Origin of the sequence: Streptomyces cynarae (genome assembly GCF_025642135.1) — a bacterium.
Lineage (GTDB): Bacteria > Actinomycetota > Actinomycetes > Streptomycetales > Streptomycetaceae > Streptomyces > Streptomyces cynarae.
This window is the reverse complement of sequence record NZ_CP106793.1, coordinates 3,374,996-3,432,666: the sequence shown is the minus strand read 5'-3', so window position 1 is coordinate 3,432,666 and position 57,671 is coordinate 3,374,996. Positions and strand designations below refer to the sequence as shown.

Annotated in this window: 48 protein-coding genes and 2 pseudogenes (2 of these 50 running past the window's edge); 22 read left to right on the top strand and 28 right to left on the bottom strand. The window is 69.5% G+C overall.

Annotation, left to right across the window (positions count from 1 at the left end):
• Nucleotides 1-870 carry the start of a transglycosylase domain-containing protein gene (locus N8I84_RS15935; protein WP_263230159.1) on the bottom strand. Its footprint begins 1,587 nt before the window's first position, so 870 of the gene's 2,457 nt are visible here — the first part of the coding sequence; its start codon is at nt 868-870; its stop codon lies off the left edge, out of view.
• A 202-nt stretch (nt 871-1,072) separates the two neighbouring features.
• Here N8I84_RS15935 and N8I84_RS15930 point away from each other — a divergent pair, with 202 nt between their 5' ends.
• Genes N8I84_RS15930 through N8I84_RS15915 form a run of 4 tightly spaced genes read left to right on the top strand, consistent with a single transcriptional unit; the run spans nt 1,073 to nt 4,785 of the window.
• On the top strand, nt 1,073-1,873 hold the full coding sequence (locus N8I84_RS15930; RefSeq protein WP_263230158.1) for an ABC transporter permease: 801 nt from the start codon (nt 1,073-1,075) through the stop codon (nt 1,871-1,873).
• A gap of 22 nt (nt 1,874-1,895) precedes the next feature.
• The gene (locus tag N8I84_RS15925; RefSeq protein WP_390899032.1) at nt 1,896-2,765 is read left to right on the top strand and encodes an ABC transporter permease; all 870 of its coding nucleotides are present in this window, start codon (nt 1,896-1,898) and stop codon (nt 2,763-2,765) included.
• 9 nt (nt 2,766-2,774) lie between these two features.
• Nucleotides 2,775-3,869: an ABC transporter ATP-binding protein gene (locus tag N8I84_RS15920; RefSeq protein WP_263230157.1), complete on the top strand. Its 1,095-nt coding sequence runs from the start codon at nt 2,775-2,777 to the stop codon at nt 3,867-3,869.
• Nucleotides 3,870-3,879: 10 nt separating this feature from the next.
• A complete protein-coding gene (locus N8I84_RS15915; protein ID WP_263230156.1) occupies nt 3,880-4,785 on the top strand; it encodes a DUF1707 SHOCT-like domain-containing protein in 906 nt (301 codons plus the stop codon).
• 408 nt (nt 4,786-5,193) lie between these two features.
• On the opposite strand, the gene N8I84_RS42725 is transcribed toward N8I84_RS15915, so the two are convergent.
• Together N8I84_RS42725 and N8I84_RS42720 are read right to left on the bottom strand one after the other, a co-directional pair.
• Nucleotides 5,194-5,769 (bottom strand): GDSL-type esterase/lipase family protein, encoded by a 576-nt coding sequence (locus N8I84_RS42725; protein WP_390898901.1) that lies wholly within the window; start codon nt 5,767-5,769, stop codon nt 5,194-5,196.
• On the bottom strand, nt 5,673-6,287 hold the full coding sequence (locus tag N8I84_RS42720; protein ID WP_313884260.1) for a hypothetical protein: 615 nt from the start codon (nt 6,285-6,287) through the stop codon (nt 5,673-5,675). Before N8I84_RS42720 ends, N8I84_RS42725 begins: the two co-directional genes overlap by 97 nt.
• A 474-nt stretch (nt 6,288-6,761) precedes the next feature.
• On the opposite strand from N8I84_RS42720, the gene N8I84_RS15905 reads away from it, so the two are divergent.
• The 3 genes from N8I84_RS15905 (at nt 6,762) to N8I84_RS15895 (ending at nt 10,190) form a co-directional block, all read left to right on the top strand.
• On the top strand, nt 6,762-8,099 hold the full coding sequence (locus N8I84_RS15905; protein ID WP_263230155.1) for a DUF445 domain-containing protein: 1,338 nt from the start codon (nt 6,762-6,764) through the stop codon (nt 8,097-8,099).
• Between the two features lie 65 nt (nt 8,100-8,164).
• Nucleotides 8,165-9,643, top strand: a complete 1,479-nt coding sequence (locus N8I84_RS15900; protein WP_263230154.1) for an MFS transporter — start codon at nt 8,165-8,167, stop codon at nt 9,641-9,643.
• A gap of 85 nt (nt 9,644-9,728) precedes the next feature.
• Nucleotides 9,729-10,190, top strand: coding sequence for a hypothetical protein (locus N8I84_RS15895; RefSeq protein WP_263230153.1), 462 nt, complete (start codon nt 9,729-9,731; stop codon nt 10,188-10,190).
• A gap of 38 nt (nt 10,191-10,228) precedes the next feature.
• Here the strand turns inward: N8I84_RS15895 and N8I84_RS15890 are convergent, their stop codons facing one another.
• Complete coding sequence (locus tag N8I84_RS15890; protein WP_103844300.1) at nt 10,229-10,531, bottom strand: hypothetical protein; 303 nt, start codon at nt 10,529-10,531, stop codon at nt 10,229-10,231.
• Nucleotides 10,532-10,800: 269 nt separating this feature from the next.
• Here N8I84_RS15890 and N8I84_RS15885 point away from each other — a divergent pair, with 269 nt between their 5' ends.
• The 3 genes from N8I84_RS15885 (at nt 10,801) to N8I84_RS15875 (ending at nt 12,545) form a co-directional block, all read left to right on the top strand.
• Nucleotides 10,801-11,223, top strand: coding sequence for an Hsp20/alpha crystallin family protein (locus N8I84_RS15885; RefSeq protein ID WP_263230152.1), 423 nt, complete (start codon nt 10,801-10,803; stop codon nt 11,221-11,223).
• Nucleotides 11,224-11,413: 190 nt separating this feature from the next.
• Nucleotides 11,414-11,851: a DUF2267 domain-containing protein gene (locus N8I84_RS15880; protein ID WP_258053797.1), complete on the top strand. Its 438-nt coding sequence runs from the start codon at nt 11,414-11,416 to the stop codon at nt 11,849-11,851.
• Nucleotides 11,852-12,071: 220 nt separating this feature from the next.
• A complete protein-coding gene (locus tag N8I84_RS15875) occupies nt 12,072-12,545 on the top strand; it encodes a carboxymuconolactone decarboxylase family protein (RefSeq protein ID WP_263230151.1) in 474 nt (157 codons plus the stop codon).
• Between the two features lie 162 nt (nt 12,546-12,707).
• Here the strand turns inward: N8I84_RS15875 and N8I84_RS15870 are convergent, their stop codons facing one another.
• Nucleotides 12,708-13,106, bottom strand: a complete 399-nt coding sequence (locus N8I84_RS15870) for a VOC family protein (protein WP_263230150.1) — start codon at nt 13,104-13,106, stop codon at nt 12,708-12,710.
• Between the two features lie 93 nt (nt 13,107-13,199).
• Between N8I84_RS15870 and N8I84_RS15865 the strand changes: the two genes are divergently transcribed.
• Together N8I84_RS15865 and N8I84_RS15860 are read left to right on the top strand one after the other, a co-directional pair.
• A complete protein-coding gene (locus N8I84_RS15865) occupies nt 13,200-14,189 on the top strand; it encodes a helix-turn-helix transcriptional regulator (RefSeq protein ID WP_263230149.1) in 990 nt (329 codons plus the stop codon).
• Nucleotides 14,190-14,323: 134 nt separating this feature from the next.
• Nucleotides 14,324-14,704 (top strand): VOC family protein, encoded by a 381-nt coding sequence (locus N8I84_RS15860; protein ID WP_263230148.1) that lies wholly within the window; start codon nt 14,324-14,326, stop codon nt 14,702-14,704.
• Nucleotides 14,705-14,744: 40 nt separating this feature from the next.
• Here the strand turns inward: N8I84_RS15860 and N8I84_RS15855 are convergent, their stop codons facing one another.
• Nucleotides 14,745-15,305, bottom strand: a complete 561-nt coding sequence (locus tag N8I84_RS15855) for a hypothetical protein (protein ID WP_263230147.1) — start codon at nt 15,303-15,305, stop codon at nt 14,745-14,747.
• Nucleotides 15,306-15,416: 111 nt separating this feature from the next.
• Between N8I84_RS15855 and N8I84_RS15850 the strand changes: the two genes are divergently transcribed.
• Nucleotides 15,417-15,929: a PadR family transcriptional regulator gene (locus tag N8I84_RS15850; RefSeq protein ID WP_263230146.1), complete on the top strand. Its 513-nt coding sequence runs from the start codon at nt 15,417-15,419 to the stop codon at nt 15,927-15,929.
• A gap of 129 nt (nt 15,930-16,058) precedes the next feature.
• On the opposite strand, the gene N8I84_RS15845 is transcribed toward N8I84_RS15850, so the two are convergent.
• From N8I84_RS15845 to N8I84_RS15835, 3 genes are read right to left on the bottom strand one after another with little or no spacing between them, the layout of a single operon-like run.
• Nucleotides 16,059-18,389 carry a transglycosylase domain-containing protein gene (locus N8I84_RS15845; protein ID WP_263230145.1) on the bottom strand — a complete coding sequence of 777 codons (2,331 nt, stop codon included), beginning with the start codon at nt 18,387-18,389 and terminating at the stop codon, nt 16,059-16,061.
• Between the two features lie 20 nt (nt 18,390-18,409).
• Complete coding sequence (locus N8I84_RS15840; RefSeq protein WP_263230144.1) at nt 18,410-20,758, bottom strand: glycosyltransferase; 2,349 nt, start codon at nt 20,756-20,758, stop codon at nt 18,410-18,412.
• Nucleotides 20,759-20,773: 15 nt separating this feature from the next.
• On the bottom strand, nt 20,774-21,571 hold the full coding sequence (locus N8I84_RS15835; protein ID WP_263230143.1) for a hypothetical protein: 798 nt from the start codon (nt 21,569-21,571) through the stop codon (nt 20,774-20,776).
• A 161-nt stretch (nt 21,572-21,732) separates the two neighbouring features.
• Here N8I84_RS15835 and N8I84_RS15830 point away from each other — a divergent pair, with 161 nt between their 5' ends.
• The 3 genes from N8I84_RS15830 (at nt 21,733) to N8I84_RS15820 (ending at nt 24,101) form a co-directional block, all read left to right on the top strand.
• Nucleotides 21,733-22,380, top strand: coding sequence for an RNA polymerase sigma factor (locus N8I84_RS15830; protein ID WP_390898900.1), 648 nt, complete (start codon nt 21,733-21,735; stop codon nt 22,378-22,380).
• Entirely contained in the window at nt 22,377-23,144 is a 768-nt protein-coding gene (locus tag N8I84_RS15825) for a hypothetical protein (RefSeq protein WP_263230141.1), read from the top strand. Before N8I84_RS15830 ends, N8I84_RS15825 begins: the two co-directional genes overlap by 4 nt.
• 123 nt (nt 23,145-23,267) lie before the next feature.
• Nucleotides 23,268-24,101: an alpha/beta fold hydrolase gene (locus N8I84_RS15820; RefSeq protein ID WP_263230140.1), complete on the top strand. Its 834-nt coding sequence runs from the start codon at nt 23,268-23,270 to the stop codon at nt 24,099-24,101.
• An 84-nt stretch (nt 24,102-24,185) separates the two neighbouring features.
• On the opposite strand, the gene N8I84_RS15815 is transcribed toward N8I84_RS15820, so the two are convergent.
• The 4 genes from N8I84_RS15815 to N8I84_RS15800 form a co-directional block, all read right to left on the bottom strand.
• Complete coding sequence (locus N8I84_RS15815) at nt 24,186-24,368, bottom strand: hypothetical protein (RefSeq protein WP_263230139.1); 183 nt, start codon at nt 24,366-24,368, stop codon at nt 24,186-24,188.
• Between the two features lie 106 nt (nt 24,369-24,474).
• Nucleotides 24,475-26,673, bottom strand: a complete 2,199-nt coding sequence (locus N8I84_RS15810; protein ID WP_263230138.1) for a hypothetical protein — start codon at nt 26,671-26,673, stop codon at nt 24,475-24,477.
• A complete protein-coding gene (locus tag N8I84_RS15805; RefSeq protein ID WP_263230137.1) occupies nt 26,663-27,064 on the bottom strand; it encodes a hypothetical protein in 402 nt (133 codons plus the stop codon). Before N8I84_RS15805 ends, N8I84_RS15810 begins: the two co-directional genes overlap by 11 nt.
• Nucleotides 27,061-28,518, bottom strand: coding sequence for a PrsW family glutamic-type intramembrane protease (locus tag N8I84_RS15800; protein ID WP_263230136.1), 1,458 nt, complete (start codon nt 28,516-28,518; stop codon nt 27,061-27,063). Before N8I84_RS15800 ends, N8I84_RS15805 begins: the two co-directional genes overlap by 4 nt.
• 909 nt (nt 28,519-29,427) lie before the next feature.
• Between N8I84_RS15800 and N8I84_RS15795 the strand changes: the two are divergent.
• Nucleotides 29,428-29,890: pseudogene (locus N8I84_RS15795) on the top strand (DUF6879 family protein).
• 135 nt (nt 29,891-30,025) lie between these two features.
• Here the strand turns inward: N8I84_RS15795 and N8I84_RS15790 are convergent.
• Nucleotides 30,026-30,199: a DUF397 domain-containing protein gene (locus tag N8I84_RS15790; protein ID WP_263234777.1), complete on the bottom strand. Its 174-nt coding sequence runs from the start codon at nt 30,197-30,199 to the stop codon at nt 30,026-30,028.
• Nucleotides 30,200-30,231: 32 nt separating this feature from the next.
• Nucleotides 30,232-31,080, bottom strand: coding sequence for a helix-turn-helix domain-containing protein (locus tag N8I84_RS15785; protein ID WP_263230135.1), 849 nt, complete (start codon nt 31,078-31,080; stop codon nt 30,232-30,234).
• Between the two features lie 225 nt (nt 31,081-31,305).
• Between N8I84_RS15785 and N8I84_RS15780 the strand changes: the two genes are divergently transcribed.
• Nucleotides 31,306-31,947, top strand: coding sequence for an ATP-binding protein (locus N8I84_RS15780; protein WP_263230134.1), 642 nt, complete (start codon nt 31,306-31,308; stop codon nt 31,945-31,947).
• Nucleotides 31,948-32,113: 166 nt separating this feature from the next.
• Here the strand turns inward: N8I84_RS15780 and drmB are convergent, their stop codons facing one another.
• The 5 genes from drmB to N8I84_RS15755 form a co-directional block, all read right to left on the bottom strand.
• Nucleotides 32,114-33,979: a DUF1998 domain-containing protein gene (gene drmB, locus N8I84_RS15775; RefSeq protein ID WP_263230133.1), complete on the bottom strand. Its 1,866-nt coding sequence runs from the start codon at nt 33,977-33,979 to the stop codon at nt 32,114-32,116.
• Nucleotides 33,976-37,212: a helicase-related protein gene (locus N8I84_RS15770; protein ID WP_263230132.1), complete on the bottom strand. Its 3,237-nt coding sequence runs from the start codon at nt 37,210-37,212 to the stop codon at nt 33,976-33,978. Before N8I84_RS15770 ends, drmB begins: the two co-directional genes overlap by 4 nt.
• The gene (locus tag N8I84_RS15765) at nt 37,209-39,113 is read right to left on the bottom strand and encodes a UvrD-helicase domain-containing protein (protein ID WP_263230131.1); all 1,905 of its coding nucleotides are present in this window, start codon (nt 39,111-39,113) and stop codon (nt 37,209-37,211) included. The genes N8I84_RS15770 and N8I84_RS15765 overlap by 4 nt, the downstream gene beginning before the upstream one ends.
• Entirely contained in the window at nt 39,110-43,873 is a 4,764-nt protein-coding gene (locus tag N8I84_RS15760) for a DEAD/DEAH box helicase (RefSeq protein WP_390898899.1), read from the bottom strand. Before N8I84_RS15760 ends, N8I84_RS15765 begins: the two co-directional genes overlap by 4 nt.
• 190 nt (nt 43,874-44,063) lie before the next feature.
• Nucleotides 44,064-44,252 (bottom strand): hypothetical protein, encoded by a 189-nt coding sequence (locus tag N8I84_RS15755; protein ID WP_263230130.1) that lies wholly within the window; start codon nt 44,250-44,252, stop codon nt 44,064-44,066.
• Nucleotides 44,253-44,783: 531 nt separating this feature from the next.
• Between N8I84_RS15755 and N8I84_RS15750 the strand changes: the two genes are divergently transcribed.
• Genes N8I84_RS15750 through N8I84_RS15740 form a run of 3 tightly spaced genes read left to right on the top strand, consistent with a single transcriptional unit; the run spans nt 44,784 to nt 48,808 of the window.
• Nucleotides 44,784-46,934: a helix-turn-helix domain-containing protein gene (locus N8I84_RS15750; protein ID WP_263230129.1), complete on the top strand. Its 2,151-nt coding sequence runs from the start codon at nt 44,784-44,786 to the stop codon at nt 46,932-46,934.
• Nucleotides 46,935-46,937: 3 nt separating this feature from the next.
• Nucleotides 46,938-47,933, top strand: coding sequence for a hypothetical protein (locus N8I84_RS15745; protein WP_263230128.1), 996 nt, complete (start codon nt 46,938-46,940; stop codon nt 47,931-47,933).
• Nucleotides 47,930-48,808 carry a DUF6339 family protein gene (locus tag N8I84_RS15740; protein WP_263230127.1) on the top strand — a complete coding sequence of 293 codons (879 nt, stop codon included), beginning with the start codon at nt 47,930-47,932 and terminating at the stop codon, nt 48,806-48,808. Before N8I84_RS15745 ends, N8I84_RS15740 begins: the two co-directional genes overlap by 4 nt.
• A 16-nt stretch (nt 48,809-48,824) precedes the next feature.
• Here the strand turns inward: N8I84_RS15740 and N8I84_RS15735 are convergent, their stop codons facing one another.
• The 7 genes from N8I84_RS15735 to N8I84_RS15705 all read right to left on the bottom strand — a co-directional run bounded on the left by N8I84_RS15735 (nt 48,825) and on the right by N8I84_RS15705 (nt 56,537).
• Nucleotides 48,825-50,156: a DNA cytosine methyltransferase gene (locus tag N8I84_RS15735; protein WP_263230126.1), complete on the bottom strand. Its 1,332-nt coding sequence runs from the start codon at nt 50,154-50,156 to the stop codon at nt 48,825-48,827.
• A gap of 11 nt (nt 50,157-50,167) precedes the next feature.
• Entirely contained in the window at nt 50,168-51,163 is a 996-nt protein-coding gene (locus tag N8I84_RS15730) for a DNA cytosine methyltransferase (RefSeq protein WP_263230125.1), read from the bottom strand.
• A gap of 493 nt (nt 51,164-51,656) precedes the next feature.
• Nucleotides 51,657-52,163 carry a very short patch repair endonuclease gene (locus N8I84_RS15725; RefSeq protein WP_390898898.1) on the bottom strand — a complete coding sequence of 169 codons (507 nt, stop codon included), beginning with the start codon at nt 52,161-52,163 and terminating at the stop codon, nt 51,657-51,659.
• A 115-nt stretch (nt 52,164-52,278) separates the two neighbouring features.
• On the bottom strand, nt 52,279-53,295 hold the full coding sequence (locus tag N8I84_RS15720) for a hypothetical protein (protein WP_263230124.1): 1,017 nt from the start codon (nt 53,293-53,295) through the stop codon (nt 52,279-52,281).
• Between the two features lie 73 nt (nt 53,296-53,368).
• A complete protein-coding gene (locus N8I84_RS15715) occupies nt 53,369-54,250 on the bottom strand; it encodes a pentapeptide repeat-containing protein (protein WP_263230123.1) in 882 nt (293 codons plus the stop codon).
• A gap of 326 nt (nt 54,251-54,576) precedes the next feature.
• Nucleotides 54,577-56,052, bottom strand: a complete 1,476-nt coding sequence (locus tag N8I84_RS15710) for a glycoside hydrolase (RefSeq protein ID WP_263230122.1) — start codon at nt 56,050-56,052, stop codon at nt 54,577-54,579.
• A 272-nt stretch (nt 56,053-56,324) separates the two neighbouring features.
• Nucleotides 56,325-56,537: a hypothetical protein gene (locus N8I84_RS15705; RefSeq protein ID WP_263230121.1), complete on the bottom strand. Its 213-nt coding sequence runs from the start codon at nt 56,535-56,537 to the stop codon at nt 56,325-56,327.
• A gap of 68 nt (nt 56,538-56,605) precedes the next feature.
• Here N8I84_RS15705 and N8I84_RS15700 point away from each other — a divergent pair, with 68 nt between their 5' ends.
• The gene (locus N8I84_RS15700; protein WP_263230120.1) at nt 56,606-57,250 is read left to right on the top strand and encodes a class E sortase; all 645 of its coding nucleotides are present in this window, start codon (nt 56,606-56,608) and stop codon (nt 57,248-57,250) included.
• A gap of 99 nt (nt 57,251-57,349) precedes the next feature.
• Here the strand turns inward: N8I84_RS15700 and N8I84_RS15695 are convergent.
• A pseudogene (locus tag N8I84_RS15695) lies at nt 57,350-57,671 on the bottom strand (MFS transporter) (it continues 1,075 nt past the right edge of the window).

Sequence of the window (57,671 nt, the reverse complement as noted above, 5' to 3'; positions counted from 1 at the left end):
CTGGCGGGGCGCGGGGAAGGTCACCTTCTGGCGCTCGGCGGCGCTCAGCCAGTTCTTCTTGACCATGCCGTCGAGGACGTAGTTCCAGCGGGCCAGCGCCGCGCCCTTGTTCTCGGGGTGCGCGATCACGTCGTACTCGCTGGGCGCGTTGAGCAGGGCGGCGAGGTAGGCGGACTGGCCGACCGTGAGGTCCTTGGCGTCCACGCCGTAGTAGGCCTGGGCGGCGGCCTGGATGCCGTAGGCGTTGCGGCCGAAGTAGCTCGTGTTGAGGTAGCCCTCGAGGATGCTGTCCTTGCTCTTCTCGCGGTCCAGTTTGATCGCGATGAAGAACTCCTTCACCTTGCGGGTGACGGTCTGCTGCTGCTCCAGGTAGTAGTTCTTCACGTACTGCTGGGTGATCGTCGAGCCGGACTGCTTGCCCTTGCCGGTGGCGGTGTTCCAGGCCGCGCGGACCATCGCCTTGGGGTCGACGGCGGACTCGGTGTAGAAGTCGCGGTCCTCGGCGGCGAGCGCGGCGTGCTGGGCGGCCTTGGAGATCTGCGCGAGCTTGACGTTCTCACGGTTGACGGTGCCGTCGCGGGCCAGCTCGCTGCCGTCCGCGTACAGGTAGACGTTGCTCTGCTTGGTGGCCGCCGCGTTCGCCGCCGGGATCTTGACCGTGTAGTAGCCGAGGGCGAACAGTCCGACCAGGAGCAGCAGGCCCACCACGAGGGTGCCGAGCACCGTCTTCCAGGTGGGGACCAGTCGGCGCCATCCCGTGCGCTTCGGCCGCTTCGGGCCGTCGCCGGGGAGCGCGGCGACAGGTGTCGTCCGCGGTTCTGCGGACGCCACGACCTGGCTGCTCTTCTGCGGCTGTGGCTCGTCGCTCATCGTGGTGCCGGACTCCCGTTTCGCGTCGTACGTTCCCGTACGTCCTCGTACGCCATCTGCATCCCCTGATGAAGACTGTCGCACCTTGCGTTCCAGTTCCCGGCACGAGGGACGTTCCGCGCGGGAAAACGTGTGGTACCCCACTTCGTCCGCGCGCTAGGCTCCTGCGCTTCGCCCGGAACACGTCGAAGGGAGGACTCCCGTGGGGGCAGGGCGGTTGTACGCCGCTGTGGCCGCCGGTGGTTTCCGGAGGTACGCGACCTACCGGACCGCGACAGCGGCGGGGGTGTTCACCAACACAGTCTTCGGATTGATCTTGGCATACACCTATCTGGCCCTGTGGCACGAACGGCCGCACCTGGGGGGTTACGACGAGGGCCAGGCGCTGACGTACGTGTGGACGGGGCAGGCGCTGCTGATGACGGTCTCGGCGATGGGCGGCGGCTTCGAGGACGAGCTGATCGAACGCATCCGCACCGGTGACATCGCCATCGACCTGTACCGGCCCGCCGACCTCCAGCTGTGGTGGCTGTCCGCGGACGCCGGGCGGGCACTGTTCCACCTGCTCGGCCGGGGCGTGGTGCCGCTGGTGGTGGGCGCGCTGCTGTTCCCGCTCGCGCTGCCCACGAGCCCGCTGACCTGGCTGGCCTTCCTGATCGCGGTCGGGTTCGGGGTGGTGGTGAGCTTCGCGATCCGGTTCGTCGTGGCGCTCTGCGCGTTCTGGCTGCTGGACGGGGCGGGGGTGGCCCAGCTGTCCTGGCTGCTGGCGGTCTTCTGCTCGGGCATGCTGCTGCCGCTGAACGTCTTCCCCGGCGCGCTCGGCGAGATCGTCCGCGTGCTGCCCTGGTCGGCGCTGCTCCAGGCCCCCCTGGACGTGCTGCTCGGCACGGCGGACCCCCTGTCGACGTACGCCTTCCAGGGCGCGTGGGCGGTGGTGCTGCTGGCCGCGGGGCGGCTGGTGCAGTCGGCGGCGACCCGGCGGGTGGTGGTCCAAGGTGGCTGAGTCCGGGGTGGCTGAGTCCGGGGTGGCCGACACCGAGTCCAGGGGCACGGAGCCGTACGGCCCGGCGCGCGCGGAGGCCTACGGCCGGGTGCGCGAGGGGCTGCGCGCCTACCGACTGATCACCGCCATGTGGATCCGCTCCACCATGGCCTACCGCGCCTCCTTCGCGATGACCACGTTCGGCAACTTCGCCGGCACCGCGCTGGACTTCGTCGCGATCATGCTGATGTTCTCGCGGATCGACACGCTCGGCGGCTACAGCCTGCCGGAGGTCGCGTTCCTGTACGGCCTGTCCGCGACCGCCTTCGGCCTCGCCGACCTCGCGCTCGGCTCGATGGACCGGCTGGGGCGGCGGGTGCGCGACGGCACGCTGGACACGCTGCTGGTGCGCCCGGTGCCGGTGCTGGCGCAGGTCGCCGCGGACCGCTTCGGGCTGCGCCGCCTCGGCCGGGTCACCCAGGGCGTGCTGGTCCTCGGGTACGCCGTCGCCGCCCTGGACGTCTCCTGGACTCCGCTGAAGGTGCTGATGGTCCCGCTGGCGCTGGCGAGCGGCGCCGGGATCTTCTGCGCGGTGTTCGTGGCCGGCGCGGCGTTCCAGTTCGTCGCGCAGGACGCCTCCGAGGTGCAGAACTCCTTCACGTACGGCGGGCAGACGCTGTTGCAGTACCCGCCCACGGTGTTCGCGAAGGACTTGCTGCGCGGGGTGACGTTCGTGCTGCCGCTCGCCTTCGTCAACTGGCTGCCCGCGCTGTATGTGCTGGGGCGGCCCTATCCGCTCGACCTGCCGTCCTGGGCCGCCTTCGCCCCGCCGCTGGTGGCGGCGGGCTGCTGTGCGCTCTCGGGGCTGGCGTGGCGGGTGGGACTGCGTTCGTACCGGAGCACGGGGAGCTGAGAGGGAATCATGAGCGGCGGTTTCATCGAACTCGACCGCGTCGAGAAGGTCTTCGACGTGCGCAAGAGGACCGGGTTCCTGAAGAGCGAGCGGCGGCAGGTGCGGGCCGTGGACTCGATCTCCTTCACCGTGGCGCGTGGCGAGATGGTTGGCTACATCGGGCCGAACGGCGCCGGGAAGTCCACCACGATCAAGATGCTGACCGGGATCCTGACCCCGAGCGGCGGCCGGCTGCGGGTCGCCGGCATCGACCCCTCACGGGAGCGGACGCGGCTCGCGCAGCGCATCGGGGTGGTGTTCGGGCAGCGCACGACCCTGTGGTGGGACCTGCCGCTGATCGACTCCTACCGCCTGATGCACCGCATGTACCGCATCCCGGACGCCCGTTACCGCGAGAACCTCGACCGCCTGGTCGAACTGCTGGAGCTGGGCGCCCTGTTGGACGTGCCGGTGCGGCAGCTGTCGCTGGGCCAGCGGATGCGCGGCGACATCGCGGCGGCGCTGCTGCACGATCCCGAGGTGCTGTACCTGGACGAGCCGACGATCGGGCTGGACGTGATCTCCAAGGCGAAGGTGCGGGAGTTCCTGCGGGAGGTGAACACCGAGCGCGGTACGACGGTGCTGCTGACCACGCACGACCTTCAGGACATCGAGCAGTTGTGCTCCCGGGTGATGGTCATCGACCACGGCCGCCTGATGTACGACGGCCCGCTCGCCGGACTGCACGAGGTCGGCGACAGCGAACGCACCCTGGTGGTCGACCTGGAGCGGGAGCTCCCGCCGATCCAGGCGCCGCCCGCGCGCGTGGTGCGGGTGGAGGGGCCGCGGCAGTGGCTCGCGTTCCCGGCGTCGCAGTCGGCGGCGCCGCTGGTGGCGCGGGTCGCGGCGGAGTATCCGCTGGTGGACCTGTCGGTGCGGGAGCCGGACATCGAGGCGGTGATCGCGAAGATGTACGCGGAGAAGCACACGGAGGTGCCCGCGGAGAGGCACACGGAGGTGCCCGCGGGGAAGCGCACGGACGTGCCCGCGGGGAAGCGCACGGAGGTGCCCGCGGAGGAGGTCGGTGAGGGTCGCGGCGTGGTCCGGGACGCCGCGAACTCGTAGGCTGACGCCCATGACCGACGCTGTGTCTCACGGGGGAAGCGACGAGCAGCGGCCGGCGCCGCACACCCCGGTCCCGGATCCGGATCTGCGCGCCTCCGACGCCGATCGCGAACGAGTCGCCGAGGTCCTCAGGGACGCCCTCGCGGAGGGCCGTCTCGACATGGAGGAGTTCGAGGAGCGGCTGGAGTCGACGTACAAGGCGCGGACGTACCGCGAACTGGCGCCGATCACCCGGGACCTGCCGGCCGCGGGTGTCACGCCGCCGGCCGTGTCCCTGACCAAGGAGCCCGTGCAGATCGGCCGTTGGGCCGATCGGATCACCGGTGGCGAGGGGTCGTCCACGTGGGCGGTCGCCGTGATGTCCGGGTTCCAGCGCAAGGGCCGCTGGCGGGTGCCCAGGCGGTTCAACTGCTTCGCCTTCTGGGGCGGCGGTGAGATCGACCTCAGGGAGGCGGACTTCGCGGACCGCGAGGTCGAGATCAACTGCGTCGCGATCATGGGCGGGATGAACGTCATCGTGCCGCCCGGCGTCGAGGTGGTCGTGCGCGGCATCGGCATCATGGGCGGCTTCGACCACCGTGAGGAGGGCGTGCCGGGGGAGCCGGGCGCGCCGCGCGTGGTCATCACCGGGTTCGCGTTCTGGGGCGGGGTCGGTGTCGAGCGCAAGCTGACCAAGGCCGAGCGGCAGCGGCTGAAGGAGCAGCGGCGCCAGGAGAAGCTGGAGCGCAAGGCCGGCCGCGGGGAACTGGAGAACTCCCCTCGTGAGGGCCTGGAGGGCCTGCTCGACGCCCACAGGGCGCTCGAGGAGCACCGCGACTTGATACGCGAACGCCGCGAGGAGCGGCGGGAGGAGCACCGCGAGCGCCGTGAGGCGCGGCGCGAGGAACGCGACCGGCGCCGTCACGGCGGCTGGTGAGCGGTTACGCCTGTGCGGGCGCCGGTGGTCGCCGGAGCGCGCGGCACGTGTCGGAATTCGGCGCCTCGTACCGGAGGCGTCTGGGCCCCGATTCCCGGGGCGAGTGGCATGAGGAGCGGCGGGAGGAGCACCGCGAGCGCCGTGAGGCGCGGCGCGAGGAACGCGACCGGCGCCGTCACGGCGGCTGGTGAGCGGTTACGCCTGTGCGGGCGCCGGTGGTCGCCGGAGCGCGCGGCACGTGTCGGAATTCGGCGCCTCGTACCGGAGGCGTCTGGGCCCCGATTCCCGGGGCGAGTGGCATGAGGAGCGGAGCGAGGAGCACCGCGAGCGCCGTGAGGCGCGGCGCGAGGAACGCGACCGGCGCCGTCACGGCGGCTGGTGAGCGGGACCACGGCTCGGTGGGCCGGGTTACAGCTCGGCGGGCGCGGCGCCCTTCAGGGAGGTCAGGTCGAAGACCTCCGCCATCCTCCGGAACCCGTTGTCGCTGGGGTGCAGGTGGTCGCCCGAGTCGTAGTCGGAGCGCAGGCGGTGCGGGTCGTAGGGGTCGCGCAGCGCCCGGTCGAAGTCGACGACCGCGTCGAACACGGTCCCGGAGCGGATCTCCGCGTTGACGGCCTGGCGCACCTGCTCGCGGTCGGTCCGGTAGGCGCGGTGGCCCTTGAACGGCATCAGCGTCGCGCCGACGACCTTCAGGCCGCGTGCGTGGGCCTCGTGGACGAGGGTGCGCAGCCCCGCAGTGATCCGGTCCGGGTCGGCCTGGCCGGGGTTGTGGATGATGTCGTTGACGCCGAGGTCGATGACGACGACCTTGACGTTCGTACGCTCCAGCACGTCGCGGCCGAAGCGGCTCAGACCGCTCGGGTTGTCGGCCGGCCGGCCTCCGCCGCTCACCAGGACCTCGTTGCCGCTGATGCCCTCGTTGACCACGCTGTAGCGGGGCACGTCACCCGATCCGGCCGCCTCGCGCAGCCGCTCGGACAGCACGTCCGTCGGTCGGCGCCCACGGTTGAGGTGATGCCGTCGGTGATCGAGTCGCCGAGCGCGACGACGGTGCCCGTCGCCTCGTTGCTGAGCAGGTCGAGCGCGGTCAGATAGCGCCAGGAGAGGGTGGGGGCGGTGAAGGGGGCGCCGCTGGTGTCCTCGGTGCGGTCGCCCTCGGCCGCGTAGGAGACCTGCTGGGCGTGCCGGTGGTAGGTGACGGGACCGGACGGGGTGGGGGAGTAGGTGGTCACCAGCACGTCCGCGTCGCGCGGGACGAGGATGCGTACGGCGTCGCTGACCACCTCCCCGCCGGGGGCGATGACGACCGAGGGGAGGCCGCCGAAGGTGAGCCGGCGCATGGTGCCGTCGGCCACCCGGGCGGTGTCGTCCGCGGCGGCGAGGGCGATCGAGGCGTGCGTGACGCTCAGCGGCTGTCCGCCGTAGAGATTGGACAGCGTGATGCGGGCACTCGTCCCGCCGACGCCGACGTGTACGACGTTGCGGACGGACCTGCCCGCCATCCCCGTCGCCCGCGTCCCGGGCTCGGCGCCGGACGGCGAGGCCGCCCAGGCGCCCACCCAGATGCCGGTGGAGGCGGGTTCGGCGGCGTTCGGCGGGGTCGGCGGCCGGCGGCCGGAGTGCTGCGGCGGTTGCCGTCACCGGCCGCGACGCCTGTGTATATGGCGGCCGAGACGGCCAGAACAATCGTCAGGACAGCCGCCAGCAGGGCATAACCGTGTTTCCTGGCCATGCGGTGCGTTGTCTCCTAGGGCGAGCGGAGCCCGAGGCTCCGTATTGATCATTCCCATGATGCGTCATGGGGCGGGAGGGAACCGGCGCGGCCCTGGGCCGGCCCCCTGGGGGAAACCCCCGACGTAACCATGGAAAGCCCCCGAATCTTCCCTCTCCGGACAAGACGTCGGGAACTCCTGTTCCGTTCCATGAGTCGGTCGGGAAGGGACAATGTGTACGGGGGACGCGGACGGGTGGAGTGGATGGAACGGACGAAGACGGACGACGAGGTGACGGTGCGGCAGCCGTCCGGCTCGGGCGTCGCCGCCGGCCGGGCGATGACGTCCTTCAGCCCGGCCGACGAGGAGAAGCGCCGGGGCGTACGCCGGATGAAGGGCACGGCGACCGGGCTGCTGCTGCTCGTCGCGGTCGTGTACGCGCTGGCCAGATGGGCGCAGAACGCGGGCGCGGGGCCCTGGGCGGGTTATGTGGCGGCGGCCGCCGAGGCGGGCATGGTCGGCGCGCTCGCCGACTGGTTCGCGGTCACGGCCCTCTTCCGTCACCCGCTCGGCCTGCCGATCCCGCACACGGCGATCATCCCGAACAAGAAGGACCAGCTCGGCGTCTCCCTCGGTGAGTTCGTCGGGGAGAACTTCCTGTCCGAGGAGGTCGTACGGCAGCGGCTGCGCGCCGTCGGCATAGCGAGCCGTCTGGGTGCCTGGCTCGCCGATCCGGAGCACGCCGACCGGGTGACGGCGGAGCTGGCCACGGCCCTGCGCGGTGCCCTGACCGTGCTGCGCGACTCCGACGTCCAGGCGGTGGTCGGCGAGGCCATCACCCGCCGCGCCGACGCCCAGGAGATCGCGCCCGGGCTCGGCAAGCTGCTGGAGCGCGTCGTCGCGGACGGCGGCCACAGACGGATCGTGGACCTGATCTGCGCCCGCGCCCACGACTGGCTCGTCCTGCACGACGACCAGGTGATGGCCGCGGTCCAGGGCGGCGCCCCCGGCTGGACGCCCCGCTTCGTGGACAAGAAGGTCGGCGAGCGGGTCTACAAGGAGCTGCTCCGTTTCGTCACCGAGATGCGGGACGCGCCCACGCACCCGGCGCGCGGCGCCCTCGACCGGTTCCTCGCCGACTTCGCCTCCGACCTCCAGTCCGACACCGACACCCGGGCACGCGTGGAGCGGCTCAAGGGCGAGGTGCTGGGCCGCGGCGAGGTGCAGGACCTGATCGCCTCCGCCTGGACGGCCGTACGGTCCATGATCGTCTCGGCGGCGGAGGACGAGCGCAGCGAACTGCGGCTCCGGGTACGGGCCTCGCTGCTGTCCCTGGGGGCCCGCATGGCCACCGAGCCCAGGACGCAGGGCAAGGTGAACTCCTGGGTGGAGGGCGCCGCGGTGCACGTAGTGACCACCTACCGCAGGGAGATCACCTCCCTGATCACCGACACGGTCGCGAGCTGGGACGCCGGCCACACCACCCGCAAGATCGAGGCGCACATCGGCCGCGACCTGCAGTTCATCCGGATCAACGGCACGGTGGTGGGCTCGCTCGCCGGGCTGCTGATCTACACGGTGTCGAGGGCGCTGGGGGCGTAACCGGCGCCGGCGCGGGAACCCGGGGCGCATGCGGCGTCACCCCCGGCGCCCGTGAGGAGGGAGCCATGTCGATCACCGCGCCACGCCCTGGCACGGTCACCACCGCCATACCCGCCCGTCTCGACCGTCTGCCCTGGTCACGCTGGCACTGGACGATCGTGATCGGCCTCGGCACGGTGTGGATCCTCGACGGCCTGGAGGTCACGGTCGTCGGCAACATCGCCAGCCGTCTTTCCGAGCCCGGCAGCGGCCTCGCGATCAGCTCGAGCCAGGTCACCGGTCTGGCGGCCGCCCTGTATGTGGCGGGCGCCTGCTCAGGAGCGCTGTTCTGGGGCCGACTGACCGACCGCTTCGGCCGCAAGAAACTCTTCATGATCACTCTCGCGGTCTATCTCGGCGCCACGGCCCTGACCGCGGTGTCCTTCAACTCCTGGTGGTTCTTCCTCTTCCGCTTCCTGACCGGCTTCGGGATCGGCGGTGAGTACGCGGCCATCAACTCCGCGATCGACGAACTGATCCCGGCGCAGTTCCGCGGCCGGGTCGATCTGATCATCAACGGCAGCTTCTGGGTGGGAGCGGTCGGCGGCGCGCTGCTGTCGATCATCGCCCTGAACACCGCCATCCTGCCCAAGGACGTGGGCTGGCGGCTGACCTTCGCCCTCGGCGTCGTCCTGGGCCTGGTCATCCTGCTGGTACGGCGGCACGTCCCCGAGAGTCCGCGCTGGCTGCTGATCCACGGCCGGGAACAGGAAGCGGAACAGGTGGTCTCCGGCATCGAACAGCGGATCGAGGAGGAGCGGGGGGAGCGGCTTCCGGAGCCCGAGGGCACGATCACCATCCACCAGCGCGAGAGCATCGGCTTCGGCATCATCGCCCGCACGGTCTTCCACGACTACCGCAGGCGCTCCGTGCTGGGCTTCTCCCTCTTCATCGGCCAGGCGTTCCTCTACAACGCGATCACGTTCGGCTTCGGCGCGATCCTGACCAAGTTCTTCGACGTGCCCGCCGACCACACCGGTTACTACTTCGCCGTCATCGCGATCGGCAACTTCATGGGCCCACTGCTGCTCGGCAAGCTGTTCGACACGGTCGGCCGCCGGGTGATGATCTCCTCGACGTACCTGATCTCCGGCGTGCTGCTGTTCGGTACGGCGTGGCTGTTCGGCCAGGGCTCGCTGAGCGCGGGCACGCTGACGGCCTGCTGGTGCGCCGTGCTGTTCTTCGCCTCGGCGGGCGCCTCCAGCGCCTACCTGACGGTCTCCGAGGTGTTCCCGATGGAGACCAGGGCCATGTCCATCGCCTTCTTCTACGCGATCGGCACCGCGGCCGGAGGTATCAGCGGCCCGATCCTGTTCGCGGACCTCACCGGCACCGGCAAGGTCGCCGACACGGTCCTCGCCTTCCAGATCGGCGCGGCCGTGATGTGCGCGGCGGGCCTGGTCGCGGCCCTGCTCGCGGTACGGGCGGAACGGCGCTCGCTGGAGGACATCGCCCGGCCGCTGACCGCGGCGACGACGACGCGAGGGGCGCAGGCGACGCCGTAGGGGCGGCCCCGGTGGCCGCGCGGCGGTGGGGATCTGAGTATCCGTACTCTCCCGACCCCGCCGCTCCGCGGCCACCCTCGTACGCATGACCGAGAAGCTGTTCCGCCCCATGCGAACGCGCCCCTGGCCCGAGCGCTGGCTGATCCGCCTGCTCGGCGCCGCGCTCGCGGCCGGGGCGTACCTCCTGTGCCTGCCGTGGGACCTGCGCAACCGCGCCACGGCCGCCGGGGCCACCGAGGAGACGACCCCCGTGACGGTCGTCGGCGTCCTGTTCCTCGCGCTGACCCTGCTGCTGCTCGCGGCCTACTTCGGCCACTGGGACGACCTCGGCTGGCCCCTGCTGCTGGTGGCGGCACCCCCCGCCACACTGATGCACGTCTCCCTTCGCGCCCACCCGGGCCCGGACGCCTCCCTGTGGCCCCTGGCCTGGGGTTTCTTCACGCTGCTGATCGCGGCCGGAGTGCTGGTCGCGGCGGGGGTGGCGCGGGCGTTCCGGGGGGAGTGGGCGAAGGAGAAGGAGGAGCTGACGCTCACGAATCCCTTGTGAGGTCGGGGGCTCGGCCAGGGCGGGCCCGTCGGCCTCTGCTAGCCGCGCCGGTCGGCCACGGCCCAGGACGCCAGCGCGACGGCCCCGGCGACCCCGAACACCGACGGCCACGCCCCCACCTTCTTGGCCAGCGGGTGCGACCCGGCGAACGCGGCGACGTACGCGGCGGTCAGCGCCCCGGCCGCCACACCCCCGGCCTGCCGCCGCCACTGCTGCGCGGCCGCGGCACCGGCGACCGCCAGTACGGCCCCGCCCAGCTGCCGCTTCCTGGTCCAGCGGGCGACCCCGTACCCGCCGACGAGCCCGCTCGCGGCGACCAGAGCTGTGGGAACCTTCGCCATCGCTGCCTGCCTCCTGATGGTGCGTGTGTGTGATCGATTGAGGCTAACCCTGCGCGCGGACGCGGCACGGCGCGGGGTGCGCGCCCGGCGCGCCGCAACCGTCCTCCCGCACGCACCGTCACCCCCGACTCCGCGCCCCCGGCCTCACCTGCGCAAACATCGCCCTCCCAGCAACTTGAGTCAGAGCTTGTCAACTTTCTGCCTCCGCGCTATATAAGAAGTCGTAAAGGGCATCGCACAGCAGTGCCTCAGGAAGGGAGTGACCTGTGATGCTCATGCGCACCGACCCGTTCCGCGAGCTCGACCGGCTCACGCAGCAGGTTTTCGGCAGCACCGCACGCCCGGCGGCGATGCAGATGGACGCCTACCGTTCCGGTGACGAGCTCGTCGTCCACTTCGACCTCCCCGGCGTCGACCCCGAGTCGATCGACCTGGACGTCGAACGCCACGTTCTCAACGTCCGCGCCGAGCGCCGCTCCCCGGCCCCCGAAGGCGCCGACATGGTGGTGACCGAGCGTCCCACCGGAACCTTCACCCGCCAGCTGTTCCTGGGCGACACCCTGGACACGGAGCGCATCGACGCCTCGTACGACGCCGGCGTCCTCACCCTCCGCATCCCCGTCGCCGAGGAGGCCAAGCCGCGCCGCATCCAGATCACGGGCGGCGACAAGCGCAAGCAGCTCAGCAGCTGACATCCGCCGGCAAGAAAGCGCCCGTCCCGTGTCCGAAAAGACCCACGGGACGGGCGACGACAACCGGGTACCCGGGAGGGGACCGGGTGGGGAAGCGAAACGGAGGAGTACCCGCACGATGAGTACGACCACGACGAGAGCGGCGGCGGCGACCGGAGCGGCGACGATGGGCGCGATCGATACGGCAATCATGGTTGACGCGCCGAGCGCGGTGGAGGCGACGGCCCGGCCCGACTGGTCCCGGCTGGTCGACGCGGTGCAGGAATCCGGCCAGTACACGACCGCCAAGGAGGCCGAGCGCATCACCCGTATCGTGCTCTCCGCCCTCGGCGGACATGTGATCGGCGACGAGCGCGTGGAACTGGCCCGCCGCCTCCCCGAGGAAGCGGCGCGCCTGATCGCGTCGCAGATCCCGGTGACACGGCCGCTGACGGCGCCCGAGTTCGTGGACGCGGTGGCGACCCGTATCGATGGCGCCACACCGGCGACGGCACGCTGGGACGTCAGCGCGGTCCTCAGCACACTGCCCGCCCTGGTGGGCGACGACCTGACGACTCGTCTGCTCCGCCAACTCCCCTCTGGTTACGCGCTGTTGTTCGGAAAGGCGGAGCTGGCTCCGGCGGTGTGACACCGGGCACCCACGCATATGTGATCGCCCTCATGGCCGCGGAGCGAGAACCGGCGCCCCCGAGCGGCGCGGCTCCTCGCTCCGCGGCGGGAACCACTTCCATGAAGGTCGGCGAGTGGCGCACGTCACGCCGATCCGGCCCGCCCGCATGTCACATCCGCACCGGGTCGTCCCGTCCTTGCTGCGTAACCGTCGACACAGCAAGGCAGGGGAGACCACCATGGACGCCCGTCTCAACCTCTTCGGCAACCAGATCGCGGCCAAGTTCCTGCGCCACATCAACTCCGCGGGCAAGGTCGTGTCGGACTCGGCCCTCCCGGCCGCGACCCAGGAACTGGTGAAGATCCGCGCCAGCCAGATCAACGGCTGCGGCTTCTGCACCGACATGCACACCAAGGACGCCGCCCACGCCGGGGAGACCTCCGTCCGCCTCAACCTGATCGCCGCCTGGCGCGAGGCCACGGTCTTCACCGACGCGGAGCGCGCCGCCCTGGAGTTGACCGAGCAGGGCACCCGCATCGCGGACGCGGCGGGTGGCGTCACCGACGAGGCGTGGGCGAACGCCGCCAAGTACTACGACGAGGACCAACTCGCGGCCCTGGTGTCGCTGATCGCCCTGATCAACGCCTACAACCGTCTGAACGTCATCGTCCAGCAGCCGGCGGGGGACTATCAGCCGGGCATGTTCGGCTGACACCTGGACGCGCGGCCCGCAGGGGCGGGTGCCACTCGTACGCGACGAGCGGCACCCGCCCCTCCATGCGGGCGGCGATGTGCGCGAAGGTGGCGTCCGGCAGCCGCGTTCACCGGGAGCCCTGGGATCTCGGGGCTCCCGTGTGAGCGGCTGTGCGTGGCGTCAGCGTGCGAACTTTTCGATGGCCGCTGGGGTGACGGGGGTGAAGAAGTTGACGAGGTTGCCGTCGGGGTCGCGGAACAGCAGCGACCGGTTGCCCCAGGGCATCGTGGTGGGCTCGTTGACGAAGTCGGTGACGAAGCCGGTCAGGTTCTGGTGGACGCGGTCCACGTCGTCGACGAGGAACTCGGTGATCACGCTGTGGTTGTCCGCCGGGCGGGCGGAGCCCGGGGCGAACAGCGGGACGGTGCGGGTGCCGGCGATCGCGAGGGTGGCGCCCGCGGTCTTGAGTTCGGCGAAGTCCTCGGTGGCCCGTATCGCCTGCACCCCTGTGGCTCGCTCGTAGAACTCGACGAGGCGTGCGACGTCGCTGGTGATGATGCGGATCGAGACGAAGTCCATGGGGATCTCCTTGGCTGTGCCGGAAGCGTGCACGTCGGAGGCTAGGAGAAATAGTGGACAGAATCGGTCCTGTATTCGCGTTAGGCTGCGAACATGTCTCGACCCACCGGCCGCGTGCTGACACTCCTGGAGCTGCTGCAGTCGGGCGGCACCCGGACGGTGGCCGAACTCGCCGACCGTCTCGGCGTCGAAGGGCGCACCGTGCGGCGGTATGTGGACCAGCTGATCGACCTGGACGTGCCCGTGGAGTCGGTGCGCGGCCGCTACGGCGGGTACCGGCTGGCTCCCGGGTACCGCTTGCCTCCGCTCATGCTCAGCGACGACGAGGCGCTGGCCGTGCCGCTCGGCCTGGTCGCCGGCCGCCGGGCAGGGTTGACGACGACGGAGCGCACGGCGAACGAGACGGCGTCGGCGAAGATCCGGCGGGTGCTGCCCAAGCACATCGCCCGCCGGCTCGACACACTCCTGGAAGCTCTCGCCTTCACGGATCAGCCCGGCGAGTTCGACACCCCGGACGCTGAGGTCCTGCTCACCATCGCCGATGCGGTGCGCCACCGTCGGCCGGTTTCCATCCGCTACACCGACCGTGACGGACGGCGCAGCGAACGCACACTGCACGCGTACGGGATCGTCGCCCATGCGGGCCGGTGGTACGTCACGGGCAAGGACGCCCAGATCGGCGAGGACCGAACCTTCCGGCTCGATCGCATCGCAGACGCACGGACCCTGCCCGGCTCCTTCGAAGCGCCCGTGGGTCCCGGGCCGGCACAGCGCGTGTTGTCAGGATTCGCCACGGCCGAGTACCGGCATGAGGTGACCTTGCGGATCCACGGGACGGTCGAGCAGATCCGCGCGCACCTCCCCGTCGCCGTCGCGACCTTGGAGGAGCACGAACCCGCGGCCGGCCAGGACCCGGCGGCCGAGCACTGGCTGCGCGTCGAGCTACGGGCGCAGCGGCTCGACTGGTTGCCTCCGCTACTCGCCTCACTGGACCGGCCGTTCGTCATCGAGCGCCCCGCTGAACTGCGCGGTCTCGTCACCGCGCTCGCCGATCGCCTCACGTCCTACGCCCGCCAAGCCTGACAGTGAGGAACCGATGTCATGAGACGGCACATCTGGCCCTGACGCGGGCGGGGCATGCCCAGGTCGACGCGCTCGTAGAGCGCCCCCGCCGTGGTTGACGGCCTCCCGCTCGGAAACCGGGGAACCAGGACCCCATGAAGCCGCAACCACGTTTCACACTGTCCGCGACCACCCTCGACGCACCGGACGCCCACGACCTCGCGCGGTTCTACCAGGACCTGCTCGGCTGGCCGGTGCGTAAGGAAGAGCCGGGCTGGGTCGAGATCGCGCCACCCGACGGCACCGCCGGCCTGTCGTTCCAGACAGAGTCGTCCTACCGGCGCCCGCGGTGGCCGTCCACCCCGGCCGAACAGCAGATGATGATGCACCTGGACATCGAGGTGACCGACCTTCCGACAGCCGTCGAGCACGCCCGCGCGCTGGGCGCCACGGTGGCGGACTTCCAGCCCCAGGACGACGTACGCGTCCTGTACGACCCGGCGGGGCACCCCTTCTGCCTCTGGGTACGGAGGTAGCTTCCGGGGCCGGGCGGGTCCGGCCGGCCCGGCCGATCCGTCACGCGGCGCCGGCCTTGGCCTTGGCCTGGACGGCGGCGACGTAGCGGACCGTGAACACCATCGGGATCACGAACCCGGCGACCTGGATGAGGGTGGCCGTGGTGGAGTGGGCGTTCCCGGCGTGCGCGACGACGGCGAGCACGATGGCGGTCACGGCGAAGGCGGCGGTCCACACGGCGGTGATGACGACGTTGGTCCGGATGAAGGGCTTCAGCCCCCACAGTTCGCGGGGCGTGGTGCGCTTGGCGATGCCCAGAGTGAAGGGCTTGCCGATGGCGAGCGAGACCCCGGCGATGACCGCCAGCGTGCCGGACGACACGGCCGCCGAGTAGTCGTGCACAGCCGAGTGCGGGTCGGCGAAGGCGATCACGGCCAGGACCGCGAAGAAGGCCGCCGAGCCCGTCTCGATGATCAGGGCGTCGAATCCGGCACCGGCCCGGCGCTGCTGGACGATCACCGCCACCGCGACCGCCAGGGCGGCCAGCGCGGCCCACTGCCACTGGCCGGACGGGAGCACGGCGAAGATGATCCACGGGAGGAAGGTGCGCAGATAGGACATGGTGGCTCCCCGTTTCGAGATTCTCGATGTTCCACTGACATTCCGTTTCTGACATGTCGAAGCTAGATGTTCCTGTAGTCACATGTCAACAGTGGAAGGTAAGGTGGGGGCATGAGCCTTCGACACGCCTTGCTGGGGCTTCTGTCCGAGCGGCCCGCCAGCGGCTACGACCTGCTGAAGCTGTTCGACACCTCGCTGGCCACCGTCTGGCCGGCGACGCAGAGCCAGATCTACACCGAGCTGACCAAGCTGGCGGACGCCGGACTGATCACCGTCGCCGCCGAGGGACCGCGAGGCCGCAAGGAGTACGCCCTCACCGAGCAGGGGATGGCCGAGCTGCGGCACTGGCTGACCGAGACCGCACCACAACGGAACACCCGCAGCGACATCCTGCTGCGGGTGTTCTTCCTCGGCGTGCTGACTCCCGGCCAGGCGCGGGCCTATCTCACGGAGCTGGTGGAGATGTCCGCCCAGGGGGAGGAGAGCCTCCGCCACCTGGCCGAATCCATCGACTGGGACGACGACAACCTCTCGACCTACGGCCGGATCGTTCTCGAATACGGGCTGCGGTTCAACGCCATGCGCCGCGACTGGGCCGAGTGGGCGGCCGGACAGATCACCTAGAGCCCTGTTCCGCAGCCCCCGACCGGCTCACGCCTCAGCGGTCGGGGACTGCGTCGTACGACACCTACGGACCGCCCCGCGCGGTGCCGAAGTGACGCCGGGCCTCCCACCTGCGAGCGGGAGGACGGATCAACGGCACTTCCGATGGCGGCAGACGGGGCTGGCCGTCGGGGCGTTCCGGGGGGTGGTCGCCTTCTTGCCGGTGCTGCCGCCCCGCTTGGCAGGGGGCTTGGCGAGGGAGGGTGAGGGGGAGGGAGCGCCGAGCTCGTCGGCGCCCTGACCGAGCGGCGCCGGCGCGGGGAAGGAGGCGTCGGGCAGGCCGGCGAGTGCGTCGCGCATGTACTGGGTCCAGATCTCGGTGGGGATGTCGCCGCCGAACACCTTCTGCAGGCCGCCGACGCCGATCAGTGACTGCAACTGCGGGTGCTTCGGGTCCTCCTTGAACAGGACGACGGAGGTGGCGAGTTGCGGGGTGTAGCCGATGAACCAGGCCGACCGGTAGTCGTCGGTGGTTCCGGTCTTGCCGGCAGCGGTCCTGCCGAGCGCCTGGGCCTTGGTGCCGGTGCCCCGGGCGATGACGCCCCGGAGCACGTCGGTCACGTTGCCGGCGACCGCCGCCGGCAGGGCCCGTACGGGGGTGGGCGCGGTGAAGCCGGTCAGCGGCGAGCCGTTGTGGGTCACCCGGGTCACCGAGTACGGCGTGGCCCGCATCCCGTCGGCGGCGAAGGTCGCGTAGACACCCGCCATCCGGATGGCGCTCGGTGTCGAGGTGCCGATGTAGAAGCCGGCGCTGGGGGCGGCGAGGCTACTCGAGCGCAGCCCGAGGGCTTCCGCCGTGCTCGCCACGTTCCCGTAGCCGACGTCCTCCCCGAGCTGCACGTACGGCGTGTTGACGGACTGCTCCATCGCCTTGCGCAGATCGATGTAACCCCAGCGCTGGTCGGTGTCGTTGTGCTGGTGGAGCAGCCCAGTGGGGTCCTTGTCGTCGGTGACGTAGTTGCCCTGCTGGTCCTTGATCTGGATGCCGTCGTCGCCGTCGAACTTGCTGGCCGGGGTGATCGGCTGGGGGGACTTGCCGGGTTGCAGGACGGCTCCGTACTGGAGCGCGGCGGCGAGGACGACCGGTTTGAAGGTCGAGCCCACCGGGACGCCGGAGGTGTCGGCGTTGTCGGCGTAGTGGGCCCGGTCGTAGCCGGGGCCGCCGTAGACGGCGAGGATCCTGCCGGTCGCGGGATCCACCGAGGCGGCTCCGACCTGCACGTCCCGGTCGACCGACCGGTGTGCGGGGTCGAGGCGGTCCTTGCGTACCTTCGCCACGGCCCGGGACAGTTCCGCCGTCTTCTTCCTGTCGAACGTGGTGTGGATCTGGTAACCGCCCCGGCTCAGGCTGCTTTCGGTGATGTTCGGGTCGTGCGCCTGGATGTACGACCTGGCCAGCTGAGCCAGGTAGCCGACCTGGCCCGTGAGGCCCGAACCGGGAGCCCACTTCCTGGGCGCCGGGAAACCTGCGGCCGAGTACCGGGCCCGCTGCTGCGGAGTCAGCTTGCCGACCGTCACCATCCGGTCGAGCACCCAGGACCAGCGGGCCTCGGCCTGCGCCCTGGCCGCGGGATCGGAGTCGGCGTACTGGAAGAGGCTCGGCTCGTTGACCGCCGCCGCGAGGAACGCTCCCTGGCTCGCGTCGAGCTTCTCGACCGGGAGGCCGTAGTACATGCGGGCGGCGGCCTGGATGCCGTTGGCCTGACGGCCGAAGAAGCAGGTGTTCAGATACCCCTGGAGGATCTGCTGCTTGCTCATCGTCGCGCCGATCTTGGAAGAGATCAGCAGTTCCTTGACCTTGCGGGAGAGCGTCTGCGACTGATCGAGATAGGTGTTCTTCACGAACTGCTGCGTGATCGTCGATCCGGACTGCACGGACCCGCCCTCGGCCATGTGGACGACGGCGCGGAGGATGCCCTGCGGGTCGATGCCCGGGTCGGTGTAGAAGGACGCGTTCTCCGCGGCGATGAAGTCCCACTGCACGTCCGCGGGGACTTGAGTGAGGGTGACGTTCTGCCGGTTGACGCTGCCGTCGGTCGCCAGGACGGTGCCGTCGGACCAGTAGTAGACGTTGTTCTGAAGCAGCGTCGACGGGTTGGGGTCGGGGATGGTGACCGTGGCGTAGGCGTAACCGACGGCCGCCACCGTGGCGCCGAAGCAGAACAGGAACAGCCCCAGCAGCTGGCGCACCGACGGCAGCCAGCGGCGCGGACCCGTCCTGCCCCCGCGCGGGTAGTCGATCCACCGTTTCCGCTGCGGCGTCGCTCTCCGGGCGCGCCGTGACATGCCCGGCCCGGGGACCTGGCCGCCCGGGCCGGGTGCCTGGTGCCGTACGGCGGCCCGGCGGCCCGTGGTGCGGTCACCCGCGGCACGGCTGCCGGCAAAGGTGCTCTGCGGCGGTCGGCGCCGGTGTCCACTCATGTGCTCGGGTCACTGTCCTCTCAGTACCACTGGGTCGTCTCGTGCGGCATGGGCTGCCGGAAGCCGTCGTGGGGTGCGGGCGGTGGCGGGCCGTCGTACGCTGCCGGTCGCGCGAAGGGGTCGTACGGTACCGGGTGCGGAGAGGCGTCGTACGGCGCCGGCGGGGGAGAGGCGTCGTACGGGGCCGGCTGCGGAAGGGGGCCGTACGGTGACGGTGGCGGAGGGCCGTCGTACGGTGCCGGCGGCGCGAAGCCGGGCGCCTGCGGGGTGACGTCGCTCGGGGCCGCGCCCACCGGGGCCGGGGCCTGGAGGCTGCCGTACCGCTCCATGCGCTGCCAGCGCAGCCGCGAGCCCGACACGGCGGTGAACACCGACTGGATCACCACCAGGTACATCAGCTGCCGGTAGACGAACTGCTGAAGCGGCAGGCTCCACAGCGGGCCCGGCCGCTCCCCGTCCAGGCGGAACGCGTACAGGCCCATGACGAGTTGCAGCAGCAGGAAGGCGAGCCACAGCCCGACGACCCGCACCGGGTCGAGGAAGACCAGCCCGTACACGGCGAAGACGTCCACGACGGGGGCGAGCAGGGGCAGCAGCACCTGGAAGAGCAGCAGATAGACCAGGCCCCGGCGGCCCAGCTTCCCGGCGGCACCGCGCTGCACCAGCGCGCCGCGGTGCTTCCACATCGCCTGCAGGGTGCCGTAGCACCAGCGGTACCGCTGCCGCCACAGGGCGTTCAGTGACGCGGGCGCCTCGGTCCACGCCTTCGCGCCCTCCTCGTAGACCACGCGCCAGCCGGCGCGGCACAGCGCCATGGTGAGGTCGGTGTCCTCGGCGAGGGTGACGTCGCTGACGCCGCCGAGGTCCAGCAGCGCCCGGCGGCGGAACGCGCCCACCGCGCCCGGAACGGTCGGCATGCACTCGGCGAGGTCGAACAGGCGCCGGTCCAGGTTGAATCCGACCACGTACTCGATGTGCTGCCAACGGCCCAGCAGACCGCCCCGGTTGACGACCTTGGCGTTGCCCGAGACGGCACCCACGCGGGGGTCGGCGAAGGGCTGCACGAGCGTGCGGACGGTGTCGGGCTCGAAGACCGTGTCGCCGTCGACCATGACCACCAGGTCGCAGGTGGCGGCGGCGAGTCCGGTGTTGAGGGCGGCGGGCTTGCCCGCGTTCGGCTGCCGGATCACCCGCACCCCCGGCAGGCGCAGCGACTCCACCAGGTCGGCGGTGCCGTCGGTCGAACCGTCGTCCACCACGATGATCTCCACTGGATGGTCGGAGGCGAGCAACGAGCGCACGGCCGCCTCGATGCCCGCGCTCTCGTTGTAGGCGGGGACGATGACGCTGACGGGCTCGGTCACCGGCGGCCCCCAGGACCGGCCCCGGCGCACGGCCCGCAGCCGCCGGTGCCGTCGGGCGGCGATCAGCACGACCACCGCGCGCAGCACGCTGATCGCTCCCGCCGCGTACATCAGCACGCCCAGCAGCCACACGATCCAGTCGCCGCCCCGCAGCATCCAGATGAGGGCCAGCCCCTGCAGGTGGTCGCGGAGCCCGGCGGGCCGCACGGGTGCGGTCATGCCGACGGCGTCGCCGACCGTCGCGAACCGGATCTGCCCCGAGTGGCCGCGGGGCGTCGCGTTCGCCACGATGCGGTCCACACCGGGCCGCTGCCAGTCCTCGGCGTCCCGGGTGGTGAGCACCGTGACATAGCCTGCCGCGTCGGCCTCCTTGAGAACGGACCAGTCGGCGTCGCTCAGTGCGTCGTTCTCCGAGGAGTACGGCGGCCTCAGCAGCGCGGTGGTGACCCCTGCGGCGCCGGCCACCGCCAGTTGTGTCTCCCGCAGCTCCAGGGAGCGCTGCCACGGGGCGAGGCGGGCCAGGTCGGGGTGGGTGAAGGTGTGGATGCCGACCTGGTTGCCGTCGGCGATGATCCGGCGGACCAGCTCCGGGTGGTCGACGACCTGGGTTCCGACGACGAAGAAGGTCGCGTGCACGTGGTTGCGGCGCAGCACGTCCAGGATCCGTGGCGTCCAGACGGGATCCGGGCCGTCGTCGAAGGTCAGGGCGATGGTGCGGGCCTTCGCCTGGGCGGTGTGCGGGGAGGTGGCGGCGTTCGCGATCACCGGGCCGCCGTGGACCACCTGGCCGGGCACCGTGTCGTTGCGGCCGCGGGCGCCGGTCACGTCGTCCGACGCGATGCCGAACATGTGGTGGGTGTAGCCCTGCAGCAGCAGGGCCGCCGACAGGGTCACCGCGAGCACGCTCAGCAGCAGCCAGTGGGTGCGGGGCGTGATCTGGCGGGGGCTGCGGTGGTGGCTGTGGCGGCGCGGGGGAGCGGCGTCGCGGCGACGGCGGTTGGTCACGTCAGAGGGCCTTGGTCACTTCACGGGCTTGTGGGACGAGCCGATCGCGCGGCCCCTGGGGGTGGGGGCGGCGGCATGGGTGGCGGCCGGAGCCGGGGACGCGCCGGCGGTGGGCGCGGACGTGGCCGCAGGGGCGGTGGACGCTGTCGGCCGGGCGGTGGGGCGGGAGGCCTGCCGCGCCCTAGTGGGGCTCGCGCTCCCTGCGGACCGGCCGGCTTCGGGGGAGGAGTCGGGCGCGGCCACGCTGGGCTTGGCCGGGTGGTGCGCGGGGTCCGGCTGGGGTACGAAGGGGGCGTCGAGGGTGGGGCCGCCCAGCGCAGCGCTGATCAGCAGGGCGACGTAGCCGCCGGCGGGGATCAGCAGCAGCCGGGCGGCGCGCAGCACGCGACGCTGGCGTCGCCCCGAGGAGTCGACGAAGACGGGTCGCACCGACTCGCTGTCGGCTGCGTCCGGGGCCGGTACATGGCCGGGTGCGTCGGGATCCGGGAGCGGCACGGTGAGGACGTCGCCATGGGGGGCGTCCCACGCCGCGGGAGCGGGGGCCGGTCCGGTCGCGTAAGGCAGGTGGCCGGTCGCGTGAGGCTGCGTGCCGGCAGCGTAGGACGCCATCCCGGTGGCGTAGGGATCCGGTCCCGTCGCACGGGGGTCACCGCCCGGGTGCGTCCACTGTTCGAGTTGTGCTGAGTCCCAGGGCATCGTGGCCGTGTCCGTGACGGCGCTGCCGCCGTGGTCGTACCCGTGGGCATACGGGTACCCGACACCGCCGTACGGGTCCTCGCCGTACGTTCTGCCGCTTTCGTCCGTCCACTGCACGAGTTGTGCCCCCTGTCCCGACCGGCCTGCCGACTCGGCCGACCGCAATGAGAGAGCCGACTCGGCCGGAAGTGTTACACCTCGTCCCTGCGGTGCGGGACGAGTCGGACGAACAGTGAGGAACCGGGCCAGTGGCCTGTCGAGCTCCGGCGTGCGGCAGGATGGCCACCGTGCGCGAGGCGAGGAGAGACCCGGCGGCCCGGGACCGGCAGAGGCATGACGCCGCCCTCACCGATGCCGTGCACGCCGCCCAGAACGGGGACGAGGACGGGTTCCGCCGCGTCTACCGGATGGTGCACCCGATGCTGCTGCGCTATGTGCGGACGCTGGTCGGCGCGGCCGACGCGGAGGACGTGATGTCCGAGGCGTGGCTGCACATCGCCCGTGACCTCGGCACGTTCCACGGGGACGGTGACGGGTTCCGCGGCTGGGCCGCCAAGGTCGCCCGCAACCGGGCGCTCGACCATCTGCGGCGCTCCGGCCGACGCCCTTTGATCGGCGGTGACGAGAGCGACCTGCTGGACCTGCCGTCGGCGTCCGACACCGCGGACGAGGCGCTCGAATCGGTGTCCACGGACCGCGCCCTGGCACTCATCGCGAGTCTCCCCCGCGACCAGGCGGAGGCGGTCCTGCTGCGCGTCGTGCTGGGGTTGGACGCCAAGCAGGCCGGACGGGTGCTGGGCAAGCGTCCCGGCACCGTACGCGTATGCGCCTACCGGGGCTTGAGGAAACTGGCCGACATGCTGCACCCCGGTCAGCCGCCACGACCGGCCGTGGGCCGACCGGCGATACTGGAGGACACCGCGTGAGGAAAGGACAGCGGAGCCGGCTGGACGACCGCACGGCCGAGCGGTTGCTGCAGCGTGTACCGGGTGCCGGCGGTGAGGAGTTCGGCAGTCTGTCGGCGGTGCTGCGGGCGGCGGCCGCCACCCCCGAGGACGTTTCGCCCGCGGACGGCGAGGACGCTGCGGTAGCCGCCTTCCGGGCCGCGTCGGCCGGGGCGCTCCCGGACGCGTCGGCGGGCGCGCCCCGATACCGCCGCCGCAGGACGCCGGGATGGGCCAAGGCCGGGATCGGCGCGGTGACGGTCGCGCTGACGTTCGGCGGGGTGGCGGTGGCCGTCCAGACCAACGCCCTCCACCTGCCCCTCCCGGGAGGCTCCGGACGGACTCCGGGCGGAGCCCAGGTCTCCGCCTCCTCCCAGCCACGGCCCTCGACGACGTCCGCACCCGGCGAACTCCCCGACGCCGGCGCCACCGGCGCGGCGCCCAGAAGCGGGAAGCCCGGAGCGCGCTCCTCCGCCGACGCGGCGGGCCCGTCCGCCGCAGCCCAGTCGCTGCGCAGCCTGTGCACCGCCTACCGGGCGGCCCGGCAGACACACGGCCATCCACCGGCCGCACCGCGGCGCCTTGTCGAGGCGGCGGGAAGCGAAGCCGCTGTCGCGGAGTACTGCTCCCATCCGCCGGCGTCGGGCGGCGGCCGCGACGGCGGGGGCGACAGCGGGGCGGACAGCGGCGCCGCCGGGAAGGCGCCGTCTGCTTCTGCCGGTTCTTCCGGCAAGAAGGGGCAGTGACACCGGCCTGGCGCGCGACGGCGTGTAAGTGCACGGGTCCGGGGGAGGCGTGTCCGTCGGGCGGGACGGTCCCCGTGCGGTGACCCACCTGCCGCACCGGCGCGACCGAGAGGAACGGCATCCATGACCGAATGGCAGCTGACCCAGACGTTCACCAGCACATCCGGTGACATCCGCTGGGACCGCCTGGGGCACTCCGACCGGCAACCGGTCGTCCTTCTCCACGGGACCCCGTTCTCCTCGTACGTATGGCGTGCCATAGCCCGTTCGCTCGCGCGCGACCACCAGGTGTTCGTCTGGGACATGCCGGGATACGGGCTGTCGGAGAAGTCCACGGGCCAGGACGTGTCCTTGGCCGCCCAGGGCCGGGTCTTCACCGAACTCCTGAACCACTGGGGGCTGGAGGAACCGCTCGTGGTCGCCCACGACTTCGGCGGCGCGGTCGCCTTGCGAGCACACTTGCTGCACGGCGCCCGCTACCGGGCCCTCGCCCTGGTCGATCCGGTGGCGCTGGCCCCGTGGGGCTCCCCCTTCTTCCGGCTCGTCCAAGAGCACGCCGAAGTCTTCGAGCAACTACCGCCCGCACTGCACGAGGCCCTCGTCCGCGAGTACGTCAGCTCCGCCAGCAGCCCGGGCCTGCACCCCGCGGTTCTCGACCGGCTCGTCCATCCCTGGCTCGGAGACCCGGGCCAGGCGGCCTTCTACCGGCAGATCGCCCAGGCCGACCAGCGCTGGACCGACGAAATCCAGGACCGGTACGCGCAGATCAGCATCCCCACGCTGATCTGCTGGGGCGAGAACGACACCTGGATTCCCCCGGCGAAGGGACGAGAGCTGGCGTCTCTGATCCCGGACGCGCAATGGGAGCCGATCGCCGACGCAGGCCACCTGGTCCAGGAGGACGCGTCCGCAGAACTCACGGCGGCGCTCATCGCGTTCCTGCGACGGCCGCACTGAGCGGCAGAGCGGCCGGGTCCGCCTTCGCGTCTCCCCGGCGCCGTTCCGTGACGACCTGAGCGCTCTCGCTGACGAAGGTCGCCGTCAGTTCTGTTCGCACGCGGCACCGGCCCTGGCCTGGACGGCGGCGACGTAGCGGACCGTGAGGACCATCGGGATCACGAACCCGGCGAGCTGGATGAGGGTGGCCGTGGTGGAGTGGGCGTTCCCGGGGTGCGCGACGACGGCGAGCACGATGGCCGTCGGGGCGAAGGCGGCGGTCCACACGGCGGTGATGACGATGTTGGTGCGGACGAAGGGCTTCGGCTCCCACAGCTCGCGGGGCGTGGTGCGCTTGGCGATGCCCAGCGTGAAGGTTCGCCTCCTGCTGGGCTCATGAACTGCCGTCTACCGGCCTCCCGCGGCGCATCGCCGAGCCGTCGCGGACGAACAGCAGCAGGATGCCCAGCGCCACCACGACGACGATCAGGATTCCGGTGCGGCCGCCCAGGTAGGTGCGGATCCTGCCCCAGGCGCCGGTGTGGGGTGCCGCAGCTCTGTCACCCAGCCAGACCGAACCGTCCGACGCCGTCGCGGGCTGTCCGGCCGCCTGCCGTATGGTCTGCGACAATTTCGGCACCTGCCGGTCCATCTCCGCCGAAGTCAGCTTCTTCGACGGCAGTTTGCTGAAGTCGACGCCGCCGGTCCGCATCACGTAGGTGATGGTGGTGTTGCCGACCCGGGTCGTCCGCTTGTAGGTGAAGTCCCCTTCGTTGATGGAGTGCAGGTACGCGTCGTAGACCTGCTTCGGCTGCCATGACCCGTGCAGGGAGGCGGGTCCCACGTCACCGGAATCGATCAGTTTGTCGAACGAGGTGCTGTGGCCGTCGGCGTGGCGGTCGCGGATCCACTGTGCGACGACACGGGCCAGGAACGCCCTGCGCAACGGCGCGTACTCGGGGTCCGTGTTGACTGCCTTCACGATCTTCGGGACCATCATTTCCTGTTCGAGCCGCTCATTGCGTGCCGTTTCCGCAGGGTCCGCGTTGCAGGAGATCTGTCCCAGTCCGGCGACCTCTTCCGCCTTGGCCTTGACGTTGAGCTCGGCCTTGAGGACGTAGAGCGAGTCGCCGTCCTCGCGTACCTCCACCTCCCCCGGAACGATCCACATCCGCGACGAATAACAGGACTTCCCCGACGAACCGCCGAGCCGTCTCCAGTACTCGGCGCCGAAAGAGGTCTTGGGGTCAAGCAGCCTCCCCTCGGTCTGCTTCATCCGCCAGTCCGCCTCCAGCAGCGCACGGCCTGCGTTCGTCTGGCCGAGCTTCGCGTCGATGATGCGGTCCGGCTCGTCCGGATTGAGGTTCACCCAGAACTTGCTGGGATCGAGCACGAGCCAGGTTCTCAAGTCTGCCGCGCTGTCGGTCAGCGCCGCTCTTCCGGCGTCGACGTCCTGCATGAGCCCGGGCGACGTGGCCTTCCCCGAGAACGCGTACTGCACGCCCGAGCCGGGGCTGTCCGACATGTAGCGGAGCTGGAGGCTGGAGAAGTCGACGCCTCCGTACGTCCCCGATGCGAGGGCTTGGGCGAGGCCACTGTTCTCGCTCTCACCGCAGTCAGAAGCCATCGGCAGCTCGACCATTGCCATCGAATGGGACCCATTCGCCGATGAGCAAGGGGATGCCTGACCCATGTTCTGGTCGGCCCGCGCCTCGTCTTCTTTGATCAACCGGACCATTTCCTTGTGCGCCATGTCCAGCAGTCCCCCATGGAGGATCGCCGATGCCCGGGTGGCATCCGGCGTCCCCTTCTCGTCGAAGAAGGTGATCGCGAGAGTCTTAGGGAAGCTCAGATTCACCTTCTCCATCCGGCCCTGGCACTTTCCGCATGATGTGCGAAGTCCCGCGAGTGCGGCCCCCGATTTTTCAATGATCGTCTTGACTGCCTCGTCGATCTTATCTCTCTCGGCATCGGTGCGGGCTATTCTCCCAAGGACGATCGGAAGGGTCCGCTCCAGCCACTCGATGATGTTCCTCTCAGTGTGCGCGGAGTCGCCATCGCTACCGACTTCCAGCTTCAAGAGCGGATCCGCAACCGGCCCATATTCCACAAGATATGGGTGACCCGGCGTATAGCTCATGCCGAGTCGTTTGTAGATGGCGGAATCGCCGATACCCAATTTCACGCGCAACGGGTATCGCTTCGGCTTGGAGCTGGGGAACTGTATTTCGTTTTCAAGTTCGGACAGGAAGGTGTCGAGTTGATTCCGCAGCCAGCCGGGCAGCGTACTGTCGGACGACATCCAGTCGAAGCGGAGATATGCCACAGCAACTTCCTCCGGAGGATACTTACGCATCCGGAAGGACCCCCAGGCATCGAAAAGGTCACGCCCCAGCCGATCGGCTATGAGCCGCTTGGCGATGTCTCGGAGTTGTTCAGAGTTCGGGGTCGTACCCCGTGGCACCAGGAGGATGTCGTCATTCGATGAATGGGAGGGCTGGGAGGGGGCCGCGAGTGCGCTCGGCACCGTCGGCGAGAAGAAGAGAAAGAGCGCGGTGAACAGTGCGCCGAGGCGCAGTACGTTACGGCGCATGGCCCTCACCCCACGCCAGAGGCACGACACCCGTGGCGTCCAGGTAGGCGGCCAGGGCGGAAGTCGGGCCGCTCCGGCCTGGCGTGTCCGCTCCCATCCGCCGCTCACCGCTACGGAAGGCGACCACGCCCGCTGCGGCCAGGGCGCCGAGCACCAGTACGGCGAAGGCGGCGACCCCAGCCGTGGAGGTCCCGGTCGAGCACGTCCGGTGATGGCTTATGTCGCTGAAGTCCACCGACGGCCGGTAGCCGTACCCCACGGCGCACGCGGACGCCTCCTGCGGAGCCAGCAGCATCGTGCAGGCCACGAGGACCGCGCCAACCGCCAGCCGTGCGGCGGCCCTGCGCACCAGCCGCCCGGCGCGCCCGCGGGCACGAACGACGCGGCTCACGGGGTCACCTCCCGTACGCCCTTGCCCCGCATGACGCGTGCCCTCAACTCGTCCCCCTCGGCACCAGCTTCCGGATCGTTCTGCGCCCGCCAGCTCGCGAGCTCCAACTGGGCGGACTGCAGCCGGTGCAGGGCCAGTGCCGTGGCCCTGTCGTACGCCCGCCAGGTGCCCGCCACCGCCCAGAACCGCAGCACCGGCGAGACGAGGACCGGTGCCTCCACCTGCGTGATGGGCCCGGCCGGCGCGGTCTCCGCCGCCACCGCAGCACGCAGCGCAGGGGCCCGTGACCGGATCCCAGTCACGAGGAGCGCGACGGCCAGTGCGAAGAACGGCAGTTGGGGCAGCAGCCAGAAGAACGGCGAGACCACGAGCGTGTCGAGCGCGCTACCGACCTGCACACCGTCGCCCAGCTCGCTCGCCAACCAACCCGACAGCGTCTCGGCGGCCGTCGCCCCGCCGACGGCCGCCAGCAGGCCCGCCCCGACGAGCAAACCGCGCCTGTGGACACCGGCAGCCGCACCGATCCCGGCCCCGACCAGCGCCCCGAACGTCACCTGTCCGCCGAGAAGGCCGATCGCCTCGCGGATCCAGTACTCGAAGCCGCTGGTGGGCCCAAAGAAAACGCCCAACGAGCCGTACAACTTGATGATCAGCACGTTTTCCACGAAGTTGTAGCCGAGCCCGACCGTCGCACCGAGGAGCAGGCCCGTCACAGCGTCGGTCACGCGATGCCGCAGCAGCATCAGAAGCAACGCGACCCCCGCCGCGACGATGAGAGCGTTGACCAGGCTGAGATGGACGATCAGCAGGTTGATGGTGTCGTCGAGCCCCTTGGTGAACGAGCCGAGGTCGGTTCCGCTTTTCGGGCCCAGATAACCGTAGACGGTGCCGTACGCCAGGCTGGTGTAGGCCCGGCCCAACCCGAAGACGATCAACGAGCCCCAGGCGAAGGCGAGCAGCAGCGCCGCCCACGACACCCGGGCGAACCGTACGACCGCGCGCAGCAGAAACAGGACCAGGGCCGTGGTGGGCAGGCACAGGAGCGTGGTCGGGAAGAACTCGAAGAGGACGGTCAGGGAGATCAGCCCGAACGGCAGCAGCAGGCATCCCAGGGTCACCCAGGTCAGCGTGATCGCACGCCGTCCGCCGTCGCCGGCACCATTGCGGCGCCGGGTCAGCGCCGCGTAGATCTGGACAGCCGCACCGGCCACGATTCCCGCCAGCACGCACCAGAACACCAGCCGGGGCGTCGACAGCAGCCGCCCCAGCGATCCGGAGTCGCCGGGAAGCTTGTAGAAGATCGACAGAGCCGGCTCGTGGGGCAGCAGATGCGGCCGGGTCAGATTGAGCAGCAGCTCGACAAGATAGAGCACGATGGCGACGCGAGCGATCAGCAACGCCCGCGCCCGCACCCATGGATCGTCACGCACCGACAGCAGACGCGGACCGCTCATGAGCCACCCCCGGTCAGGTTGGACAGATCCGTCGGGAGCGGCGGAAGGCTCAGACTCGGCAGATCGGTGGGCAGACTGGTGGGACCGGGCTCGGTTGGCAGGGAGGTCGGCAGTGATGTCGGCAACGCTGTCGGTAATGACGTCGGCAGGGAGGTCGGCAACGCTGTCGGTAATGACGTCGGCAGTCCCGACAGTGTCGGCATGGTCGGAGTGGGCATGTCGTTGGCGCCCGTGAGATCCACGGCCAGTGTCACCGCCAGCAGTACCACGCCTAACCCACCGGCCGCGGCAAGCAGCCGCACCTGGACGCGCGATGGACCCTTCGGATGCGCCGTCTCATGGGTACTCAACTGATCCCCCCGTTCTGCTGAGCCACCGGCTCCCCAGCAGCCGTCATCCCCTGACCCAGCCCGTGATGTCCGGTCGGTTTCCTGACTGGCGAGCCGCATCGCGGCGGCATGGCCACGCCATTATTTTGCGTTTACAGCGGTACGGCGCTCACTTCAAATCACTACCAGCCGTGCGTCAATCCCTGGGGCCGTGGAGATCTCGTATGGAGGCGGTTCCGCTTTGGGAAAGCTCCTGATCAAGCGCGGTTGGAGTTCATGCTCCACCAAGCGCTCGCCCTTGACTTCACGCGTGGGACGGGTGGTGAGCCTGCACGATCAACGTTCCGACAGTCTTGCGGTCGGCAGGCGCGGGCCGCAGATGGGCCCGGACGTCTGTGAAGCCGTGCCGTCTCCGCAGGCGCTCCCACGTCGCGGGCTCGTAGTCTCAGCGCTTCAGGACGAGCGGGTCCTCGTCTGCGCCGCGCGGGAGGTACGAGGCTGGCAGCCGCGGCGCGCTCCGAGCGTCCCCGCGTGGCCTGAACTGCTCGGCGCCGCGAGCCGGTCAGCCGTCCACCTGGAGATGCGTGACTCATACGCCGTCGACTACGAGAAGGGCCCCTTCGCCCAGTGGCGCGCGGGCTTCCGTCACGACCCGGCCGACCGCGCATCGTGGTGGCGACCGTGGCTTGACCTGATCCAGAAGACGGTGAGCCGTGGGGTCGTCGTACGCCGGGCCCGGGTCGTCTCCGAGCCGGTCAGCGAGTAATACACCCGCTTCCTGTACGACGGCACGTTCACGAACGTCGCCGCAGGTGAACAGGTGCGCTGGCTGCCGCGTCGGCGCGCCTCGGACATCGCCCTGCCGGGCAACGACTTCTGGCTGATCGACGGCCAGTTGATCCGATGGAACCACTTCACCGGCGAGGGCGCCTCCGCGGGCGGCGAGATCAGCGAGGACCCCGCCGCGGGCGAAACTGTGCGCCGACGCCTTCGAGGCGGTGTGGGCACAAGCGATCCCGCACGAGAACTACAAGATCAGCTAGGCGAAAGTGACCAGGCCGGCTCATGCCCATCTCCCCGTCCTCCTCGGCGCAGGCCGCCCGCGAAGCACACATCCCCCAGCGTCGATCCGCCTCATTGTGTGCATCCGCCGTAGATGACTGAAAGCCATGCTCGTTCTACCTCTCCCCACTGCATACGGCGCGTATGAAGCTGCTCCACGCCTGGGCCCGCACAGCGACCACAGGTCCGCCTCTACGCTTGGAGTCCCGAACGAGCGCGCCTCTCTCGGTCATTGCACACTCGACGCATTCACCTCCTGCACCGTTGCTGTACGACGACGTGAACCACATCGAGCGGTCGCGACCCTGTGCCTCTACCGTGCTCAATTCGCGTATTCCTTCAGTACGGACTTGATCAGCTGACTGGAGCGTTGAGGACTCAGAGCCGCGGCTCGCAGGCCGTCGAAGGCTCTTGTGTACTCACGAACATGGTGCTCGCCCTCGAGGTAGATGGCATCGGTGATGCCGTCCCGGTAGATGATGTCCGGGTCTTCCGGATCGGGGAAGCCGAGCATGGTGAACGAGCCCGTGGCCGGATAGGTACCGGAGTCGAACGGAAGCACCTGCAAGGTGACGCTGGGCAACTCTGCCGACTCCAGCACACGCTCGAGCTGCTCCCGCATCAGTGCCCGATCTCCGATGACGTTCCGCACGGCAGCCTCGTTCACGATGAACCAGGCGTCAGGAGCTGAAGGCTGAGTGAGCATGATCTGGCGTTCCATGCGCACTCGAACCGCGCGTTCGATGTCGTGAGGAGACATGTGCGCGCCGGTTTTGTGCAGCTCGGATGCGTACGCAGCCGTCTGCATGAGACCGGGCAGCAGCTCGCACTGGTACTGCCGAAGCGTCGACGCGTCCTGCTCCAGGCCGATGTAGATGTTGAACCACTCGGGAACGCCGGCGCCGTGCACCTGCCACCAGCCACGTGTCTTGGCTTGCCGCGCCAACGACTTCAGGAACTCACGCAGCTCGTCGCCGGTTCCATAGAACCGGCACAGGGCGTCGATGTCCGAGGGCTGGACTCTGCCGCTCCCCGTTTCCATCCGGTTCACCTTGGAGCCGCTCCAGTCCAGGGCCTCGCCGACCTGGGCACAGGTGAGTGCGCTCGTCTCACGCAGCTTCTTGAGCTCAATCGAGAGACGGCGGCGGCGCGCCGTCGGTGAACCGGCCATCACAGCCCTCTCAACGATCGGTCGAATAGCGGGCGTTCAGTCTTACGCCAAGGGATGTGCTTGCCAATCACTCGGAAGTGGGATTCCCTCCGTGCACATTGCACGACGGGATGTGCGCACGCCATCCTGTCAATGGCGCCACTGACAGTGAGTGCCCATTACGTTCCGCTCACCCGGCGGAGTCGGCAAGCGATGAGAGGGGTCTTCGTGGTCCATGAAGCGTGTATGTCACGAAAGCCGTGGGACGTGGCCTTCGCCGCCGAGCCTGAAGAAGTGGGTGCCTTACGGCGCATCCTGCGTCTGCGACTAGGGCTCTGGGGGCTGCACGACGTCGTGGACTCCGCTCAGCTCTGCGTCAGCGAACTCGTGGCCAATGTGATCAACCACGTGGGCCGCGGTACGCCGAGCACTCTGGCCGTCTCGATGAGTGGCACTCACCTGCGCATCGAGGTGCGTGATCCGGATACTCGGGCCCTGCCGACGCTGCTCGACGCCGGGGCGGAGGCGGAGAGCGGCCGAGGGGTGGCGCTGGTCGACGCGGTTGCTGACCGGTGGGGAGTCCAGTTGCTTGCCGACCAGAAAGTGACTTGGTGCGAACTGGCTACCGGCCTGACAACACCAAGCGGCCATCGGGAGGACCCGCGCGTCACAAGAGCCGAAGCGTTGCTCGGTCTTTACGGCGAGGCCAAGGCACCGCCCGCCGCGCGCGGCAGCAGGTTGAACGCTGTCGCAGCGGAGGAGGCGGCGATTGAGGTCATCGCCGACATCCTCTACTGGTTCCGAGCCCATGGACGAGACGCTGACGACGCCCTCGATCGAGCCCAGATGCACTTCGAGGCCGAGTCTGGACTAGCGACAAGCGGATGAAGCGCACGGTCGTGTTCTGTACGCGCACCGCGTCGATCACTACAACGCAGGGCGCTGGTCCAGCCAGCGGACGCGAGCAGGCTGACCGCCACCTGGGCCAAGGCGGTGACGGTCAAGGAACTGCACAGCAACCAAGTGCGGCTGCCACTCCGACGGCTTCTGGATGTCAGTGACCCAGTATGTTTGCGAAAAAGCCCAGGCGCGCATCGTCCGGAGTGCCGACCAGGAGCGCGCGATCGAGCAGGATGTTGTTGTGCTCGCAGCTCGTCTCCGGGAGCATCACGCAGGCGTGGCAGGCCGCGAGGTTGGTCCCGATGGTGCCGGAGGCCTCGGACTCGACACACAGCGGGTCAGAGGAACACCACTCGGCGCGGCGGACCGCCGAGCGGATCACCTGGGCGAGGCGTTCGGGCTCGCCCTGCGCGACGAGCCCACCCAGGCTGCCCGCCGAGTCGCTGGTCGCCGTGTACACGAGCATGCCCGCCATCTCGTCGGTGGCGTAAAGCCGCTCACGCAGGGAGGCGGCGGGATAACCGGCTTCCAGGCTCCACTCGTTGATAAGGACGTGGGCCAAAGTGTGCAAAAGCACCATCCGTGGTGTCGCTGGGGACGGCACGGCACGGGCCGGGTCGTCGGCGCGCTGCTCCAGCACTCGCTGGTGGGCCGTTCGCATGCGCTCGGCTCTGGCCGCCACCGCGGGCGCCTTCTCCCAGATGGCCAGTCGCTCCTCGTCGAGACGCAGGAAGACGCCCTCGCCGCGGACCTCCATGGCCGGCAGCCAGCGCAGGGGCTCCTCGGAGAGGGCCATCTCCTTCGCATCGGTCGTCGACTCGGCGTCGACGAGTCGGGTGAACGCCTTCAGGGCACGCACCTCACGAAGCTTCTTGACCAGCATCGGGCCGGTGACACCTAGTGGATCGAGCAAACTCTGCTCACCGAGCGGCGACTCGCAGACGAATTCCTCCTCACGGGAGTGCTCGCTCTCGTCGTTGCCGGCGCGCAGGCGCTCGTACTCCTTGTTGCGCAGCGCGCGGTAACGATGGTCGAAGGACGGGGCTGCGTCGCCTTCGGCTTCCTCCTCGCGTTCGGCATCGAGCAGGGTCATCACTTCGTCCAGCGAGAGGGGCCACGGCTCGTCGAAGACGGCGTCGAGATAGGCCTCGACACGCGTGCGATCGTGGTACTTCCTGAGCTTCTCCCAATGGCCGGCGAGCGGGTCCGCGCGGCCGTTGCTCCACGGCGGGATGGAGAGTGCCGACTTCAGCACCGGCTGCCACACCGAGGAGGAACCGCGCTGCAGCGTGCGCAGCGGACGTCCGCATCCCTCGGCCGGGACGGAAGCACCGAGCCAGGGGCGGGTGCCCCGGCACGTGAGCCCGAGATCCTTCAACGCTTTCTTGCGGAAGGAACCTTCCATCGACACCTCGGGCGCCTTCCCACAGGTGCACGAGATGAGGATCGATCGGAGCGAGGAGGTGCGCCCGGAGGTGCGCATCCTGAGCTTGCCTCCGCATTTCCCGAAGGTCCTCGCACCTGGGTCGGCCGAACGGTGCACCCACTGCCAGTAGGGGAACTCGTCGAGGTGTCCGGCCTCGCAGGCGACGACGAAGCGTGAGGGGACGAGGTCCACCTCGCACGTGCCGCAGACGCTTCGACCGGCTGGTGGGGAGAAGTCCCGATGCTTCTGCAGCTCGTTGCATTCGGGGCAGGAATGCATCAAGGGGAAGCGGCGGACCCGTACACCGTCCGTGCTGCCGTCATCGGACGCCGGCGGCAGCCGGAAGCAGACGACATCGAGCAGCCGCTCGAGGCGTCGCTCGTGGATGCGTGGTGCCTCGCGGTCGCTCCAGCTCCGGTCGGCCTGGTCCAGGCCCGAGACGATGAAGGACTCGTGATCGACGGCGATGAGCGAGCCGACGCCGTACGTGGTGATCGCCTGGGCGCGACGGACCGCGCCGCGTCTCGGCAGGTTGAGGGTGGGCGTGGAGCCGTTCGCTCCGGTCCGGCGACGGCGGGCGGGCGGCGGGGTCATCGGGTTCCCTCCATGAACAGGGCGGACTCGGCGTCGACGTCGCGGAGGCTCCACAGCGTGGACCACGCCTTGACGCCCGGGTCGTCGTCGTACGGCTTCAGGAGCGCGGGCGCACGGCTGCCCTTCGGCGGTTCGAAGAGCAGCCTGTTGTGAATGTCGGCCATATCGAGCCACGACTCGACGAACTCCTCGAAGCCGTCGTCGACGGCGCGGAGCTCCGTCTCGTCCACCGCGCGGACGCGCTCTAGCAGCAGCTCCTTGATACGCCCTCGAAGGACGCCTTCATAGGCTTCGACCCTGCCGGCGCCCTCGTTCGGGCGGGCCTCCGGGATCAGGATGCGGGCGAGGGCGACGATCACCGCGTGGAGGCCCCGTTCACGGGCGCGGGCGGAGAACGGGGTCACGGACGTGGACTCGACCTCGCGGTAGAGAGCCGAGTGATAGTGCTGGAAGTTCTCGTAGTGAGACCGGTCTCGCGCCCGGGCGGAGTTGAGCATGACCGCGACCAGACCGGGATGAGCGCGTCCGACGCGGCTCGTCGCCTGGATGTACTCGGCGGTCGTCTGCGGTTGGCCCATCACGGCCATCAGACCGAGCCGGTCAACGTCAACGCCCACCGCGATCATGTTGGTGGCGAGCAGGACGTCCACGGTGTCCTCGTCGGGGAGCCGCCTCTCGATGCCCTTGAGCCGCGTGGGGATCTCGCTGGCGTCGATCCGGCTGGTCAGCTCTGAGTAGTTGGCGACCTGGCGCACCGCGACGGCCTCGCGCTCGGCGAGCAGCTCCAGATAGGCCACGACGTCGTCGTGGACCTGCAGTTCGGCTGCGGACAACAGCCGCAGACTGTTGAAGTAGCCGACGAGACTCCAGTACGCGTCCCGCACCTTGTCGTCGGTGTCCGCATGCATGGCCCGGTGCAGCAGCGTGGCGTACGTGCGGATCAACAGCGTCGACTGGCTGGTGCCTGGGGCCAGAAGACCGACGTAACGGCGGCTGGCCTTCTCCTCGCGCGGGGTCTCCACGGCGAACCACGAGTCGCGTGCGTCCAGACCGGCGGGCGGGAATTGCCGTACCTCACGGGCGAAGAGGTGGCGGCCCTGGTCGGCCGCGCGACGGATGGTCGCCGTCGAGGCGATCACCTTGGGGCGGTCGGCCAGCGCGTCCACGGCGGTCTCGTAGAGCCCGGTCAGGGTGCCCAGCGGGCCGGAGATCAGGTGGAGTTCGTCCTGAACGATCAGTTCCGGGGGCGGGGTGGTGTCGTTCGGGTCGTCGAGGTTGAAGAGCGAGGAGGTCGCCGGGCGCCACGGCATCGAGGCGAACTTGTCGACGGTGGCGATCACCAGCGTCGGGCGCGCGCCGTACACCGCCTCGTCGATCAGGTGGACGGGTAGTCCGTCGGCGAAGTCGCAGTCCCTGCCGGGGCAGCGGATATCCATCCGCTGGGCGACCTCGTCGACCTCGTAGTTCCGCGCGTCGAGGCGGGTCCCACACCAGGGGCATGCATGCAACTGGACGGGGTTCTCGGTGGCGAGTCGCTTGTCGAGGTCGGCGCGCAGGTCGTCGAGCCTCGCGGCGGCCTCGGCCAGAGTGTTGGGCGTGGCCGAGCGGCCCACCCACATGCCGACGGAAAACTCCTCGTCGCCCAACTCGGGCGTGCCACGCCGCAGGTGCTCCATGGCACAGAGCAGGATCGCCGCACGCTCGAACTGCTGCAGGGTCAGCAGTCGGAGCGTGTAGCGCATGAGGACGGTGACGCCGCCGCCGTTCGGCCCCCTGCGGATACGGCGAAGGAATGACGTCAGGGCGATCAGCCCGAGGTAGGCCTCCGTCTTGCCACCACCGGTGGGGAACCACAGGAGGTCGGAGATCTTCCGGTCCTCGTGCTTCGGGTCGTCGATGCCGGCCAGGCAGAGCAGCAGGAAGGCGATCTGGAAGGGCCGCCAGCGGCCGGCGGCCGGATCGGGGATGCCGACGCCTCCGCCCTTGACCCAGGCGCTGCGCGCACGCTGGTCGGCCATGGCGTGGTTGGCGAGCCGGAACGCCCTCATAAGCTCGGGCTTTTCCCGCAGCAGCCCGATGCCCTCACGGATCCGACCGAGCGCCTCGCCGCAGGCCTTCACCTGGTCCCGCGCCGGCTTCTCGTAAGGGCCACCGACCAGGGCGTCCGCCTCGGCCGACTTCCGGTCGATCCAGTCCTCGTAGCCCCTGGCCAGTGCCTCTAGCGCTGCCAGCACCTCGGTGTCGGGCTGCTCGGCCAGCCCCAGCATCGACAGGGACGAGCTGTCGATCTCCGGGTTGGAGTCGGTCAGCAGCACCTCCACGCTGGGCACGAAATCACTGCGCACCTCGGGGACGGCAGCCTCGACCGTTTCGGTCACCCCTATGGGCGAGGGCACCCAGTCCCACGAGGCGGCGCAGCCGTGTCCGACGGCGAAGGTCGGGGCATGGCGGTGCAGCAGCCGACTGGTGGCGATCTCCTGGTCGTGTGCGGCGGCCGGGGCGGGGCGCTCGACGATCGCGCTGGATCCGTCGGCGGCCCGGACCTTCAGCCCGCACTGGAACAGGGCGAAGGCGTCCTGAAGGTCCCACTCGCCCACCTTCTGCTTGTTGACCAGCGTCACCGTGACCGTGACCGTCCGGGTGGTCGGATCGGGACGGCGGACGACGACACGCAGCTGAGCCCTGTCGTCGAGGTCCATGCGCATGTTGCCGACAGGGGTGGTGACGTCGACCGGGACGTCGGGGAGGTCGAGTTCCCTGCGGTGCCACCGTTCCCGCTGTTCGGCGGTGGTCCGGGCGTCGGCGCGGCGCGCCGGGATCGGATTCCCCTCGGCGTCGGTCGGCTCGTAGACCGCGGCACGTGTGGAAACCACGATCGTGCTTGTCTCCGGGGCGACCGCGAACGTCAGCCCCATGGAGGAGGGCCGCTTGTCCCCCGAAACTCCCAGGTCCTCAGTACCACCGGCCTCCTCCGCGTTCCCGCGGGTGGGCAGCGGAGCTGCGTCCAAGCCGTCCTGTTCGGCTGCGTTCTCGCCCTTCCGCTCCTTCGAGGCACGCGGGTACAGCACGCCGGTCAGATAACGGTCGATCGGCGCGTCGTGGGCAAGCACCTCGGCCCGGTCCTCCGGCGCAGCGTCCTCGGCGGGTCCGAAGAGTTCACGGCGAAGACCCACGAGGAGTTCCTCGTCCCGCACTCGGTAGTGCTCGGAGTGCCGACTTGCCCCGTACGTCATGCGCTCTGCTCCTCGTCGTCGTCAACCCGTCGAAACATGCCTATGCCGGTGATCCGGGGAACGACCCACACCCCTCGGTCACCGAGGCCGGCGTTGACTCCGGAAGCGATGCTGCCCGTGACGGTCTCCAGCGTGTCAATCCGCAGACCGTGGATCTCGTCGGGCCACCACGGGTCCCACGTCCGGTTGACCTTCTGCACCTGGAACAGTTCCTCCCGGAACCGGTCCGACACCTCGCCGATCTCCTGCCCGTCGTGGAACAGGGCGTACGGCGGACTCTGGTACTCACCCATCGGCAAATCGTGACGCTTGCGCAGCACCACCGCGTGTCCGGGACGGACCCGTTCAAGGAGATACGCCTGGGTCGCCGCGGCGTCCGCCTCGTGGCCGGGCGGGTCGTCCAGGGAGACGTCACCGGCCTCGGCGACGATTCCGTATCTGTCGTAGGACCGCCACCCACCGATGTAGCGCCGGCCGTTCTTGCGCCCGCCCGCTCTCCGGAACAGCGGCAGTTCGGGGGAGGGCATGTGGTAGAGGTCCTGCCGGGCGCGCGTCATGGCCACGTACAGTGCCCGGGCCTCGGCGGGAAGGTCCAGCTCGTCCTTGTACTGCTTGTGCAGGTCGGCGATGGTCGGTGGTGTCAGCACGATCACCCGGTCGAACTCCAGGCCCTTGGCCCGGTGCACGGTGGAGACGACGATCCGCGCGGTCTCCGGGTCGGCCGCTTCGTCGGGGAACCGGCCGTCGCCGACCAAGCGGCGCAGCCGGTCAAGATCGAGCGCGGTGCGCCCGGGCGAGCGTGTGGCGCGCCGCAGCACGGTCCACAGGGCCGTCCCGTTCGGTTCGTGGGGCAGCGGTATTTCCGCGAGCAGGGAACGGAACCGGTCCTCGGTCAGCCCGGTGGCCTCGGTACGGCGCAGCAGCTCCGCCACCCAGTAGGGAACCGGCCGCTCCTCCAGAGGACGACGCAGTCGGTGCTCGACGCCGTTCTGGTGGAGCAGTCGCGAGACCACCAGTGCCTGCCGGTTGTCGCGGGCGAGGATCGCACAGGTGTCATCGATGTCCCGCAGACCCTGCAGCGTGTACTCGTCGGTGAGGTCGCCGTGCGCGTTCACCGGATCGAGGAGCAGGTCGCGCAGCTCCTCGTAGAGCGTGGCCGCCTCGTCCGCGTCCCGGACCCGCTGGAGCCGAGGGCCGTACGCCAGCGCGAGCCGCGCCTCCGGAGTGGTGGCCCGGAAGTTCTCCGTGAGACGCAGCTCCACGAGGTCGTCGGGGAACGAACATCGCAGCCACTCGAAGAACCGGCCGGTCTCGGCGTCGCGTTCTTCCCGATCCTCGATCTGAAAGCCGTAAACGGACTGGGCAGCGTCGCCCACCACGGTGAAGCCACAGCTGTCCTGGTAGCGGTCGAGTAGCGCCTCCACCAGTTCCCGCCGGTCCCCCAACAGGTCCTGCACCTCGTCGATCATCACATGGGCGGGCGGCAGGGAATCACCGGCCTCCAGTGCACCCTTCTCGATCGCCTCGGCAGCGGCGCGGATCCGCTCGTCGAAGGAGACACCACCCCACTCCCGATCCGGATGCGCCTGTAGGAGAACCCCGTACGCCCACGCGTCGAAGGTCTGGGCGCGCACCCGGCGGGCCCGCTCCCCGTGCCGCGCGATGCGTTCACGCAACTCACGGGCGGCAGCCCGGGAGAAGGTGAGCACCAGGATCTCCGACGCCTCCAGCGCCTCGTCCGGGTCCTCGTGACCGCACAGTGCGTCGAGCCGGCGCACCAGGGTGTGCGTCTTGCCCGCCCCGGCGCCCGCGGTCACCAGGACGCGCGCGTCCCAGGGCTGCTCGACCACGGACCGCTGCTCGGCCGTGAGCGGAGGGCTGTCGAGGTAGACGTCGGTCACGTGCGGCTCCAAAGGTGCTCGAACTGGGTGAACGCGAGCTGCGTGTCGAAGTTGGCGATGTTGTCACTGACGTTGAGGATCAGGCAGGTATCCTTGCCGCCGTTCTTGGGACCGCGCAGACCACGACCGATCATCTGCTGGTAGACGTTCCTGCTGAAGACCGGCCGCGCGACGACCACCACACGGGTCGACGGGGCGTCGAACCCCTGGGTGAGAACACCGTAATTGGTGAGCACGCGAATGCGGCCGTTTCGGAAATTCTCGATACGAGTGCGACGGTCCTGCGCACTGGTCGTCGAGTCCACGGCGGCGGACGGGACACCCCGGTCATTGAGCATGGCCGCCAGATACTTGGCGTGATCCACGGACGTCGCGAAGAGCAACGTCGGCCAATCCTCCGGCAGTTCCGCCACCCAGTCGACGATGCGCCGGCTGCGCGCGTGGTCGTCGGCGAGCCGCTGCTCGGCGGCGCGGGACAGCATCGCCATGCGCTCGGCGTGCGTCTTCTCGTCCTGGCTCAGTTCGATCCGGCCGCCTTCCAGAGTGCGGTGCTCGACCTCGGCGAGCATGCCCCACTTCTGCAGATCACGGTACGGGTCGCCGGACGGGAAGACCCCCTCGTCGAGTCGCCTGTTGCCGAAGCGGTTGATCAGCCGGCGAGTCTCGTCCTCGTTGTTGTTGCGGAAGGGGGTCGCGGTCAGACCGAGCAGATGCCGGCGGGTTTCGTACTGGGTGAGCCCCAGCAGGCCCAAGACCTCGGTGTACCGCTTGGAGATGGCGGTGTGTGCCTCGTCGACGATCACCAGGGCGGTCTCGCGCAGCCACACGTACTGGTCGGTGCCCAGGCACCGCTCTAGTTTGGCGTCCGTGGCGACCACCAGGTGCGGGTGGTCCACGACGTTTCCGACCTCGTTGCTGCTCCACAGGCGGCTGATGGTGAGCGGACGCTCCGCACCCACCTTGTTCCAGACGAACTTCCAGCTCTGTACAGCCTGTTCGCACAGTTCCTCGGTCTGTGCGATCCACAGCAGCGGACCCTTGAGGTCGCCGACCCGCTTGACCCAGCGGATGACGGCCTCGGCGGTGACCCGCGTCTTGCCCGCGCCGGTGGGCAGCGACAGCATGCCGCGCTGCGGGGCCAGCCGGTCGAGCATGGTGGAGATGTTGCGGACCAGGTCCTCCTGGTAGCCGTGCAGGCTCGGGAAGTCCCGCGGGCCCTCCACGGTCTCGAACGGGGGCGGCGACGGAGTCCGCGAACCGGCGAACGTGATCGGCAGCTTCAGGTCCGAGACGAATGAGATGGCCGCCGACGAACCCCCGTACGCCACGGGAGCGTTGGGAAAGCGGGCTTGGATGTCCCTGGCATGCTGCTGGAGCACGCCGTCGCCGTGCGCGTTGAACGCCATCTGCGCGATCCGGCGTGGAGACGGTTCCATGCCGCCGGTCGCCTGCAGTTCCGCCTCCATCAGCCCTTCGGGAAGACCCGCCCTGAGCGCGTCCGCGCCGATCAGCAGTTCGATCTTGGTCACGACGTCCTCGGCCTCGCGCACGGCCTTCTGCGCCGTCCTCAGCTCGCTGTCGCGTGCCATGCGCTCCTGGTGCTCCAGCACCGCGCGGCACCCCGCGTCGCCGAGCTCCAGGCCGAGTTCCCGGTCGATCAGTCGCAGCATCGGCTCAGGTTCGAGCGGCACGCGGACCTTGACGGTGCTGTCTTGACGCACGGCGTCCAGGGGAGAGGCGTGGGTGCCGTTGGGGGTGCGGGTGACCTCCTCCAACTCGGTGCACCGCTGCACCGTGCTGTTCCGGTTGCCGCTGTTCAGACGCTGCCGCAGGGCGGGGAACAGCTCGACCAGCGGCACGGGATCTCCCTCGGGTACTTCACGGGTCTCCCGGGTGATCACCTCGGCGTAGCGGAGCATGCCCCACTTCTCTGCCATCAGCTCGGCGTCCTGGGCGGTCGGCACGAGCAGGGCCGGCAGTTGCTCGGCGCGCAGCGCGCGGTACTCGACGTCACCGACGGCGAGCGTGATCTCGCCGTCGGGGCGGGTGCCCCAGGTTTCGCCGATCCGGCAACGGGTCAAAGAGTCCTCGGGGAAGTCCGCCCCGAACCGGGTCAGCATCACGTAGGTGGTGCCGACGAACACGTCGTCCTCACTGCGGGACACCTCCTCGAGGAGCGTGTCCCAGCGGTCGGTGGGCACTTCTTCGACGGTGCTGGGGAGTCGCAGCCTGCGGGCCTTCTCGGCGGAGATGTCCGCGACGGGCAGGACGTCGCGGTACGCGATGAGCTGGGGGCCAACGGCTTCCGTGAGCGGTTTGATCCCCTTCGAGGTGGCGACCGTGCCGTACTTGCGCAGCATCCATCGGATCGGGGACGTCACCGCCTGCCGGGTGTTGGTCTGGGCGCCGAACTGCCGTGTCCAGTTGGTGACCACGGCGTCGTCGGGCAGAGCCTTCAGGAAACGGGCACGGGACTCCGGCGAGAGGGCGCGGAAGAGGTGGAGCGGGCCACCGATGGCGGCGCCCTCGACCTTCATCCGGTTCAGCGAGGGCCGTGGGGCGCTGTTGTCCAGAGTGCGCAGGTACGAGGTGTGGACGGCCGTGCGGTACTCCTCGAACCATTCCTCGCCCACCTGCGGCTGGACCCCTCCGGCCGGCCGGTCCCGCAGGCCGATCTGGGAGAAGAAGGGGGTGTCGTCGGAGTGGAAGTCCATGTCGACGGCCACTTCGGGGTCGCGCTCGGCGTCGACCACGACGCCGGGCAGCATGCAGTCCTCGATCGGCCGGAACCGCTTGTCGGCGGTCTGGACACGGAGCGTCGAGCGGGGCGTGGGCACCCGCTCCAGGACCTTGTGGGCCAGCCGTCGGACCCCGGCCCGGCGGAAGAGTTCCCAGAACCGCAGCCAGTCCGAGTCGGAGTAGTGGTCGAAGCCGCGGTCAAGGACGCTGGTGAAGCGGCCTTCGGCGTCGGCCTCCCGGATGCCGAGGACGTTCAGGGCGTGCGCCAGCGACGGATCCTGGGCCAACTCGGCGACCACGTACACCGTCGACTCACGCAGTCCGTCCTGTTCGGTTCGGCGGAACACCTTGCCGTGCACCGGGGCCACGAGACCGTGCTCCTCGGTGAGCACGATGCGGGCCTTGCGCGCCTCCTCGGCGAACGGGGAACCCTGCTCGATCATGTCCGCGAGGATGCGGACGGCCACCGCCGACCCTTCCGGGGTACCGCCCTCGACCAGAGCCTCCAGCCATTCACGGACTTCGACCCGCTCGTGCCCGGCCGCGGCGAGGATGTGCTCGACCTTTCCGGAGCGCAGGACGTCGGCCTCCACGCTCGGGTGCAGCCAGTTCGATGGGCGCCCGGGGCACTCGTGCCACATCCGCAGCCAACGGGAGAGCTTCCTCGGGTCCCTGTCGAGCCGTGGGTGGACGCGAAGCGCCGTAGGGACGCGCAGGATGCCGTCCTGGTCGGGCAGTGACGGGCAGCGCCCGGCGCGCGCCCAGATCTCACGGGTCAGGAACTCGTCGGCCCAGCTGATGGCTTCCTTGATGCGGCCGGGGAGCAGCGGCAGGTAGGCGGCCGGGTCCTCGGCGGGGGCCAGGGAGGGGAGGGAGTCGACGACCAACTGCGCTGACCTTCGGATCATTTCTTGGTTGAAGGGCGAGGAGTCGAGCAGGTTCTGCCGGTCCTCGTTCGTCTTCCAGGCGCCGTTGAGGATGCCGCTCAACGACATCTCGTACTTGGTCGGGAAGAAGGACCAGAACTTGCCGCGGCCGCGCGAGCGAGGGCTGACGTGCAGGCCGCTCTCCGGGTCCTTCGCCAGGGCGGGAACGCCCCACGACAGGTCGAGCGTGATGCGGTCGTGCAGCTCACCGGCGTCGTTCCGGGCCAGGGGACCGGGCTCGTGCGTGACGGTGAAGACGCGCCACTGCTCGGTGGATGCGGCCTTGTCGGTGCGTTCCTCCACCACGGTGTGCAGGTCGCCGGACCGGTGGGCGGTCAGGATCCGGCGGACCGCGGGCCGGGGTCGGCGGTCCTCCAGCACGACCTTCGCCACGTGCGGCGAGAAGAGCTGGAAGCCGACGGGGAACTCCTCGCGTGGTTCGCCGTGGTCCTTGCCCCGCGTACCGTGCATGTCCCGGCCCAGCCGCTCGTCGGCCTTCGGGAGCAGGGGCAGTCGGACCACGGTGGTCGCCCAGGCGAGCAGTTCGTCCAGCACAGGGTCGGCGGCGCGTTCCGCCTGCATGTCGAGCGGGCGTGCCATCCGCAGGACGGGGGCGTCGAACTCCGGGCCGTAGCGCGCCGTCACACCGGGCACGGATTTGATCTTCTCGTATGACCAGGCACGGTTGAATCCAAAGCTGCCACTGCTGCTGAAGAATTCCGGGGTGTCCGTCACCACGAGAACGGACTTCACGCCGACTCCGAAACGCCCGATCTGGCCGCCGCGCTTCTTCGACATGCTCATTCGAAGAATGGTCTCCGCGCCCTCCGGGGTCACCGGATTACCCTCGTTCGCGCAGTACAAAAGGCCGTCGGTAAGGACGACGTGAATTCGACCTCCGGAGTCGTCCGCGATTTCATCGGCCGCGTTCTGGACGAGTTCGAAAAGCTGTCGGTCGCCGTATCCGCCCTGCGTGATGCGGCGTTCTCCGTTGGCGTGCTCGGCCACGAGGCCGGGGTCCACGGCATAAGTCTGGAGGACGCGGGTGGACTGCTCGAGAACGGTTTCGATGACTGCGGAGGACGAGGACGGCACTGTTCTGCGCTCCCGAGTTTGGAGGTGGAAGAAAGGTGGGCGACGGACGGGCCGGCAGCAGCTTGCGCGAAGCCGGCCCGTGGCGGACGGGAGTGTCCGGGATCGGTCGAAAGCGTCCTCGGTACGGTCGAAGACGCGGATGTGCAGGGGGTTTCAGGGGCGGCGACCTCCGCCGTCGGATCGCGGGACCCTAGTCCGGCAGCAGCTGGACCACCTTGGCCAAGTCCGGAAACTCCTTGACGAAGTCGTCCTCGGACACGTCGTGCCGGTGAAGAACCTCGGCCGCCTCGGCCTTGCTCGCCGCCCGACAGATGTCCAACCACAAGGCGCTGCGCTCACGCTGCGAGAGCAGCAAGAAACCGCAATCGCTGTCTTCCAATTCTGAGCCCCCCTGTCACGTTGTCCTCCGCTTTTCGCACAGGGGTGCAATGGGCCACGCCCCCGTGAGACGTAATTGTTCAAGCCGTGGGATTGTTCTTCCCCTCGATCACGCTACTGGGGGGAGACCTCGGGCTGCCAACCTTTTCGAAAAGATGCTTCTCGCGCAGTCGATGAGCGGGCGAGGATACGGCTATCCCCTCTTGCGCCAGGGTGATTTTGGACGCACTAGTTCCCCGGCCGCCCGACGGTCCGAATGTGGATTGTGCGAGCGGGATGGATTCTCCATCGATAATCACATTAGTGGTGCCGGGGCAACTGCGCAACCCTGAAGTCGCGTACCAGGAAGGGGAGTTGCTTATTCCGCTTCTTCGACAGGGGAAGAGGGAGCTTCACCAAAGGGGCAATACGGGCAAATCGGGAAACCGATGCCGATGTTCCTGTCGAAGAGAGGCCTGTTAACTATTGGTTGACAAGATCGATGATGTCAAATTAGCGTCATCGGGACGACCCGAGGAAGAGCAGGTGGCGCGTGGAGACAGGTGAGGAGTTCGGGCCGTGGCTGGCCCGGCAGCTCAAGCTCGCGGGGAAGACGCAGGCCGAACTGGCCGAGGAGCTCGGCCTGACCCGAGCCGCCGTCTCCGCATGGATCACGGGGAGGTCGACCCCACGCCCTACGGTGATGGCGGACATCGCCAAGGCGCTCGGCACGGACCTCGGCACGGTACACACGCGTACCACCGACACCCAGGCCGGTCTCCCAGTGACGTGGTACCACCGTCCCGGCTACCCCGATGGTGGCCGGGAACTCGGCAATGCCGCAGCCTTCGCCTTCGACGCGGACGTACAGGTACTCGCGCGCGAGACCTGTCAGAACAGCCTCGACGAGCGGTTGACGGAGAACGGCCGTCCGGTCCGAGTGCGGTACACACTGCATGAGTTGACCGGCGAACACCTTGACGCCTTCCGTGACGCGATCCTCTGGAACGATCTCTTCCCGCACTACTCGGCCGTCTCGGAACTCGCCGGCAACCAGAAAGTCGGGCGGGTCGTGGACGCCGGTGTGCGTGACATGTACGAGAAGGGCCGTCTGGTCCTACTGCGTGTCGATGACTACAACGCCTCCGGCCTCACCGGCGACGACTACGCGGACGGTAAGTTCGCCGCCGTGGTCAGGCGTCAGCTGGAGAGCCTCAAGTCCGGGCGCTCGGCGGGCGGTTCGTACGGACTGGGCAAGGCGACATTGTGGGCTACCAGCGCGCTCGGGCTGGTGCTCATCAACTCGACGCTCTCCGTTCCCCATGAGGGGCGCACCGAGCGACGCATGATCGGCCGTCTCGAACTGCCGTGGCGGGAAGTCGACGGTCGCCCGTACGCGGGCCCTGCCTGGTTCGGACGCCCCGATCCCGACTCGCCGGGCGCCGAGGTCGCCCGCTCGTGGTGGGCGGACGAGGAGACCGTGGAGCGCCTGCACCTGAGCCGCGACAGCGACGAGCCCGGTACGTCCTTCCTCATCGTCGGTGCGCATGATGTGGCCAGCCTGGAGGCGAGCACATCCGACCTCGACGACGACAGCGTCGAGGAGGAGGGGGACGAGGACACCCGCGACATCCGGAGGATGCACAAGCGGCTCGCCCAGGCGTTGGGCCGTGACTTCTGGGCTGCCATGACCGGTGGTGGCGGCCGACTCCCCCTCCTGGAGGTGTCGGTCCGCGCTCTGCGCAACGACGGAGAGGTGGTGGTGGAGGAGACCAAGGTGGATCCCTCGGTCGAACAACCCTCCAGGACCCGCGCCCTGCGGGCCTTCTACGAGGGCACCACGGTGGACAGGCTCACCGAGGCCGGGCAGGTCGCGGTTCGGAACGTTCCCCTGAAGCTGCCGCTGTCGGGAGGTGCTGTCGGCGGCACGCTCGGGATCCACCAGACGGTGCTGCTGGTCACCGAGGCGGCCGGCGACAACGACAGGCCGATCAATCAGGTGCATTCGCTGCGCGGCAACCGCATGACCGTCAGGAAGGCTACGGTTCCGCGACTGCCGCTCGGGACCAACCCGTTCCAGGCGGTTCTCCTGGCAGGAGAGGCTGCCGGGGAAGCGGCACCCTTCGCCAAGGAGGCCGAGGAATTCCTACGTGCGGCCGAACCCCCCGAGCACGACCGTTGGGGCCAGACGGAGGAGTTGACGCTGCGCTGGTCGCCTTCCGCGTACCGGCGGATCGAGGGGCTGACCAAAGAGGTCAACAACGCCGTCAGGGAACTCGTCGCTCGCCCGAAGCGCAGCAGTCGCGAAGGTGGAGAGGCGCTGCGCAAGGCGCTGACCGTGAAGAACCGGCCCAAGGCCAGGGTGCCCACCGGCCCCGTGATCCCGGTGCTGAACGGGCTCGATGCGACGATCGGCGATGCGGGCGACTGGAGGATCACCGCCGAGGTCAGCATCCCGCGTGGTGACGAGATCGTCCCCATGGTGCCCGTCGCTCTGTTGGACGTGCGCTCCGGCGGCCGCCCGAAGCTGGACTGGGCGGAGCTTGAGGCCGTCGAGGGCTGCGAGGTGGAGGACGGCACCCTCCGCTTCACCCCCGGAGTCCGCCGCGCGACGTTCCGCGGCGCCACGGACGTCACCAGCCACCCGGTCAGGACCGCGCTGACCCGCCTGGTGCTCGAACTGCGTGCCGGCAAGGGGGAGTGACGCGTGAAGATCTACCCGTACAAGCGACTCAACCGCCCGATCACGTTCCGGGTGACGTCGGTCTCCCTCAAACTCGCGGACGGTACGCGGGACCAACTGGACACCAGCGCGTACTCGACTCAGCAACAGGCCGTCGCGCTCGGCGTTGCGGGGCACGACGACTGGGTGAGCGCCACCATCGGCCTGTCAGCAACCCTGCCCCCCGGGGCCGACGCGCCGGACGCGGCTTGGTCCGACGTGCGCGTCCTCGCCGTGCTGGTGGACGGCGAGACCAACGTCCGTACCACGACGGACCTCACGCGTGACGCGGAGGACAGCCGTGATTGGTCGGGCTTTCTGGAGTTGCTCCGCGACGACCACCTGGGGCGCGCCTCCCTCATCATCTACGCCGCCGGCACGGTCGACGGAGTGGCGGGACGGTCGATCGCCGAGACCGACCGGAGTTGGATCGTCGACACGGTCTCCGACGAGCCGGTCAGCGGCCTCCAACTGGAGGTTCGCAAAGCCTCCTTCACCAAGAGCTCCAGGGAATGGCTGCGGGCCTACGCCGACGTGCCCTGGATCGTGGACACCTCGGCCAGGGTGCCCACCGTCTTCGTGAACACCGATGTCGAGGGGATCGTGGGGCTGTTGGACAGCAGCGGCTCCGGCGTGGAGAGCAAGGTCCGCGACCTCCTCGTCGCCCAGATGGCCACGGACGTGTGGACCGCCGTGTTCCACGGTGCCATCGGCGACCTGGAGATCGAGCCCGGTGGCAACCCGGTCTTCCCCACCGACTGGCAGGGCGAGGTCCTGCGGGAGATGCTCCCGGACGTCGTGCCCGGCGTGCACGTCGAGGAGGCCCTGCGGCAGGTGCACCGCCGGCGCACCGGCGATTCGGGCTGGGCCGAACTGCAGACACGTATCCACTACGCAGCGATCCGACGCGCCGAGGCCTCCAGGGCGCTGGGTTATGCCATCCGCAGTCTGGAACAAGCGAACCGGGAGAGCGAGAAGTGATCACCCAGCCCGACCACGTACCGGAGCGCTTGGCGCTGCTCCCCGCATCGGCCGCCGACAGGTTCCTCACCGAGCAACTGCTCAAGGCCGAACAGGTGCACGGCGGCATCGACCTCGCCAAGGTCGTCGAACCGCTCCCCGAGGACGACGCCAGATGGGCGGTCGAGCCGATCCGCAGCCTGGTGGAAGACGCCATTTTCGAGTTCCGCGACGACCGCACCCGCGCCGACGCGTGGCTCGCGCCGCGGCTTCATGCCACGCTGCGCCTCACGCGGCGGGAGGCGGCGGACAAGCGCCTGTGGACACACCTCGCGCTGGCGGTGGCCCCGGACTACGTGGCCTGGCGACACCTGTCGGAGCCGACGGCAGCGCGGCCGGAGCGGCGTATCCCCGCGGAGCGTTTCCAGGGCCCCGCGGACCGCCAGTGCTTCTCCCGTCTGTGGTGGGCGGCCGAGCTGTTCCGGAACGGTCCGGACTATGAGCCCGTCGAGGTGGCTTGTGGCAACCAGGACCTCATCCACACGGTTCTGCGGAGAGACCTGATCGATCACCGTCCTACCGCTCAGGCCCTCGTCCGCCTTGTGAAGAGCGGCAAAATTGCCACAGGGCGGGAGATCAACGGTCTGAGCGTTGCCATCACCGCGGCCGGAGCGACCTTGGTCTACGACGTCCTCGCACCGGACGAGCCCAGGGACCCGGGCCCTCTTCGGAACTGGATCGCGGAGGCGGAGACGGCACCCCCGGTCTCGCGTCACGTTCTCCCGGACGGACCCGATGAGGACCCTGTCCCGGAGGACTCCGTGGCCCTGCTCGTCGACCACTTCACCGAACTCTTCGAGACCGCGCCGATCAGGGGCAGGAAGAGCGAGATCTGATCCGCGTCCGCCGTGGCTACCCGGCCGAGGACTTCTTCTTGCGCCCGGTGGAGCGCGGCGGCGCCTGCTTATCGGGGAGCGGGCAGCTGGCGGTGCAGTCGTCCGCCGACCCGCAGCCGTGGCTGCGCAGTTTGGCCCGTTCCTCTTCCGTGGCCGGCACCCACGGCTCCCGCAGAACCTCCGGGTCCGGCGCGGGAAGACCGAGCGCGGCGCTCAGCAGGTGCGCCCCGAAGAGGGGCGGCACGGCGTTGCCCACCTGCTGGGCCTGTGCCTTGCCCGACCAGGGGTACTCCGGCGGGAAGCTCTGCAGCATCCCCGCCTCGTTCATGCTGAACCGTGAGCCCTCGTAGACGATGTTCTCGTCGAGGTGCTCGAAGACCACGAAGCGTGAGATGCGGCCGGTGACAGTGGCGGCCGGCTGCTGGTCGGTCCGTACACCGCGTCGTCCGGGGTTCCCGGAGCTGCCGTAGTTCGAGCGCACCAGGAAGGGTTTCTTGCGGCCGGGCAGGGCCATGCGCATCGACACCCACGGCTGCGGTCCCTCGGCCTTCTCCTGGCGCGTCACCGGCTTGGGAGCGATCTCCTCGTCGAGAGCCGGCTGATGCGCGAGAGCGACGGCCCCGCCGTTCCTGCGGTTCCACTCCTTCGCCTCATAGGCGCGGTGAGTCGGCTCGGGAAGGAAGGGCTCACCGAGCCCCTTACGGCGAGCGATCAGCACGGCTCGCGAACGCGTCTGCGGAACTCCGTAGGTCTCGGTGTCGAGGACGTCGACCTTGACCTCGTACTTGGTGCCGTCGGGCAGGCCGATCTTCCGCAGCACCAGGGCGTAATGCTCCCAGAGCGCCTCGACCGCGGGGACCTGTTCCAAGACGATGACGTCGTACGGCCGGTTGCCGCGGTTCGGGCTCCTCGTCGCCTGGATCGCGTAGCGGAGAGGTTCGAGGACCAACGCCGTGCGCGGATCGCTGAGCTTCTTCAACTCCTTGTCGATCTCCTCGTTGGAGACGCCCGCCATGAGTCGCTCGATGTAGCCCTTGACCTGTTCCAGGGCCTGGCGACCGACGCCGCTCCCGGCAACCGAGTACGTCTGGCACGGGGGACCACCGGCGAGCACGTTGATCTCCGGGGGCAGCGACTCGAAGGCATCCCTGCGAACCGCGCTCACGTCGGCGTGCAAGGTGTCCAGTCCGGCCGCGTAACGCGTCAGACAGGCGCTCTTGTCCCATTCGATGCCGAGGCTCGGTACACCGAGCACGTGTGCGGCCACGTCCAGCCCGCCGGGCCCTGCGAAGAGATCCAGGACAAAAGGTTTGTCGAGGATGGGCTGATCGTGCGGCGTGCTGGTCATGTGGCGGAAGTCTAGCCGGCAGCGGGGACAGCCGGATCCCGGCTCAGCGCTTGGGCGACAGCCCGTCCCAGCGCCTCAGCGACGGGTGGTGGCGTCGCGTGTCCGATCTGGCGGTATCGGGCGGTCTTCAGTCCTGCGATCTCCCATGATTCGGGGAAGCCTTGGAGGAGAGCCGTCTGGTCCACTGTTATCCGCACCAGTCCGTCGTCCCCAAGTGACGGATCCCACTTGAAGTCGCGGCCCGGGGGTTCGTTCCCGAACGACTTCGTGTAGACGCCCATCTGCCGCCACCTGGCCTTCGTGCCGCGCGGTCCGAAGTCCGGGCCTCCGTGTGTCTTGGATCCGCCCACCAAGGTCGGCGCCACACTCGTCGCCTGGGCCGCCCAGCGGTCGGCGTCCGGCCAGCCGCGGGAACGCATCGACCGCGCCAGCGCCTCTCCGACCGACACGTGCGTGTGGACGGTGGGTCGAGGTGGCCGGAAGGCGCTTGCCCACTGCTGCTTGACGGCTGCGAGGATGCCGTGCTCGCGGTCCTGGGGCACTCCGAAGTCGGAGGCGTTCAGGACGAACCAGATCAGTTCGTAGCCGAGGTGCTCCAACTCTTCGTGGAGGAACTCCCGTATCGGCGCAAAAGAGCTTCCGTTGACCAAGGTGGGCATGTTCTCGATGACCAGCGCGCGTGGCTGGACGGCGTGGACCAGGTAGGCGGTCGCCTGGATGAGGCGGATCTCAGCGTCGGACGATCGGCGCGTCACCGTCGCGCTCGACTTCACCCGGGGTAGACCGGCCGCCAGCAGATCGACGTCGTAACTCACGGGGTGCTCGGCCGGGTCGAAGCCCAACAGGTCGGCGTGAAGCACTTTCCATTGCGGCCGGTTATTCCGCAGAGTCTCCACGGCGAGCTCGTCGTGATCCAGCAGCAGGCGTGGCTCGAACCCCGCCTGCTCCAGCCCGAGGGCAAGCCCACCCGCCCCGGAGCACACATCCACGAAGGTCAGTCCGCTCATTCTCTTCTCCCCCCGATTCATTCTGTCCGACGCCGCTCTGCAGCCGCCCCACCCGTGCGGCCAGCTCCTCGGGAACTTCAAACCGCCAGAACCGCAGCACTGTTCAACCTTCCAGGCTCAGGCGCTCCGCCGTCTCCCGGTCGTGCCCATGTACCGATCCGGCATGCTGCGCCACCGGTTCCCGTCGGCCCTCGGCTGTGCGTGCTGAGGGCTGGTCTGCCCATTGCAGCCGTAATGTGCCGCGCAGCTCCTTTGCGTTGATTTTCTCGTCCGCGATGTGCTGGACCTGCTGGAGGGCGGACCCGGGGGCGACGCGGTTGAGGCGCGCGAGCTGGGCGGCGGTGTAGTAGCCAAAGCCGGTAGTGGGCCGGGCGCGCCAGTCCGATCACGTAGTGGTGACGCGGCATCCGAACGGAGATGCCGCCGTGCCGGGCGAAAGTCTCGCGTTGTGAACATGACGTCTCTGAGCTGACCGCTGAAATGGTGTGAAGACTCAGCGACGGGACGAGCCCTGCGTACGGCGAGTGCTTGTGGGACCCGCGCGGGAGGCACCGACCTCGTGGCGTCGCCGGTCGTACACCTCGCGCACTCGCAGTGCGGCAGCCAACGGATCTTCGTGCTCCCACACACGGAGAACCTCCCACCCCGCTTCGCGGAGCCATTGGTCGGTCTGCCGGTCGCGGCGACGATTCGTCTCGAGCTTGTCGGTCCAATAAGTCCTATTCGTCGCCGACAGAGTGTGGTGCTCCGGGCAGCCATGCCAGTAGCAGCCGTCCAAGAAGACGGCCAGACGCACCCGCGAGAAGACGAGGTCTGCTGTGCGCCTGACCTTCGGCAGTGGACGGATGGACACCTTGTACCGCAGCCCCAACGCGTGAACAGCTCGCCGAAGAGCCAGTTCGGGTTTCGTGTCCCGCCCTTTGTTGGACTGCATACTCCGTCGCGTGCCAGGCGATGAGGCCCAGGAATCCTGACTGCCGCTGCGCGGCTCACTGCTCATGTTCACGGCTTCTCGAAGGTGGGGGGCGGCGGACGAGCTCCGAGTTTGCCAATCCGCGCAAGTCGTCCGTAACAGAGGGTACTCGCCCGAGTGCCATTGACGCTCGGTTTCCAGCTCAGGCAGTGCTTCCGTGGCACCCCTCATAAACCGCCCCCGACCCGCACCAACACCCATCCCCCCGCTCCGGCGGCCAAGCAACCGCCCGCCCCCGGGCGGCCAGCGTCGTCGCGTACTGCGGTAGCAGTGCCGCGTCCCCCGGTGACGCGCCCTCCGAGGCCGCGAACGCCTCGTACGACGGCACCGTTCCGGACACGATCCCCAGGTTCCCCGTCCCCGACGTCGAAAGCTCCCTCAGCGACGCCTCTATCGTCGCCAGGTGCTCCTCGTGCGACGGGTACTCGGCGGCCAGCGACGGGTACATCGCCACCAGCTCCGCCAGCTCGCCCGCCGGCCAGTGCAGGACCGCCACCGGGAACGGGCGGGACAGGGCCTCCCGGTACGCGCCCAGTTCTGCTCGGAGGCGGGTGATCTCCGCCTTCAGTTCCGCCGGGTTGCTCGAGCCCAGGGTCCAGATGCGCTTGGGGTCGTGCAGCTCGTCCAGGGTGATGGAAGAGGAGTGGACGGTGTCCGCCAGGGCGTCCCACTCGTCGTGGGCCGCGCCCAGCATGCGGCGGACCCGGTGGCGGCCGTAGAGGAGGGGGTGTGTGGACTGCGGCGGTTCCGTCCCGTCGCCCACCAGGAGTCGTAGGCCCTCGGTGAACGTCTTCTCGGCCGCCTCGAGCTCGTCGTGCGACTCCAGGGACTCCGCGATGATCACCCAGGGGGCCGGGTGCCGCGGGGCGGCCGTGCGGATTCCCTCGATGATCGCCCGCGCTTCCGCCTCGTGGTCGTACTCCCACAGGTTGGACGCCTTCAGGGCGCGTACCAGGTGGGGGTTCTCCAGCGGTTCGCCGGAGGACAGCAGGCGGTCGTACAGCGCGGTCGCGCCGGGGCGGTCGCCGGCCAGTTCCCGGTGGGCCGCGGCCTGCAGCAGCAGGTGCTCCGCGTCCTCGGGATACAGGCCGGCAGTCCGCTCCAGGCGTGCTGCTTCGGCGTTGTGGTCGACGTTCTCGGCAGGCGTGTCGGGGCGCATGGGGGACACGGTACTGCCGTTGGCCCGCAAGCATCAGATACCGGCAGGTCAGTGAGCAGCGTGCCTGACATTGTCACGAATGCCTGGTTCGCGGGTCGGTTGATGCAGTGGGTGGAGAGGACGTGGGCGGCGGTGACGATGGCGGCAAGTCCCCTTCGGGGCGGTGGACGTCCGTCAGGACTGTGTCGTCGAGGCGTACGGTGCCCAGCTCCGCCTCGGCGAGGTCCGCTCCGACCAGAGATGCCTCACCGAGGTCGGCGTCCGTCAAATGCGCCTGGCGCAGGTCCGCCTTGTCGAGGGAGGCGTTGCGCAGGTCTGCGTGCACCAAGGTGGTGGATTTCAGGTCGGCCGAGTCCAGGCGGGCGTCGGTCAGGTTTGCCTCCGTGAGGTCGGCCCCCGTCAAGGCTGCGCTGGTCAGGTCTGCTCCCGTCAGGGCGGCGCCCTGTAATTCGGTCTGTTTCAGCGAGGCGCGGCGCAGGATCGCGCCTGACAGGTCCGCGTCCTGGAGGTCGGAGTTCCTCAGCACCACACCGGTGAGGTCCGCCTTGGTCAGGTCGGCACCCTGGAGGCTCGCGCCGATCAGATAGGCACCTTTGAGATCGAGACGTGTGGCGCCGTCGTGGGCCGGATCGCGGTGGGCCAGTACGAAGAGTGCCGCCTGGACGTCGGGAGCCTTCTCAGGTGTCGACAGTTTCTTGGTGGCATGGGTGCGGATGTGCGCGGACAGCGTGGCGATCACTTCCGGTTGATCGCGCGGGGAGTCCTCCATGATGCCCTGCAGGGAGAAGACTGCGCCTCGGCGGATGGTCGCGGAGTCGTTGTCCAGGCGTTCCAGGGCCCTGTCGTACCGGTCGGCGATCTGTCCCTGTTCCGAGATGGCCAGTTCTCTCGACACCTGGGTCACCGACACCCAGGTGAAGACCAGTGCGGCGACCGCGGCGAGGCCCGGGAGCATCGCGGCCGTCGCAGCCAGCCGGTTGCCCCAGATGCTCGTCTCCGGGGGCGGGCTCTGGTCGGGCCCGCCGACGCCGGCCGTTCGCTGCGGTGCTCCGCGGCGGTGGCCCGGCGGCGTGCGCCGAGCGGAGCCCTGGGGTTATGTCCGCTGCCTCGTTCCGCTCGCACCCGGCGGTCCGCTATCCGCCGCAGCTGCCTGCTTCGGGCCCCCGCCCGCGGTGTGCCTGTGATCATGGCTGCTATTTGAGCGGAGGGTGGCCCGGTGGGGAAAGGCGGGGCGGCGTGGGTTCACAGAACCCTCGCCGCCCCGCCTCCAGCGGTAGCCGTCTATACAGCCACCCCGTCCACCTGGAGCGTCTGCACCGCGCCCGCCGCGAACGGCACGCTCAGCGTCTTGCCGCTCAGGAACGTGTCCGAGTGTGCCGTGTACAGGTCGCCGCCACCGCCGGTGACCGTGTTCCAGCGCGGGACCACGCCGCCCGTGCCGCCCGTCACCGTCGTGAAGCGGGAGAGGTCGAAGGTCAGGGTCTGGGCGGAGGTGGACTTGTTCGCCGCCACGATCACCAGGCGCTTCGCTGTTTTGTCCAGGGCCGCGACCGCGTAGTCGACCCCCGTGTCGAGGATCGTCATGCCGGGGCGGATGTGGCGGCTGAACTGCGCCATCACGTAGTACTTCGTCTGCACCGCGCCCGGCTGGAGCGTGCTCGCGTCGTAGGCGATCATCGCCCAGCTCGCCGTCGGGTCCATCACCTGCCAGTACACCCACGCCGTCGGGTGCAGCCAGCGGAAGTCGAGGAGCAGGTTGCTCGCCAGGGTGAGGCCGGTGGCGTCGCCGTCGCCCGTTTCCGAGTTCCACAGGGCCTTGCCCGACGTCTTCACCACGTCGGTGTAGAGGAGGTCCCTGCGGCCGCCGGAGCCCTGGTAGCCGTGGACGTTGACGCGGTTGACGTAGCCCTTCGTCGTCGAGCTGAAGGAACCCCACGTCGTGCGCGCCAGGTCGTAGCTCGTCTCGTCCGACGCCGAGATCTTCGTGCCCGTCAGGCCCCGCTTGTCCAGCTCACTGCGCAGGTACGGCAGGACGGCCGACTGCACGGTCGCGTCCATGTGGCAGCCCTCCTGGGTGCCGTCCGCCTTCCACCAGCCGGACGACGGCTCGTTGAAGGCCTCGACCGTCGTGAAGTTCACGCCCCAGTTGTTCTTGGCGTAGAGGGCCACGGAGGCCAGGTGGGAGGCGTGCTGGCGGTAGTTCCAAGACTGGAGGTTGTTGCCGCCGTCGGAGGCGCCCGACGGGTTGTGGTTCAGGCACATCCACCACATCGGGGAGTTGGCGAACAGTTCGCTGATCGCGCCGCGTTGGGTCGCCTTGACCAGCATCGCGCGCTGGGTGGCGTCCGCCGTCCACTTCCAGGCCGAGGAGGTCGGGTCCTCGTTGTTCCAGTCCTGCCAGTAGCCCTCGATCTGCTTGAAGGACGGGATGTTGGGAGAGGCGACCATCGATGCGCCGCCCACGCTGTTCCAGCTGCACGCGCCGAGGTTGTAGCGGGCGATGTTCAGGCCGAGGCCGGGGAGCGTCCTGCCGTTGTATGACACCGAGTTGGTGGTGAAGAAGATGTCGGCGAAGTCGTCCCGCGCGCCGAAGACGTTCGCCCACCAGGCGAGGGAGGTGCCCCAGCCCTCCCAGCTTCCGTATGTGGTGCCCGGGCTGACCGAGATGGTCGCGTCCGCGTGCGCGGTGCCGGTCGCCAGGGCGCTTCCGAGGAACGTGCCGCCCGCGGCGGCCAGCAGAGTTCTGCGTCGGATCATGGGCTTCTCCGCCTCTTCGTGCCGTTCGAACGCCGGGTCGTCCCCCCGGCGTCGACCGGTTCCGCTGGATGCATCACGAAGGATCGGGTGTGTCCCATGGGGTTGTCGAGGGTTGTGACGGCCCTTTCTAAAACCGGTAGACGAAGGGGATGTCCGGGGCAGGGGAGGGGCAGTGGAAAGGGAGGGGGAAGCGCGGGCAAGGGACGGGGAAGGCGCGGGGAAGAGGACGGGAGTACCGGGCGTATGGGCCTGGTGACTTGAAGGTGCCTCTTCTATGGTGCGGGCGGCCCGGGTGGCGCGTACCCCGGCCGCGTGGCGGGGCTCCCGGCGAAGGAGGCGTACGCATGCGGGTTGTGCGGACTCTGCGGGCTTCCGTCGTCGTGCACCGCACCCGGCGGCGCCGTGCCCTTCGCCGGCGTGCGCTGTGGACGGGTGGGGAACTCCTCGTCACCGTCGGCCTCGTGCTTCTGCTGCTCGTCGTGCACGAGGTGTGGTGGACCGACCGAGAGGCCCGGCAGGGGGCCGAGCGGGAAGTGGAGGCCCTGGAGCGGGAGTGGGGAACGGCGCCGACCACCGGTACGGCGGCGACCGCGAGCACGGCGGCGACCGCGGGGGCGGCGGCGACTGGGGGAGCGGCGGCGACCGGGGGAGCGGACGCCGGCGGGGCGGGGGACCGTTCCGGGGGCCGGCCTCCTCCGACGCGCGTCGCCAAAGCGGCGGCCCGAAGCCTGAGGCGAGTCCCGCCCGCTCCCAGGCCTATGCCGTCCTCGTCGTCCCGCGTCTGCACCTCCGCGTCCCCGTCGCCGAGGGTGTGGGCAAGGCGGAGGTGCTGAACAAGGGTTACGTCGGCCACTATCCCGGCACCCAGCAGCCGGGCCAGGCCGGGAACTTCGCCGTCGCCGGGCACCGGAACACGCACGGGGAGCCGTTCCGGTACCTGAACCGGCTGCGGGTCAAGGACGTCGTCCAGGTGGAGACCGGGGCGGCCGTGTACACGTACGCCGTCGACCAGGTCCTGCCGGAGACCTCGGCCCGCGACTCGGGCGTCGTACGGCCCGTGCCGCGTTCCGTCGTCAAGCCCGCCTACGGCTACGGCGATCCCGGGTACTACATCACCCTCACCACGTGCACCCCCGAGTACACCTCCCGGTACCGGCTGGTGGTGTGGGGCAAGCTCCTGTCCATGCGGCCCCGGTGATTCAGGAAGTCCGTACACCGGCCCGGTGATTCAGGAAGTCCGTACACCGGCCCGGTGATACAGGAAGCCCTCACACCGGCCCGGTGATTCAGGAAGTCCTCAGGCCCGCTCCCGCAGCATCAGGACGGCGACCGCGCCCACGAGTGCCAGGCCCGCCGAGACGACCGCGGCGACGTTCGCCCCGTGCGCCAGTGAGCCGGGGCCGCCCGATGTGGTGAGGGCGATGGTGAGGGCCACTCCCGCGCAGGAGCCGATGTAGCGGAACGTCTGCTGGGCCCCCGAGCCCATCGCCGCGCGCTCGGCGGGGACCGACTCCACGGCGACCAGGGGGAGCGCCGCGTTCAGCAGGCCGCTGCCCACGCCTCCGATCACGAGGCTCGGCAGCAACCGCGTCCAGGAGCCGGAGCCCACCGCGCCGAGC

Coding starts and splice junctions, on each gene's coding strand:
- N8I84_RS15900 (WP_263230154.1), top strand. CDS start 8,165: ATGTCGATCACCGCGCCACGCCCTGGCACGGTCACCACCGCCATACCC.
- drmB (WP_263230133.1), bottom strand. CDS start 33,979: ATGACCCCGCCGCCCGCCCGCCGTCGCCGGACCGGAGCGAACGGCTCC.
- N8I84_RS15870 (WP_263230150.1), bottom strand. CDS start 13,106: ATGGACTTCGTCTCGATCCGCATCATCACCAGCGACGTCGCACGCCTC.
- N8I84_RS15875 (WP_263230151.1), top strand. CDS start 12,072: ATGGACGCCCGTCTCAACCTCTTCGGCAACCAGATCGCGGCCAAGTTC.
- N8I84_RS15710 (WP_263230122.1), bottom strand. CDS start 56,052: ATGATCCGACGCAGAACTCTGCTGGCCGCCGCGGGCGGCACGTTCCTC.
- N8I84_RS15905 (WP_263230155.1), top strand. CDS start 6,762: ATGGAACGGACGAAGACGGACGACGAGGTGACGGTGCGGCAGCCGTCC.
- N8I84_RS15770 (WP_263230132.1), bottom strand. CDS start 37,212: ATGACGTACGGGGCAAGTCGGCACTCCGAGCACTACCGAGTGCGGGAC.
- N8I84_RS15865 (WP_263230149.1), top strand. CDS start 13,200: ATGTCTCGACCCACCGGCCGCGTGCTGACACTCCTGGAGCTGCTGCAG.
- N8I84_RS15800 (WP_263230136.1), bottom strand. CDS start 28,518: ATGAGCGGTCCGCGTCTGCTGTCGGTGCGTGACGATCCATGGGTGCGG.
- N8I84_RS15860 (WP_263230148.1), top strand. CDS start 14,324: ATGAAGCCGCAACCACGTTTCACACTGTCCGCGACCACCCTCGACGCA.
- N8I84_RS15895 (WP_263230153.1), top strand. CDS start 9,729: ATGACCGAGAAGCTGTTCCGCCCCATGCGAACGCGCCCCTGGCCCGAG.
- N8I84_RS15850 (WP_263230146.1), top strand. CDS start 15,417: ATGAGCCTTCGACACGCCTTGCTGGGGCTTCTGTCCGAGCGGCCCGCC.
- N8I84_RS15920 (WP_263230157.1), top strand. CDS start 2,775: ATGAGCGGCGGTTTCATCGAACTCGACCGCGTCGAGAAGGTCTTCGAC.
- N8I84_RS15820 (WP_263230140.1), top strand. CDS start 23,268: ATGACCGAATGGCAGCTGACCCAGACGTTCACCAGCACATCCGGTGAC.
- N8I84_RS15880 (WP_258053797.1), top strand. CDS start 11,414: ATGGTTGACGCGCCGAGCGCGGTGGAGGCGACGGCCCGGCCCGACTGG.
- N8I84_RS15790 (WP_263234777.1), bottom strand. CDS start 30,199: ATGTGGTTCACGTCGTCGTACAGCAACGGTGCAGGAGGTGAATGCGTC.
- N8I84_RS15830 (WP_390898900.1), top strand. CDS start 21,733: ATGGCCACCGTGCGCGAGGCGAGGAGAGACCCGGCGGCCCGGGACCGG.
- N8I84_RS15725 (WP_390898898.1), bottom strand. CDS start 52,163: ATGAGCAGTGAGCCGCGCAGCGGCAGTCAGGATTCCTGGGCCTCATCG.
- N8I84_RS42720 (WP_313884260.1), bottom strand. CDS start 6,287: ATGGCGGGCAGGTCCGTCCGCAACGTCGTACACGTCGGCGTCGGCGGG.
- N8I84_RS15845 (WP_263230145.1), bottom strand. CDS start 18,389: ATGAGTGGACACCGGCGCCGACCGCCGCAGAGCACCTTTGCCGGCAGC.
- N8I84_RS15785 (WP_263230135.1), bottom strand. CDS start 31,080: ATGGCCGGTTCACCGACGGCGCGCCGCCGCCGTCTCTCGATTGAGCTC.
- N8I84_RS15735 (WP_263230126.1), bottom strand. CDS start 50,156: ATGACCAGCACGCCGCACGATCAGCCCATCCTCGACAAACCTTTTGTC.
- N8I84_RS15780 (WP_263230134.1), top strand. CDS start 31,306: ATGTCACGAAAGCCGTGGGACGTGGCCTTCGCCGCCGAGCCTGAAGAA.
- N8I84_RS15715 (WP_263230123.1), bottom strand. CDS start 54,250: ATGCTCCCGGGCCTCGCCGCGGTCGCCGCACTGGTCTTCACCTGGGTG.
- N8I84_RS15915 (WP_263230156.1), top strand. CDS start 3,880: ATGACCGACGCTGTGTCTCACGGGGGAAGCGACGAGCAGCGGCCGGCG.
- N8I84_RS15885 (WP_263230152.1), top strand. CDS start 10,801: ATGCTCATGCGCACCGACCCGTTCCGCGAGCTCGACCGGCTCACGCAG.
- N8I84_RS15855 (WP_263230147.1), bottom strand. CDS start 15,305: ATGTCCTATCTGCGCACCTTCCTCCCGTGGATCATCTTCGCCGTGCTC.
- N8I84_RS15720 (WP_263230124.1), bottom strand. CDS start 53,295: ATGCGCCCCGACACGCCTGCCGAGAACGTCGACCACAACGCCGAAGCA.
- N8I84_RS15810 (WP_263230138.1), bottom strand. CDS start 26,673: ATGCGCCGTAACGTACTGCGCCTCGGCGCACTGTTCACCGCGCTCTTT.
- N8I84_RS15890 (WP_103844300.1), bottom strand. CDS start 10,531: ATGGCGAAGGTTCCCACAGCTCTGGTCGCCGCGAGCGGGCTCGTCGGC.
- N8I84_RS15730 (WP_263230125.1), bottom strand. CDS start 51,163: ATGAGCGGACTGACCTTCGTGGATGTGTGCTCCGGGGCGGGTGGGCTT.